Raw genomic sequence first — 56,602 nt, forward strand, 5'->3', positions numbered from 1 at the left:
GCACCGGTCATGCTGGTGCACAAGAGCCGTAACATCATCGCTGCCAACAAGATTGGCCAGGAGATCGGCTGCCCTGTGGGGGCAAGGTGCGTCGACATCGGCGAGAAGAAACATCATGCCTCTTGCAAGGCGAACAGGGCGCTCCAGGAGAGGACGGGGGTGCGTGATGTCGCCTACGTGGAACACCTGGGACAAGTGGTAGACGGGTACTGGATCCCGCTGGCGGGCGTGGAAGACCTCTACGTCCATTTCGGCAACGACATCACCGAGTGGGCGGCAGAGCGGTTACTCACTAAAAAAGAGGAATGCAGCGGCACCGATTGCGGTTCCTGTTCCGCGGCATAAAAAGAAGCGACGCTGCAGCAATCGCTGTAGCGTCGTGTTTACCGCTGACGGTAGACGGGAGAACGCAGATGCACAGTTGTGTGATGGATTCGGGGCTCATGGCCACTCTTGCCATAACTAACGATCATGGGAAGGCTTCCCAAGTCGTCTTGAATATCTTTTTAAATTGCAGTGGCGCAATGGTGCATCCGTCCAAAAGGTTGTCGAAATTGAGGGTAAAGCCGTCTATGTTATTCAGGTCGAACCTGAACTTGGCTTTTACAAAGAGATAATTGGAGGAGTTCTCATAAGTCATGACATCTATTGGTTTGAAGGTGTCAGTATTCGTCCTGATGTTGAGGCTTATATTCTTTGAACTTACGACCTTTGCTTTCGCCGTTTCTTTGGGGTAAAGCCACAGCCATATGGAAAACTCTTCATGCAGCTTGTCGTTGCCGCCAAGGTTGAAAATTGGGAAGATCGGCAGGATAAGCGGACCGACGGAGTAGGTGTAGTCATAAACGACTTCAGACAAGGCTTCGACGGTTATCGCTTCGCATTTGTAGGTATAAGCGGGAGGGCGGTTGCGGGACGCGCTGCTGTTGCTCTTAGTCCATTTCTCCCCATCACTCGGAGCGAGATACCCCCATTTCATCAGGGCAGAACAACCTGAGCAGGTGAGAAGGAAGATTGCTAGAAACATGGCTCCGATACTCTTCCGAAGCATACCGTCGCCCATAGATCACCTCCGCCACACAGTCTCAAAATCTAAGTAACGCCCCCCTCACTCCATTGATTGTATCCTTATGCTGGGCTGCCCTCAACAGTAACAACGAACAAAAAACTTTTGTTGGATATCGATGTGGGTTATAGTGCCCTAATTCAAACCCATCAAGTAATTATGACTGGAAGAACTTTAAGGCCAGGCATCAGTCTGTCCGGTCTGCAGTCAGCGTTAGACGGTGAGTGGAGATTCCAATGACAGGGAGTTTCAATGATTAAGTGGCTCAACAAACTGATGATGCTGATGGTCGCCCTGGTAGCGTTGGCCGGCTGTGGCGGTGGCGGCGGTGGGGGGGAAAGCTCCGGCTACACTGGAAAGACAACGGCTGCCGCCTTGACTTCAGCCAATGCATATGGAATGGCAATTCAAGTAGTAGGCGGCTTGGAAACCGCTCACGCCTTGGGCGGGGTCGCAAAAGCTGTTTCCAGCAGTCCAAAAGCCGATGAGGCCATCCCAGTTCGTCTCCTCAGCGACATAATCGAGAAAAGCGCAACCGGATGGACGGCAAAGCCAACTTTGGCTAAAACGGTCGCAGGCGCAATCAGTGGGACAGAGAGCGGTTCCTACGGTTCCTATAGCTATTCCGGCACGGCAGACCCCGCTACTGGTGAATTCGCGCTGGAGTTGATCTTCAACGAATATGCAGCAGACTACGAGTCGCCGGTAATTTCGGGGAGTGTCTCGGTCAGCGGCACAACCTCATTGGTGGATAGCAGCGTTTACGGTCTCACCATGGTGCTTCACGACTTGAAACTGGGTGCAGTTGTCCTTCGTGGTTCAGGTCCGATAATCACTGCCAACGGGAAGATTACGTTGGTAAATTCAGGCCAAAAGACCATTGAGATGTCCATGGTGTTCAGCGAAGAGGGGACTGGTACAAGCTACTGGTACAGGGATTTCGTCATTATAGACCGAACCACAACAATAACGCCGAATGGCGTCACTGGTCCCAGCATGTCCGTCAGCGGCATATTCTATCATTCGCTTCACGGCTATGTAACAGTTACCACGCCGAATGATCTTTACACCGGTTCTTATGGAAACTTTACTTCCGGCGAAATCCTGCTGAAGGGAAGCAACGAGTCCAAAGCCAGACTGTCATATACTGATCAAATGACCATAGTGGAAGTTGATTCAGAAGGAAACGGCAACTTCGTTTCCGTAAATGGTCGCGGGTCAGGCTGGTAGCGTCGCAAAGTGGATGCTCATCAGCATTGAGATTGCAACATTGCAAGCCTGACCCCGGCTTTTTACTCTACAGCTGCAAGGCTGCTTCAACGTCCTTTTCCAGGCTTTCCGGTGTGGTCGTTGGTGCATAGCGTTCCAACACCTTGCCGTGTCTGTCGACAAGGAACTTGGTGAAATTCCACTTTATGGCCTCGCTCCCGAGCAGCCCCTTCGCTGCCGTCTTCAGGTACTGAAAGATGGGAGCTGCTTCAGGACCGTTGACATCGATCTTGGCGAAAAGGGGGAAGGTAACGTCATAGGTCAGCGAGCAGAAGTTTTGTATCTCCGCAGCATCGCCTGGCTCCTGTGCGCCAAATTGATTGCATGGGAAACCGAGCACGACGAACCCCTGAGATGCGTATTTCCGGTACAGAGCTTCAAGCCCCTTGTACTGTGGGGTAAAGCCGCATTTGCTCGCCGTGTTGACGATAAGCATGACCTGACCCCGGTATTCGCCTAGAGTCTTGGTCTCTCCGTCAGCTGTCTGCACCTGTATTTCAAATATGCTCGCCATGGTGGTGCTCCTTGCCATTAGGGTGGCAGTTAACAGCAGATATTAGGATCTCGCATAGCTTCTTTCAAGGGGCAGCGCTGCGTTTTTCGCGCGCGAGAAGGAGAAACGCTTTATTTCATGGGCATCGTATCTATGCAAATGTCCAAAAGTCGAACCTGCCCCCTCGGCTCCCTCCGTCAATCTCCTTACCGGAAATAACAATTCTGCTCTCTCCGTTCGACTATCATCATAGTCATTTCAAATCCTCTCAAATGGTACGCTCCTCATCAATCTCGTACAGATCCTGTGTGGAGCGATGACCGCCGATGCAGTGGTTCGTCTGCACCATCACTTCAATTTATGACACCCCGTCACCATACCCCCTAGACTTCTGACCTAACTTCTTGGGCTGCCCAATTAGATTGCGCTACTGGCTATAAAATTTCAATTTTTTGTGTTCTCTGCATAGCGTCTAACTTTTAACAACCTTCTTGATTGCGCTTATAAAAACCTCATTTTTTGTATGTTTGATAAGCATACTTTTAAGGTTTTGCCAGTATTTAGTTTTAACTTTTCTTGCAAGTTCATTGCATATTGTATACGCAAGCTGTTCTTCAAAATTTAGCCATTTCTCACTCATTATTATGTCAGTTCTTGAGGAATTCAGATCGAGATCGCCATTTCCACATACATCCAAAACTAGTATTAGAGGAAATGGCCACGATATTTTTACATGGCTTGTTTTCATCCTCCAATAGTCAGGAAATAATGTGGTTGGAATCTCGATGCCATGTAAAGACAGTCTGGATTTAGATGTGGCAAAATGTTGTGTTGAAGTGTCTTCAATAATTTCACAGTCGTCATTTATAGAAATGGACGATGACTCCTGAACAATTTTATTTTCAGATAGTATTAATTTTTTATGCAATGAATATATATTCTCTTCTATTTGCACATGCTTAGAATTAATATTTGTCTGATATGTAGGCATTCCACCTGTTTCCAATACAGCTACAATTGCAGATCCTATAATTCCGAATTCCTTGTTGTTGACATCTATTTCGAAATTTCTAATATTGTCATTGTGATCCCATGAATAGTCCTTTAGCGAAGATGCAGTCACCAAAGCAAAGCTAGATTCATCTCTGACCTTTTGATGTGATGAGGTTTTGATCGTTATTTTGAATGGAGGGTTTGGAATTACGGTTTCTACTGATTTTATGAATTTTTCTTCCGTCATCTGTTCCCAAGGATTCTTTGACTTTCTTAGAATGAGCTTTGTGGTAGTACCAGGTGTTTCTCTTTGGCCTGATTGTATCCAAAAAATGCTTTCCTGCCCTTCAATTGTGACACTCAGTGGATCGCTTGATTTATGTGCAGCATAAAGTCGTCTGGTATCAACCAAGACAGTATCTGCAACCATGAAACAAGAAAGTATTCCGATTCCAAATCTTGAGGTTGGTGTGAACTCCGCATTGGACTCTGACTTTAAAGTGTAAAAATCTATTGACTTGTAGAACTATGAACCAATTTTTGAGTAGTAGTTGTCGATTATATACTGGTCCATACCAGTACCATTATCATTAATCTCTAGGTAATTTTCATTATTAATAGTGTAGTAGCTTACCTCTATTTCTGGTTTATACGTATTACCCCATTTTTTTTCTTGTGCATCCCGTAGAAGGCAGGCGTCAATTGAATTTTGCAGCAACTCTCTTAAGGCTACCTCTGGATTTCCGTATAGTTTGGTGCCCATCAATAAGTCTATAACTTGGCTCTTACTAAGATTGAATTGGGTCTGTTTGTACATATATAAGGGCTTATTATATATGTCTTTTTTTGTTTCGATTTTTTGACGGTTGACCTTGTATGGAATTTTTATACTTATATTTCTAGACGCATTTACAGAGTAGTTGTTGAGGGTAGAAATTATATTGTTACAAAGGCTTAGTTCAAGATCTATTAAGTCACAAAAGTCATGGATCGATGCTTCGATAGCAGGGTGAGTACACTTTGCACTAAACTGAATTATGTCAGGACTAATTTCCCAAGCTTCAACTGCTCTGTGCTTGTTCCACTCTTTGATTGAAACTGGATGTCTAACGTAAAGATGTGAGTATAAAACAGAAGGCGTCCTTTTCCCATCAAAATCGAGAATGTCAGCGAGCCGCAAAATAACACCTACTAGTGGTAAACACGCAAAAGTATCTGGGCCACAAAGATAATTTTTATCAAGAGAAAGCACACCTAACGCGTCTTCGTTGTGGCTGTAACATAATTGGGCGAATTCGACTGTTAGATCGGCGTCCCTATATAAAATTTTATTATTCCATTCTTTTGCAATGATTTCTCTAGCTCTTTCTGCATGACCTTGTCGTATGTATTCAGTGATCAAATAAGCTTTGACTGTATCTGCCGCTGTGTTTTTTCCTTGAGAGATGAGATCCTCTATAACTATCTTTTGCTCTGGCCTTGCAGAGTAAAACCTCAAAAAGTCATCATAATGTTTTTCTTCAGCAGGGTCTAATACAGGTGATTTATCCCATACCTTTTTCCATGAAACAACTTCATGCTCATCTGGCGACATCCCTATATCATGAAAGCAAGCAGTTAGAGTCAGCAACATTAACTCTGGAATTGAGAGTTTCTCAACATTATTACATGTCAGTAACCTTTCCATAAGATTGTATACTCTAAACAGGTGATCTCCGTCATGTAGAGTAAACTCGCCCATGTGCTTGATAATAGTTTTAGTTCGTTGGTATGCCCAATGAACTGCTTCATTTACTAAAGATAAAACCGGTGATCCAATAACCACATCTTTTTCGCATTTTTGTTTCAATGTTTTATAAATCAAACTCGATTCAAGTCTTAATTGTGTCTCGGCCTTCCAATCATCGCCCATACATAGTCCTCTCTTATCTTAATTGTCAGTTTATTACTTTTACCGCTAGGGTACCGCTAGCCGCTAGGCCGCTAGGGGGACACGTATAAGATTATAAGTTTCTGCTCAATACCCTTTGAAGATCCCAACCCTTTTCTTCGGCCAACTTTTCACCACGTGACACAGCTTGGGCAACAGCAGGCTGAGATAGCTGTAGCAACCGCGCTAAAGCCACTTCTGTCATACCTATCTCACGGACTGCCCAATAGCATAACAAACCGCGCGCCTGGACATGCTGGCGCTGCTTGCCGGCTGCACAAACGTCCTTTGCTTCCATTCCAAGAACACCTGCTACTAAAGTGATCAGTTTGTCGATATCAATTCTCTCTCGGCGGTATCTAGTCTTTTTTTCGAGTTCGTCCTCTGATGATTGCAGAACAGATCGAACAAAGTCACTATCTCCGAGGATTCGTTCATCGCTTTCGAAGAACATTTCGGCGTCTCTGGCTGAACGTAAGTCACGCCATCCGCCGACGCTTCTCCTTAAGCCGCCACCCGTCAAATCCGGGCGACGTCCCATAGCAACGCCATCAAATATGAAACTCTTATACGCTTTGCGGCTGTCTCCCAGCTTGTTTCCAAACCGCTGCAATACATCCGCTACAGGCATCCATGATTCAAGATCCGGGTTGCAACCGAGCATGCAACCATGACCGCAGTACCGGAACTCCGATAATGCCTCAAAGGTGGGGACAAGGCCTGCACGTAACGGGTTGAGGTGGATGTATCTCACCAGTTCCAGCAAGTAGACCTCTTCCTGGCACAGTATCGACTTGTATCGGTTCTGAAACAGATGCCCGCTACGACGATGGCGTAAGTTGAAAGTAGTAGCGTAGCCTCCCAGTAATCTCTGCATTAAGCAAGAAATGGGATATTTCCTGTCTGTAGCAGTAGATGGATGTGATTCGGTATCGATGCCCATGCAAAGCATCTGGTAGAGTAGGTGGTCGTAAGCTCGATGAGCCGGGAGACGAAAGCGTCTCTGTCCACGTCATCGGAGAAAATATCTCTACGTTCGATGCCACGGCAAATGATGTGATGCAAACACCCAGGAATATCGAGCCGTCCCTGTCGAGGCATATTATCTCCTGGAACTTATAATCTTATACGTGTCCCCTTATGTGTTTGAAATCTCACCGTTAACTTCGATCCTCTGAAGTAGTTGTAAAAAATCCTCAGGCGCGTCCTTGTCGAGTCCTAACGCAATATTCCATATTCCCTTTTGCTTTAACGTTAATCCGTAATTTACTATCAAACTCCTGTCAAATCCGCCCCTCAATTCGTTAGTAGTTTGTCGTGCCGCAGGCGGTCGTGACAAAATTTTGTGGTAAATTCTTTCGTCTGCATGAATAACCTTGCTCGAAAATACAGTATTACTTTGCTTAATACCTCTCTTCTCGTAGCATCCGTGCGATCGGTTTGCCGAACTATTCACGAGGGCAACAAGAACGTAGTTGATATTCATCTTGCCTGCGAGAGTTCGGGCAAGGACATGATCTACATCACGCATGGGTGGAATTCCGCCAAAACGTAATTTAGCAACCTTTCGGTAATATGGGTATAAAGGCCTTACATATAAAAAGTAGCAACCAGCAATATCCAAGGTAAATACATCCTTTATTTGGTATTTTCCGATTTTATAAGCAACGCCTTTAGTTGCTGTTTGAATCGACGAGATGGATAATCCACCAACAATTATTTCATGCGGTTGTAACCCTGAAGCACGTTGGCCAATTCCCCGCAGACTGTCAGGATGAATGTGTTTGGTTAGGTCAACTACTTGTGACATGGTCATTTCCTCTCAAACAGCGCCTCTGGCTTAGCCTGCGCGTCAGTGTTTGCACTTTGGCAAGATCTCCTCAAGCCAACTGAGGTCATTGTCTAACATCTTTCTCAGCAGGATAATTTGTTACTGGGGGACGTCGGTATTATTTTCACTTTTGCTCTACCCGCCCCGCCGAATGTATGTATCAACGATGTCCCCCCTACCTCTGGGGTGGTGGCATAGAAATCATTTCGTGAACTTCTTTCCTCAACATTTCAACTGCTACGTCTAGAGCATCATATAACTCAGTCGCTTTTTCTCTAGCTGTTTTGGTGCAGACTGGTTCCTGTTGCTTGGAATCCCAATAAAACTCGAAGTGGCCATCAGAACAAGCACTTATTGCTCCTCTGACTCGTTTGAGAATTTCATCTGATAATGTTGATTGATATTCACAAAGAAAGTCATTGAGCGCCTTCTCGTGAGAAGAAAACCCTGATGCTATTATTTCGCAGGCATCATCCCAGTCCATATCAGGGTGGGATCGCCTTGGGATAATATCACGGAGGATTTTATACAGACTTTTTGATGCATCAAGCTTGTATTGGAAAACTTTTTCAGAGTTTTTCAAAAGAAATTTATGATCCTCAAGCTGCTTTTTGTAAACACTGCCAACAGACTCTTTTATTCCAGTTTCTAAAAAAATCTTTAGTACAAAAGACATCGTTAGCCCTGTAAAGCCCCCAACGCCTAATGCTGTCATTGCGATTTCATATATACCCATAGGTTCTCCCCGTACCAATACAGTTGTTCGTTTTTGTGGCGTAGTAATGTGTGTGACACTGGGTGACGTTTAACTTTTGCTCTACTTGCCCCGCCGAATGTAAATATGTCAACAACTTCCCAACTGCCTCCTTTACTCTTGCTTTTATTATTCCGGATTTGCCGAGATATTTGTTAGATTGTCCGCGGTTTATCAAGAATAAAGACCTGTCCCCATCCCGCGTGTGTCAAATTGATTCAACTTCAACAATGGTACCGTTAGCGATTAACCCTATTCTGTTACCTGAAAATTCTGTGTAATCCAAGTCGATAGCGATAACCGCATTCCCGCCTCTTTCAAAGGCAGCATACTTTAGTTTATCAAGAGCTGTACGCTTTGCTTTTTGTAGTTTCTGCTCGAAGGCTGTTGACCTAGCACCGAAAAAGTCCGCAACATCACCTCCGAATTCACTGAACATCCCTGTGCCCGCAACAATTTCTACACTTTCGATGTCGATGTAACGCTTCACTACATAACCATCTAAATGGTTTGTTGTAGTGATTATAATTGCAGAGATAGCTTTAGTGACATATTCAGTGGCACACGAGGAACAATAGTCGTTACGCTTTATCTCTTGAAAGCTGATTCCTCTCAGGAATCCTGCCTCATCTCCACACATACAACATTTTTTAGCCATCTCTACGACTCCTTTGTTGGGGTAACTGTCTTGGAAAAGTAGGGGACGCCCATGAAATTATGCGTTACCCATTACCGTATCACGGAAGAAACGCATGAATCTTTGGCGTATTCAAGCACGTCCTTTCCGCCCCACATAGATTTTCCCTCTTACTTTAGGTTGATACTTTAAACAATGCCTGTTTGAGCCACCCATATCCGCTTACCAGAACAATGCCTGCAAGAACAAGTATCGCTCCGACCAAGAAGCTAAGTTCGATGGGTTCATTAAGCAACACCGCCCCAAATGTTACCCCAAAGAGCGGTGTCATAAACGAAAAGACTCCCAGTCTCGATGCCAGGTAATGACGCAAGAGCCAAAACCAGACCAGGAGACTGGCAAAAGACATGATAACGGACTGGAATAAAAGACTACCCCAAGCCAACGGAGTCGGATTGAATCTAGTCTGGCCAAGACCTATCGCCGCCAACATTAGTAAAGTAAAAGCACCAATCAATTGATAAAGCAAAGTTTGGCTTACCGGAGATTTAGCAAGGATGGAACAGCGAATCACCACCGTCGTTGCTCCCCATGAAACTGCCGCAAGAACGGCAAGAAAGTCCCCGAACATCATCTTTGACAGCGATGGGCTCGCCCCTTGGGGGCTGCGCCAGAAAAACGCTATGAAGATGCCGGCGAACGCCAGCAATATTCCAGCCCATTGCAGTGAATGCAGCCGCTCTGCCGGTAGTTTCCAATGGAGGCCAAGGCCCGCAAAAATAGGGGCGGTGTACAGAAAGACAACCGAGTGCGAGGCCGTCGTATAGCGTAACCCTTCGCCCAGAAGCAAATATTCAAGCGCAAACAGAAAACCCACCAGCAGGCCGGCGCGCCAAGTACCGTCATTGAAAGAAATCCGCTCCCCCCGAAAGAGCATCAACAGCCATACTAAAATTGCAGCTATTCCCGAACGCAATGCGACCAACATGATCGGCGTAACGTCCGGTGCAGCCGCCTTGAATACGACCTGTTGCAACCCCCAGACCACACACAGAACAACCATCAGCCCCATTGCTTTACCGTCTATTGCCTTGCGAGAATCCATTTACTTCCTCAACCCCTTCAGTTCATCAGTTCTTCAAATGTAAATTGCTTTGGCAACAGAGCAAAGGGGACGTTCCCTTCAGCCCAAAACGAGTTCACCGCGCCTTCTGCTCTCTGAATCAGTCTTCACCATACGTAAACAGAGGTGGGGGAGGGGCGCGTAGTTAGTTGTCATTGCATATTGGCTACGCCTCTCTCGTTTTCCTGATTTTAGAGCGATTCGCCATGAGGCGGGTACAAAACTCTTCTTCGGTTAAAACTGTTTTCCTGGGATCATGCACCCCAATGCTGTGAGTTAGAACTTCATCCCCGGTAGCCAAAAGATCGTCGGCAAACCCAGCTGACAACAAGGCTGCTTCATATAATCTGTCGAGTAGTTGCTGATATTCCGGCGACAAACGATCATACGACTTGCCTTGCCACCACAGAGTCTGACTGCTTTGCCATGCTTCGTTTCTTGTTTGGCCAATAGCCTTGGCTTCTTGGCCTGACATCATACAGATCCGCTTTTGCATTTCAGGGTCCTCAAACTTAAATGCCTGAAGCGGTCCCTCTAGACAGGCACATTCAATATTATCTAAGACAAAAACACGTGGCGTAAAATTTGACAGTTTTCCGCCCAAGCCCGTTGTGTAGCCACCTACATCCATAAAGCACCTCATAGTTCCTGATCTAAGGGATCTAAGCGGACGTTGTTGAGATTTTGATTTTCGTAAAGGTCAGATCGAATCTCAAAAAAACAAGGGAGTTCCCTACGCCCTATATCTGGCTGGGCTTGTCATCATGGTGACAAGTGCAGGTGGGGCTGTAGGAGCCGTCGCAACAGACGGCCCTGCCGTCGGAACAGCCGCAGACACCGCCGTGCCAGGAACAGCAGCCGCGCCGACCAAGTTCGTCCTTTTCGGACGAGGTGGCCTTGCAAAGCTCGTACTTTGCGGGCGAAGGCGCCAAGATGGATTGGGGGTTCTCAGGTGCGGTAAGCACAGAAGGCAAATCCGCAGCGAAGGCGGTACCGGCGGAGAGAATGACAGCGACGGTGAGCAGAGCCACTTTTCCCATTTGTTCCTCCTCAATGAGTCACACCAACTGTCATAGCTGGTTGCTATGACAATTAGGACAATATAACCCAGCTGCCAGTACAATAAAAGTTTTTTATGCGTCGGTTAATTATTGGGTGTTGTTGACCACGTTGACATACGGTCTGGTGATCGCATTGCTTTTTATGGAAGTTGCGCGAGCTCTATGACTCCCTGAACTCACACCAAAACCGAGCAACGAAGTCAAAAGCAGGAGCTGTCGTGCAGACGTAACAGGTTGTCATGCGGAGTTAGGCGTGATCAATGTAAATGTACCTGTGTCTATATAATGGTTAAATCTAATTAATATTAAAATGTTAGCATGGTCAAACGTCTTTTTTGTATATGTCTATATTGAACGTCATTGTGTTGAAATCATTGGAGGGGAATCATGTCTGAAAGATCAACAAAGTTTTGCACTGACTGTGGTGCTGAGATTAGCGTGAGGGCTGAGATATGCCCGAAGTGTGGTGTAAGGCAGATGTCATGCCTGGCAAACGGCACCAGCAAGAAAATTACTGCGGGAATTTTGGCCCTTTTTCTGGGTGGGTTTGGTGTTCATCACTTTTACCTGAAGCACGTGGGGAGAGGGTTCCTCTACCTGATCTTCTGCTGGACCTTTATCCCTGCGATCGTGTCGTTCATCGAAGCTATCATCTATCTGACCACCTCCGACGAAGAATTCAGTCGTAAATACGAATAAAGGAGACCTTATGTTTGGATTTGGCTTGCCGGAGTTGATTGTTCTGCTTTTTACCCTCACCCCTCTTGTTCTTTGGGTTGTTGCCTTGGTAGATATCATCAGGTCTGAGTTCTCAGGGAATAACAAGATCATCTGGATTCTGGTCGTTGTGCTCCTTCCTCTTCTAGGGGCAATTCTTTACTTCTTCGTCGGCAGGAAGCAAAAGGTGACGTCTGCTTTTGATTCTGTCACAGCTTCTGGCAGAAGATTTTGTAGCGATTGCGGTGAAGAGGTGAATCCTCGAGCCGAAATTTGCCCCAACTGTGGGGTAAGGCACGGTTCGCAAAGACGGTGATAAGCGTGTTGTTATGCCAAAGAAGAAAAGCGGAGTTCTTCAGCTTTAAAAGTCTTATCTGTCCACGACGTAAAGGAGGCAAGTCCAGATGGATGTAAAAATAAAGTTTTGCAGTGATTGTGGTGCACAGATCTCCCTCAAAACAGAGATCTGCCCTCATTGCGGCGTCAGACAGATACATAAGAGCAACAAGATTTTAAAAGTTTGTCTAATCGCGATCTGCGGCGTCCTTCTTCTCGGTATGTCTGCTGTACTTATCACGTTCTTTACCATTTCCGGAGAAGAAAAGACCAAGCGAGTTCCTCTGGATGAAAAGCATATGCCTGCTTACGAATTGTTCAAAAAGACGCAGAGTAAGATGGAAGTGGACAAGGGGTGTCCCACCTGCCACTTCGAACCAGGCGGAGTTCCCTTCCCGCCCAAACATCCAAAAGCTGGCGACGGACCGAGGCGATGTCTATTCTGCCACAAACTGAAGCTGGTCTGATCTGCCTGTTCCACTCCCTGCAGTAACACCTATTAAAACAGCACACAGGCGGTGCTGCATATTCCGGATACTCCGCGCGGCTGAAGGTGAGACTGGGAAAGAAGGAGGAGGGGACGGATGGCGGAGGGGGGAGATTACCCCAAAGGTGATCTCCGCTTTCCTAAAATCAAGGGTGGGAGAGGGGAGGGACCGCAACCTGAGTCAGATACGCAATGTCGTCCTCGTTGCCGCCACAGGTGGAGAAACCGCTAACGTGGAACTCCATTGTTGCGTGACCGGTGACAGGTTTGTTTATCACCCCTGTCCCAGTCAAAGTGCCGCTGCAGCTTTCTCTCGTTAGCGCGATGTTAACATCAATATTGTTGCCACTTATAGTGCCAGCTATGTCACCGAATGCGCCGGTCGACGCAAAATAATTACCCGATAAAGATGCACCGCTCTGATTAAGGGTGATCGACACGCTAGAGGAAGACGTTTCAGGTACTGGGCTATTGGCCTGATTAACGCTTGGGATAAACCCATTCCATACTCCCGTCGCATTTACTGACGGAGGTACTGCTTCCTGTGTTGCTCCGCCATCACCGCCGCCACATCCCGCCAGCGAAAGAAGAAGTCCAGCAACTATCAACCATTTCATAGCATTTCCACCTGTCTTTGTGCCATTCACCTATTTGTGCTCTGGTGGTTTAGAACTCTGCAGCAACTACCAATAAACATGAAGGTCGGGCCTTTACTCTTACGGATCGGTGGCGTACAGGCTTGGCCCGTTAAGGCTTTTCCGCAACAACAAAAACATGCTTTTCAGGAAACTGGTCCAACTCCAGGTGCATTACGGTCAGTCCGTTCTCTATCAGGGCTGCAAGATTGTCATTTATACCAATCGAGCTGTAGTAGAATTCGTCCTCCTGCCACACATCGGTATGCTCACCGGTTGCATTGCCGAAGGTGTACATCAGGACGCCGCCTTTTTCGAGTAGAGAACAGAGCTTGTCGATGACCGGCCGGTGCATTTTTAACGGCAGATGAAAGATGCTGTCCCAGGCGATGATTAGGTCGAACTTTTCGTCGGCTTCCCACGTGCAGATGTCCGCCACCTGGAAGGAACCGTTCGGATGGTTCTCCATCGCCAGAGCTATCATCCTTTCGGAAACATCCAGCCCCGTCACGGCAAATCCGTGCTCTTCCAGCTCACGGATGATCCTCCCACCTGCACCACAGCCAACATCGAGTGCGGACCTGCCGCCTGGTACGAACTTGAGTGCCAGATCAAGCTGTTTCAATCCGTATCGAGAATCCCGGTGGTTCTCGTGCCACCACTGGGCGATCCTGTCGTATTTTTTGCCGAGCTCTTTGGGGTTCACTTTAGCTCCCTTGGAAGCGCGAAGGGTAGTTAGGGCCTGGAGACCTTCATGGGACGGTCCCATGCGCCTTATACCATAAATCTTTAATGATTAGAAATGAGAAATGGAGCTGAGCTTGGTGGACCGGCGCGGACGCGCTCCGCGGACGATGAAGATCGTCAGCGGTATGCAAGTATTCTTGAGCTGTGCTTGTATAAATTTTAAAGGCATAAGATTCAATCATATCAAATGCATGTGTAGGGGCTTTGGTATGCTTGTGGTGGAAAAACCCTATGTTTGAGCAGGAGTTAGATATCAAGCTGTCAGCCCCCTTGTCGATACATTCTCAATACCAAGACGTCGTCGTACATGTTCAAAAGAACGTGCGGCGATAAACAACTGCCGAAACTGCGGTGTAACCAAAGGAACAGGAGGCAACATGAGGTGGGCTGATATTAAAATGATGGGAAAGCTGCTTACTCTGGCGTCGTTTGGGACCATTGCCCTGGTGGCCGTCGGGGTGATGGGTATCGCGAACTTGACTCACTCCAATAATGATGTCCACAGCTTAACTTTGAACGTTCGCGAGGTGACGATATACAGTGAACTGAAAGAGCGGTTACTCATGGCCCGCCTTGATGTTACTTACATGATGGCTCTTGAAGACAACGAGAAACTGAACGAAAAGTACAAGGATTACCAAGCCCAGATCGGCAAGATCCGTGAACTCGTGAATAAAATGAAGCAGATGGGATTGGATGATAAAGAGAGAAAATATCTTGTGAGTTTTGCTGAGGGGTGCGATGCGTATGATGCGCAGGGCCTAAAGCTTGCCAACATGATACTTGAAGCCCGCAAGGCGGGCGATCGAGCTGCCATCTCGGAGGCGATAAATTTCGGCTCGTCGCAGGTCGCACCGCTTTACCAGAAGCCGGCTGAGGCCATCACCGAACTCTATAAAAAAGGGGTCGAGGACAGCGATGCCATCTCAAACGAGGCCGACAGGTCGACACAAAAGGAAATATTCGTCTTCATAACGGTCATCATCCTTGCGGTCTTGGGATCGATCGTCATTGCAACGGTAATCGCTCGAGGAATATCCAATACCCTGAAAGAGGTGTTCGATACCATGGCCCGCATTGCAGACGGTGATCTCCTCGCACGCTCCACCATACTTTCCAAAGATGAAATGGGGATGTTGGGGAGCGAGATGAACACCATGGCCGAAAAGTTGACGGGAATCATCAGAAGGCTTGCGGGCAACAGCATGTCGGTCTCGTCGGCCGCGGTGCAGATGAACGCGACCGCGGAGCAGATGGCGACGAGTACCGAGGAACTCGCCTGTCAGGCAACCACCATCGCCACCTCCTGCGAAGAGATGGCCGCGACCTCCTCCGACATCGCCCGCAACTGCCACATGGCGGCGAACGATTCGGCGCGCGCAAACGAGGCCGCGGTGGATGGGACCAAGGTGGTCGAGCAGACGGTCAACGTCATGGAGCGCATAGCGGTGAAAGTGAGATCCACCGCCGAGACGGTCGAAACTCTCGGTGCACGCTCGGATCAGATCGGCCAGATCATCGGAACCATAGAGGATATCGCGGACCAGACAAACCTCCTCGCGCTCAACGCGGCAATCGAGGCGGCAAGGGCAGGTGAACAGGGGCGCGGTTTCGCTGTGGTTGCCGACGAGGTGCGTGCACTGGCAGAACGAACTACCCGTGCGACCAGGGAGATCGGGGAGATGATCCAGTCGATCCAGGTCGAGACTAAAAACGCGGTCGCGGCGATGAACGAGGGGGTGCGCGATGTCGAGCAGGGAACCATCGAGGCCTCGAGATCGGGCCAGGCTCTGGAGCACATTCTTCAGCAGATCGTCAGCGTGACCAGCCAGGTCAACCAGATAGCGGTCGCCGCGGAAGAACAGACCGCGGTAACCATCGAGATAAACAACAACATCCAGCAAATAACCGAGGTGGCAAACCTGACGTCCAAGTCATCGCACGATGAGGCTTCGGCGGCGCACCAGCTCGCACAGCTAGCCGATGACCTGAAGAGCATGGTGGAGGAATTCAAGTACGCCTGAGTGTATTGACGGTGACGACACCGGATGCCCGGGCGAGGCCTGCAACGCTCAACTTCGCAAGCCTCGTCCCCGCTTTCCACCGTCCCGGCGCCCTGGAGCGTTGGGCGTGGCTGCGGGACTTTCAAATCGCTTTTGCCCGCGTTGAAATCGGTCTCCCGAGTTTCAAATCGTCCTCTTGTGATTTGAAATCATCTTTTTGAAAAACAAACGCGGTCTCCCGCGTTTGTTTTCATTTTTTGTCGCGAAAACTTTTTTTCCTGAAAAACAAAATGGGCTTCCGCGTTTTAAAATCGTCTTTTTGAAAGACAAACGGGGCTTCCCGCGTTTATTTTCATTTTTCATCGCGAAAACATTTTTTACCGAAAAACAAAACGAGCTTCCCCGTTTTGAAATCGTCTTGGGCGCGATTTAAACACGCCTTCCGAAGTTTAAACGACGGTCGAGGTGTTTGTTTTTATTTTTCTGCGCTTCATTTCTCGTTTTTGAAATTCAAACCTCTTTTCTCTCGTTTGAACTCGTCTTCCCTTCGTTTGAAATAAATTTTTGGATTTTGAACGCGCGCTTCCGGCGTTTGTCGCGCTTCTGACCCGTTTCGTTTTTTATCCGGGCCTTTCAACGCGTCTTGGTGATCTTTATCCTCGACGGGCGGCCTGAACTGCGGTCCGAAAGCCGGGGCGCTGACTTGAAGCCGGGGGCCGGCATCGGTGATGAGGCTGGACGCTGATTTGAGGTGGGAGGTGCGGCTTGGGCCTGCCGGTTTGCCGGCAGGCCCAAGCGTGGGGGCAGGGGAGTGGGCTACAGGACGATGATCGATACGGGCTGCGACCATTTGCCGGGACCTTCGGGACCGTCGGTCCTCAGACGGACGTAATACCTGTTGGCCGGTTCCAGATTTCTGAGAATGATCCTGGTGCAGGTCTTGTGATGGCCGCCGGGGTTGAACCAGCTCTCCTCGGAGACCGGTTCTCCCTTGCAGATGTTGATCAGGTACGGCCCACCGTTCCTTGCGTGGGTTCCAAGGATAATGATGGCACCTGACTCGTTCTTCAGGTGTCGCAACTCCGCCAGGATCTCCGCTGCCTTGTGGGGGGTGGGTTTACGGAGAATCTTCTGGTGCGCTTCCTTGAGCGGCAGGTTCAGCTCGTGCATGATGGTCGGGTCCTGCTTGTAGATGGCGATGGTCTTCATGTAGCTGACGGAGGAGCACATGTCGAGTTCGGAAAGGTCCCTTGCCGCCTGGCGCTGCTCCTGTAAGAGGGAATCCCCACGGTCCGCTCCGATGCTCAGTTGCTTCATGGTCGTGATGTGCTCCCTGTAGCGCTGGGGTGGAACGATGTGCTCGGGGCGGTTCTGGTTATACAGTTCGCTGACATCCAGGGCGTCGGCAAAACCGTTCAAAACCATGTAGTATTCGGGGTAACTCAGCTTACGGAAATTTGTTTCCACTAGATCGTACCGATCGGGCATGGTGACCTCCTTGCTGAATGTTGGTATGCTTTAAGATAACAGAGGCCGCGCAGCTGTCAATTGCCGGAAGGGGGCTCGGTTTTTTGCACGTCATTTCAAGCAAGTGAGGCTACGAGGCGTCCGGTTTTGGGCCCCCCTTACAAGCAAAAGGCTCCGGTTGGCACTTCTACCTGCGCTTAGCGCCTGCGGCCGCAGGCTGCTAACGGTGGATAAAAGGTGCCAACCGAAGCCTTCATGAAGGTTAGACTGGTATTGTTACCCGCGGTTCCGTGCGCCCGGATCAGTGGGCGACTTGTAGGGACGCGCGCGCCAGGGGTACAACTGCTTTCAGTGCGGCCTGCCGAGCACGGCCTGCTGATAGCGGGCAAGCAAGTCGGGGTCGTCGATGGAGCCGTGGTGATGGACTTGTCGCCACTGGCCGTTGATCAATTTGAAGATCCTGCTGGTCCGGATCCGCATCTCGAGGACGGTGTCGGCGGTCTTCAATGCGCCGCGCTCTCTGCCAACTACGTAAAAGAGCTCGCCCGTAGCGTGGAGCGTGTAATCGTAAAACTCGAAGTGATATTCTGAAGCGCTCCCGAAGAGCCGCTCGTAGACGGTCCTGATCTCGTCCCACCCTCGCTTGATGCCGCCAAGTGGATTGTCCATGGCGGCTTCGTCGTTTTGCGCCCAATTCTCTGACATCAGTTCCATGTCCCTGCTGTTTAGGGCCTCGTAAAACTGGGATAGCGCCCTCAGCATCGGTGACATCTTTTCCTTACTCTCCCTGCCGGTAACTGGAACTGTTTCGATTTTCATGGTGTCCCTCCTTCAGCGCCACCACGTGGTTCTCACGTTTCTGTCCAGCATATCACATCGCTACTTTTTGAAGGAGTCCGTCCGGAATCATAGGATGTTGACGGCTCGCGCTGCAAGTAAGGCGATCACGAGCAGGGAGATCATCGACTGCAGCATCATCAAGACTTTTGCCCAGCGTGACAGGACCGGAACATCGGTTGGTGAGAAGGCTGTGGAGGTGTTAAAGGCCAGGAAGAGGTAATCCACAAAATTGGGCACCCACTCGGTGAAGCCGGCGGCGTGTTTTCTCTCGGGAGGCAATGTCATTTGCGGAAAGAGAAACGCCCCCTTGGAGTGATCAGGGCGCCTGGCGCGTTTGTGCGGGCCGCCGGCATCGAGCCTCCAGTACCAAGAGGCGAAAACGAGGATGTTGGAGACCCAAAGCGCCGCAGCGGACTGCAGCAGTTGCCGTGGTTGTTCCAGGTGAAGGGGGAGGGCTCTTATCAGCAAGGCAAGCGAGATGATCATGGTGGTTGTCACCACGCCGTTCAAGACGAAACCGATCAACTGGTTAGTCTCGTGAGCTCCCTTGTAATGCGTGACGACAAGCGGCACGGCGAGTACTGAGACGATGGCCAACAGGAGCCAGCGCGGACCGCCAAGAAGCAAGGAGGACGGCAATGCCGCGTACAGGCCGCCAAGCGCCACCAGCGCGAATAGTGACGGCCAGCGGGAGGTTACTGGCTTTGCCGCACTTCCAAGGGGTTCGTTTGCTATGGTCATTGGTACCTCTTTATCCCGATGATTTTAGCAATCTAGATTAAAGATGTCTGTTGAGCAAGGGGAAATCCCCCTCCGCAGAACGCCTGCTGGCGCAGGCTGCTTCGGGGGACGTGCAACTACGGTAGATCAATACGCGCCATCCGTAGCCTTGGCGAAGGCTAAAAGTGCTTGTGACGGAAGGCCAGGCCGGAACCGGATTTTAAATACTTCTCGAAGGCAGCGGCTTTGGCTTCGTCGGCGAAGGCATGATATGTAACTATCCTCCAGGGGCGGTGCTTGGAGGTGTGGGGGGATTGTCCGGCATTGTGGGAGATTAGCCGCGCTTCTACGTCTCTGGTGAGGCCGACGTAGTGCTGGTCGGGATGGGGGATGCTTTGGAGATGGTAGACGTATTTCATTTGGGACTCCCTGGCGGTGGTCCCGGGAAGTTTACTTGGAATCTTGGTGGGGGCAAGAGGGGGGCAGGGGCTGTCTAACTGCTACAAACAAAGGCGCCGGGCGTTAAACCACGCCCGGGTGTTGGAATGACGGTTGTTGGAACGAGTTGGAGTCCCCCTTCGTTAAACGCCTGCCCCCCGTAGTTGCCTGGCTTTGCCAGGCGTTTAACGAAGGGGGGGCGGCAACTACGGGGGACAACCTCCGCCAAAAGCGAAAGGCTCCGGGCGGCTCTGTCGAGCCAACCGGAGCCTTTGGCGGAGGTTGGTGGAGGTGGCGGGAATCGAACCCGCGTCCGAGAATCGTACACAAAAGGCGTCTACATGCTTGTACCTGTTTTTGAGTTTAGCCCCTCAAGACTCCACTGGCCGGGATTCTTGAGTCGCGATTCCGCTTGATTTCGCCGCAGGGCCACGGACTCTCCCTGAAACTATCCCACTGAATGACGTTCTATCCTTCCACGTGGGAGATGGTAGGTAGAACGTTAGCAGGTTATTAAGCTGCTAAAGCGTAATCGTAATTGTCGGCGCTTAAATGCGTCCCGGATTGTTTAACGAGCCACCCGGACCTCGGCATGCAGCCTTTGCTTATTACCCCCGTCGAAACCTTTACACCCCCTTAAAACTTGAAAAACGTTCTACGTTCTATGTTCTACGTTCTACGTTGAAACCTCAGTGCTCTGACCTCGCCGGAACTGCAGGAACTTCTACATCACTCGACTGATGCTACGTCCTCCGCTTATGACGTAGAACATAGAACTTAGAACGTAGAACCTGCAGTTAGTCCCTGTCCCTAGCCCCGCGGTTTCTTTCTTTCATGGCCACCACGACGTCGCGCTGCATGTCTTTTTGCTTCATGACTTCACGCTTGTCGTAGTTCTTCTTGCCCTTCGCAAGCCCCAGCTCGGTCTTCACCTTGCCGTCCTTGAAATAGACCCTGAGCGGAACCAGCGTGTAGCCTTGCTCCCTGATCTTGGAAAAGAGCTTCACTATCTCTTTCTTGTGCAGCAGAAGCTTCCTCATACGGTCCGGATCGTGGTTCTCACGGTTGCCGAAATCGTACGGGTTGATGTGGAAGTTGTGCAGGAAGGCTTCCCCGTTCTTCACCATCGCAAAGGAGTCGTTCAGGTTGGCCTTGCCGTTGCGCAGAGACTTTACCTCGGTCCCCTGCAACACCATGCCGGCCTCATAACGCTCTTCGATGAAGTAATCATGGAACGCCTTCTTGTTGTTGCAAATCAGCTTCTCACCCATAGCGAGTCATCCTACCAGATTAGCCCGTAAAAGGACAGGGGGAAAAACAGGGTGAAAGTCTTCAGCCGATAGGGTGTCTTGGTTACCGTTTTCCGATGGGACTTCCTTCCAAGTACAGGGTGTCCGCACTAAGGTCGGCCTCGTTGTCCCACTCGACGAAGTAGCCGCCGTTACGAACTGTTTTGAAGATGGCCAGATCCTCGAGGTCCCTGAACGCTTCTTTTCGCAGCAGAGGCCTCACATCGTACCTGCGTTCCTCACCGTTGGCGAAACTGACGTCTAGTGTCCAATCGTCATTCGCTCGTATAGTGTTAATGGTTCTCATCACTCAAGTCCTTTTATCTTGAAGACGGTTTCACCTTCTACAGCTAATTGCCAATCAGCCAGTAGCTCGTCCTTGTGGATCTCTATCCATGCCTCCACAAGTTTTCGTTTTGGAGGCGGTAACGAGCCCTCAAGTATGATGGCATCTGCGATGGCAAAAACAGCTATGTTACCCTGATATTCCGCATGCAGATGCGGAAGGTTGTGCTGCTGGTTGTCCCGGTAGAACATCCTGATTATTATTCCGAAGAACATCGAGATAGTAGGCATTCTATCCTCCGGCGCTTCAGGGCACTTGCAGGATATCAGATTGACTGGCCAAAGGTACCCTTATATTTTAAAGATGTCAAAGCAGGTGCTGAGGCGGCGACAAGGGCTTCGATTGAGCAATTTCGGTCAGGATTTATCTCTCGCTCCCGGATAGGATGGCTTACGAATTGAGACGGGACGGTGAACGGATGGATAAGGCACGGACATATGAACAGCGCTTTGACAGGGTCTTCCGCTATATCGAGCGGCACCTGGATGAACCGTTGACGGTGGAGAGGCTTAGCCGGGTGGCACACTTCTCCAAATTCCACTTCCACAGGCAGTTCTCGCTCTACGCGGGAATCGGGGTCTTCGCCTACATCCGGCTCCTGCGCTTGAAACACGCTTCCTACCGGCTCTTGTACCGCCAGGAGGAGCGGGTCATCGACATCGCGCTGGACGCCGGATTCGAGAGCCCCGAGGCGTTTGCCCGCGCCTTCAGGCAGATGTTCGGACAGTCTCCTTCCCAATTCAGAAAATCACCCAAGTGGCGGCCCTGGAAGGAGCGCTTCCGGCTGCCGCCCAGCGAAAGGAGAAATGAGATGGATGTGAAAATCGTGGAGTTCCCCGAGACGCGGGTCGCGGTACTTGCCCACCGTGGGGCACCGGAGCAGCTGGACGAGTCGGCGCTCAGGTTCATCGAGTGGCGCAAGCAAAGCGGACTGTCGCCGGTGAAACTGTCGCTTACCTTCGGCGTCGCTTACGACGACCCGGAGGTTACCGAGCCGGAGCGCTTCCGCTTCGACATCTGCGGCGAGGTGACGCAAACGGTGCCGGAGAACCCGCAGGGTGTGGTGAACGGGGTCATTCCCGGCGGCCGCTGCGCGGTGGTGCGCCACTTGGGGTCGCATGACGAGATCGGCCGCAGCGTTTACCCGCTGTACCGGGAATGGCTGCCCAAAAGCGGCGAGGAGCTCAGGGATTTCCCGCTCTTCTTCCATTATCTGAACCTGATGCCGGACGTCCCCGCACACGAACTGGTGACGGACGTCTATTTGCCGCTCAAGTAGCGACGTTCCGTAAAATGCTCAGGCCCCGGTCCGCTTCCAGCGCGGCCCGGGGCCTTTGTTTTTGCTGCTGCACGAGCATGGATGTATCTAGTGGTTTACTTATTAATCGAAATAGTGTATACGCAATCGGCATAGCGTGAGGGAAGTGCTCCTGCTGATCCGCCGAAGGCCGTTCCCGCCCGCAAGGAAGCGATGTTATTTCATCGGCCCGATCGGGCCTGCGGTTCAGCGGCCGCCGACTGCAGTGGGGTTGACGGCATTCAGGATGCCATGATGCGCTCTCTACCGATGTACGACGCGATGCAAGGGGCCCTCAAACAGGCCCACATGCTTTCCTCCGCAGTTGTGGCCGCAAGCGGCGCCTCTCTTTTGTACCTGCTGCACATCTACAACACTTCCTCCAAGAAAATCGAGCTTGCGTTACTGAACCAGGCGACCATCGAGCTGGTTTACTACATGCTCCTCCCCAGCATCGCCTTCAGTGTCGTTACCGGCGCGATCATCTGCCTTGCCGAAAGCCGCGTTCTGTTCTCCTGCCATTACATGGCGACGAAGGCCACCAATGCGGTAGCCGCGATCGCCCTCGGGGTGTTTCTCTACTTCGGGCTGCAAAAGCTTGCCGCCGCGGCTTCGGACGTGCGCGGGGTGGCGCTGGCGGGGTGGCAGCTGCAGGCCGAAGACGTGCTGGGGGGCATGAACCTCATCGCCGCGGTTTTCATGGGGACGGTGCTTTTCGTGTTGTACAACGTGGTGCACCGTCCCTGCTCCGAGTCCGGCGGATGCGAACTCTGCAAGCGGGAACGGGATCAAGGGGGCTGCGCAGGGTAGGGGAACGGCTACTCGGGAACGCCGGTAAGTAGGAGCGGATTGTCGAAGCCCGCTTGGGCTATGAAGCGGGCGGCTGCAGCGGGCCCCTCCTGGCAGGCCTCGGCAAGGCCCTTGCGGATCAGGTGCACCAGGACGCCTAAGTTGCCGTAGAGGGCGAAGCCGAAGTGAAGGCGCATGTGCTGCGCCGCGGCTTCCTCGAGTTCCTTGCCGCTTTCCTGCAGGGTCGCGACGTAGTGGCTCGGAAAGGCGACCACCTTGCGGTCCAGCCCGGCCAGAAACGCCTCGCGTTCTTCCGGCGCCAGCGTGGAGAAGTCGGCGCCGCACCAGACGCTTTCGCGCGTGGAGATGAGGGCCCGGCAGGTGAGGGGACGTACGGGGTAGACGCTGCAGGCTCCTTCGTCATCGAGCAGGGGGCAAAATCCCATCTGGCGGTGCAGGCGCAGGTACTGCGGGAGGTCGCTGACGTTTTTTACGAGATCCCGCAGCCGCACCGCGTAGCTTGCTACTTTTTCGGCCTGTGCCTCGTTCAGGCGGCGCGCTACGGCGAGCGCCTCGGCGAACCCGGTGTGGACGGCCAAGCTGCAGCAGTTGCGGCATCCCTTGCCGCAGTAGATCGAGCCGCCGTCCGCGCGGTAGTCGTCGACCCAGGACCGCACCAACATCTCCAGGAACATCTGCTGCTGTTTGACCTGCTCGAGGAGCTGGTCTAGCATCTCGCCGGTTACCGCCATCGCTTGAATCCCTCCACCTTTTTCCTTCTCGAATGCCCGGCAATATAAACAGGGATGGGCAGGATGTCAAACGCGGGCTAGCCGATGAAAAGGGAGGGGAAGGTTCCCACCTTGCCAAGAGGCAGACAAAACAAATCCCCCCTGTCCCCCCTTCGCCAAGGCTACGGGGGGCAGGCTCCCCCTTCGCAAAGGGGGGGACGTGATGCCATGCTCACTGCTTCGAAACTAACGCACACATGGTCCTACGGGTTTCCCTAAGGAACCGCGGTATTTTCTGGAGAACTTCAGTATTTGAGTACTTTGCCGAGAAAGGCTTTGAGTTCGGCGGTCTGGGGGGCGGCGAAGAGTTCCGCGGCGGGGCCCTCTTCGACGATCCTGCCGGCTCCGAGGAAGATGCCGTGGTCGGCTACCCTTTTCGCGAAACCCATTTCGTGGGTCACGATAATAAGCTCCCGCCCCTGGGCGCGGAGTTCCGCGATCAGGTCGAGTACCTCGGCGGTCATCTCGGGATCGAGGGCGGAGGTCGGCTCGTCGAAGAGTAAAAAGCGCGGCTTGATCGCGACGGCGCGCACGATTGCGACGCGCTGCTGTTGCCCGCCGGAAAGCTCGTAGGGGCGCTTGCCGGCGTGGGAGGCGAGTTGGAAGCGGTCTAGCAGTTCCATGGCGTAGCCGTTGGCCGCTTCTTTCGCGTAGCCGTGCGCCTGTACGAGGGGGAGGGTGACGTTTTCGAGCGCGGTCAGGTGGGGGAAGAGGTTGTAGGACTGAAAGACGGTGCCGATGCTGCGCCTGTACTTTATGAGACTCTCCCCGTCGGTCGGAAGCGGCACGTCGTCGATCTCCACGCCCCCCTGGTCCGGAAGTTCTAGCCCCGCCAGCACACGCAACAGGGTGGACTTGCCGCCGCCGGAGGGGCCGATCAGCGCGATGGAGCGCGCCCCGGAGAGCGAAAGCGAGATGCCGTTCAGGGCGGTCACCCCGTCGAAGCGTTTCACCACCCCGTCGAGCCTAAGACGCATAGCGGTACCTCCTCTCCAGATACTTGCTCAGCATGGAGATCGGAAGGGTGAGGGCCAGGTAGCCGAGCGCCAGGGGGAGGTAGCTTTCCATGGTCGAGTAGGTGAAGGCGTTCACCTCCTGGGCGTTCAGGGTGAATTCGCTTACGGCGATGATCGACAGAAGCGACGAGTCCTTGATCAGGGAGGCGAACTGTCCCGCAAGCGGCGGGAGGATCCTGCGCATCACCTGGGGAAAGACGACATAGCGATAGGTCTGGTACGGGGTGAGCCCGATGGCACGGGCGGAATCGAGCTGCGACTCCCCGACACTTTCGATCCCGGCCCGGATGATCTCGCTTATGTAGGCACCGGCGAAAAAGGCGAGGGTGAGCGTCCCCACTACGTAGCGGTTTCCTATCCCGAAGGCGTCGGCCACCACGTAGAAAAAGACGAGGATCTGGACGAGAAGCGGCGTGCCGCGGATGAGCTCGACGTAGATTTTCCCCAGGTAGCGTAGCGGCAGAAACGGGGAGCGGTGCGAAAGGGCGGCCGCGAGACCGACGACGAGGCTCGCCACAAGGGATGCGGCGGAGATGGCGAGGGTGATGAGCCAGCCGGAGACGAACTTCTGCCGGTACTGGTACACGGCATCCCAGTTCCAGCCGTAGTGGAGGCGGGAGAAGGCGAAGCTGAAGACGAGCGCGAGCAGAAAAAGGGCGCTTATCACCCCGACGGCGCGGCCGAAGCGGGGAATCTCCTCGTGGTTACCTTTGCTGCGCGCGAAAAGGATCTGGAAGCGGCGGCGGGACATGGCACCTCGGCAGGTGGCGGAGGGCGCAGTGCGCCCCGCTTGGGGGATGTCAGAAGAAGAAGGGGTAGCCCATCCTGCGGAAGCTCTCCTTCTCCTCCTTCAGGTAGCGATCGCCCAGCCTCTCGAAGCCGCCGGAGCGCCGGAAGTCGGCGAGGAAGCGGTTCACCTGTGCTTTCAGCGCGCCGTTTCCCTTGCGCATCCCTATGGCCCACGATTCGGTCTGGAAGGGCTTCAGGATCGCGCGCGTGGTCTCGGGGTTCCTCTGGTAGTTGCGGAAGGTGGACATCTGGTCGTAGATGAAGGCGTCGGCCTTCCCCTGTACGACTTCGAGGACCGCGGCGGCCTCCTTGTCGAGGACCAGGAGGCTCGCCTGTTTCAGGTGCGCCGCGGCGTAGACGTGACCGGTGGTTCCCTTTTTCACCGCGACGGTGCGCCCGGGCTGGTCGAGGTCGGCTATCGAGGCGACCGTAGTATCCTTCCCCACCAGCAGGCAGAGACCTGTGCTTAAGTATGGATCGGAAAAGTCGATGGAGCGCGCCCGCTCGGCGGTTGCGGTCATGGAGGAGATGATGAGGTCGATCTTCCCCGTCTTGAGCGAGGGGATCAGTCCGTCGAAGGCGATGTTCCTGATCTCGACCGGGCGCCCGAGCGCCTTGCCGAGCTCCCGGGCGAGCTGCACGCTTACCCCGTCCGGGCGGCCGCTTGCATCGGTCATCTCGAAGGGAGGGTAGGCGAGTTCCATGCCGACGACGAGCGTTTTCGAGGCAAACGCCGGGGACGCTGCGGAAAACAGAAGAATAAAGGCAGCGATGCTCAAAAAGCCGATTACTCTGGACAAAACACCCTCCTTTTCCTGCGAAACTTGGCATAACCTAATACACCCGGCAACCCCGACTGTCAAATGGGGTCCCTTGGTGGGCTTCGTTCGCTTTTTATCTGTGACTGGCGTCTTTACCCGCGCAATTTTTTTGTTATTGTTTCATCGCTTACCGCTTCGACTTCCAACCCTTCCCACAATGTCTGTACAATTACTGTCACCAATCTTGGAGGAGGTTTTTTATGAGGAAAGCGATATTTGCCTGTGTCAGTCTGCTGTCCATGGCGATCCCGGTGCTTGCCGGTCCCACCCCGGTCGCTCCCAACGGCATCGCCCTCTACCCCGATTACATGTCCTGGAGGGTGGTCGCTCCGTCGTATCGGGAGGACAAGGGGCACATCCGCGTCATCACCGGAAACGAAACCGCCGTTGCCGCGCTGCGGGCCGGGGTGAAGCCTCTTCCCGACGGCAGCGTGCTCGCCAAGGTTGCCTGGAAGGCGGTGAAGCACCCGTCGTTTCCCGTGGCGACCGAGGCCGGAGAGTTCGTACAGGTCGAGTTCATGGTGAAGGACGCGAAGAAGTACAAGGAGACGGGAGGATGGGGCTTCGCAAGGTTCGTCGGCAAGGATCTGAAGCCGTACGGCAAGGATGCTTCCTTCGTGAACGAGTGCTTCGGCTGTCATACGCCGGTGGCCGGAAACGATTACCTCTTTACCAGGATGGCCGGGACACCCTGATTCACACCTTTTTCATGACGGCCCTGAGCGTTCCGAGCGTGTAGGGTTTCTGGATGAAACCGGCCAGGCCGCCGTTGAATTTTTCGACCACGTCGTGCTCGCTGAAGCCGCTGGACATGATCACCTTCACCTCAGGGTCCATGAGCCGCAGCGCGCGGAAGCATGCCTCGCCGTCCATGTGCGGCATGGTGAGGTCGAGGATGACGGCCTTGATCCCTTCTGTGTCGCGGTAAAGGGCGAGCGCCTCCTCGCCGCTTTCGGCCGGAAGCGGCGTGTAGCCGAGCTCCAGCAAAAGCGCCGAGGCGATCGAGCGCACCGCCTCCTCGTCGTCCACTAAAAGCACCTTGCCTTCCCCCTGCCATGCGTCCGTGGCGGGGGAGGGCGCGCCCTTTTCCTCGCCGGGGGCGTCGGCTTTCGGGAAGAGGATCTTTAAGACGCTCCCCCTGCCCGGTTCGCTGTAGACCTTGATCCCCCCCTTGTGCCCGCGCACGATGCCGTGCACCGCCGCGAGACCCAAGCCGCGCCCGGTGAACTTGGTGGTGAAGAAGGGGTCGAAGATCTTGGCAACCATTTCCCTTTCCATGCCGCAGCCGTTGTCGCGCACCTCCAGGAAAACGTAGCTCCCTTCTTCCATATGCTCGCCTAGCAGCACATCCTTCAAGCTCGTGCGGTCCATTTCCATGATCCCGGTAGTGATGCCGATTTCGCCACGCCCTTCGCCGATCGCTTCGGAGGCGTTCATGACGAGGTTCATCAGGATCTGCTGGATCTGCGTGACGTCCGCCTCGATGTCGGGCAGCGGGATATGCAGGTTGAGTTCGAGGCCGGTGCGGTCCGAGAGGGAGCCCTCGAGGATGTGCTCGAGATCCTTCACGACCCGGTTCAGGTCCACGGGGCCGACCAGGAACCTCCCCTTGCCGGAGTAGGCGAGCATCTGTTTTGCCAGGTCGGCGGCCCGCGTTGCCGCCTGCTGGATCCGGTTCAGGTTCTTGACCACCGGCGAATCGGCGGGAAGGGCCATGAGGGAGAGGTCGACGTTGCCGATGATGGCCATGAGGATGTTGTTGAAGTCGTGGGCGACCCCGCCTGCCAGAACGCCGAGGCTCTCCATCTTCTGCGCATGCACCATCTGCTGTTCCAGGCGCGCCCGCTCCTCCTCGGCGCGTTTTCGTTCGGTGATGTCCTGCCCCACCGCCTGGAACGCCGAGACCCTTCCCTGGTCGTCGAAGAAGGCCCGGTTCGTCCACTGGTGCCAGCTGACACTCCCGTCGGAACTCCTCAGGGCCTGTTCCGTGATGCAGGTGGGGTTGTCGGGCGATGTGGCGTTCAGGGCCTCGCGCACCTGTTCGCGGTACTCCGGCAGGAGGAAGTCCAGGAAGTTCCTCCCGGTCATTTCCGCCTGGGTCATGCCGGTGCCGCAGGCGAGCGCCGGGTTCGCATAGGTGATGGTCCCATCGGGAAGGATGGTGCTTATGTAGGCGGGGCTGTCCTCCGAGATCTTGCGGTAACGCTCACGGCTTTCGTTTATGGCCTGCGCCGCGGCGATGGCGCTTGCATGGGCGGAGCGCAGCATGAAGGCGATGACGGTAAGGAGCAGGCTCACCGTCAAACCTCCCGCCAGGTAACCGCGGGACTGCCCCTTCCTCTGTTCCAGGGTGAAGGCGGGGAGGGAGTAAAAGGAAAAGAGCCAGTCGCGACCGAAACGGTGCACGGTGAGCGAGGCCGTGAGATCGCCGCGGTAATCGCGCGGCACCTTCGTTTTCCAGGCGGCGGTGCTGTCGAAGAGCATCGCGCCCGGGCTTTCGCTTTTTTCCGTGAAGATCCGGAAGCCGATGTCGTTGCCCCCCTTGGGGAAGTTCGCCGACATGAAATCGAGGATCCTGATCGGGCTGTAGACGAAAGCTTTCAGGGCCTCGCGCCGCTGCGCGACCGTGGCGATTGCTGCGCCCTGACGGTAGACCGGCATGTACATCAGGATCCCTTTCTGGGTGTCTTTCTCGGTCTCCTGAACCAGGACGACGGGGCTTGTCACCGCGGCCTCCCCGCGGTCGCGGGCCTGCTCCATCGCCTCGCGCCGTACCGGCTCGGAGAACATGTCGAAGCCGAAGGCGCGCTGGTTGCGCCAGTCGAAGGGTTCGAGGTAGATGATCGCGGTGTAGAAGGGGCGCTCGCCCTCGGGCCACATCTTGTAGGAGGTGAAGCCTTCCTTGCGTATGCGGCGGATGTGGCGCTCCCTCTCGTTTGGGTACACCACCTCGGTGACACCGAGCCCCTGCAGCCCCGGGTAGTTGCTCTCGAGGGAAAGCGACTGCGCGTAGCGGTGCCACTCGTCGCGCGTCACGTCATCACTTGCGTTGTAAAGCCCGGCCGCGCCGCGCAGTATCTGCTCGTCGTCCACGAGCTTGGTGAAAAAGCGCTCGGTGATCTCCTGGGTCCGGTCGCTGAAGATGGTCTGGCTGCGAACGTTGAGGCTGTGGTCGTACTGGCGCCAGAAGAACCAGGTCATCAAGAGGGAGAGGGTCATGACGAGATAGGGGAGGAAAGTGACGATCCTTCCCCAGTGGGAAATGGGGGCGATGGCGGGAGAGGATTTTTCCTGTGCGTAAACGTGTGCGTTCGGCATGCGTTTTTTCCCGTCGTTGTGGGGAGCTTCCGCACCGTGCGGTAGATGATTTACTTTACAGGACTTTTCCCCGAATTCAATCCTCCCGGGGGGCGTGCAGTGTAAAGCACGCCGTCATGGTGGCGTCAGGCGGTGGCCGCCTTCCGGCTCGCCATGATGACGCTGCGCAGGGAGGAAAGCTTGTACGGCTTCTGGATCAGCCCCGCCAATCCCTGACCGGCGAACTTCTTGGCCACCTCGTGCTCGCTGAAGCCGCTCGACATGATGACCTGGGCGGATGGATCGATCCGGCGCAGCTCGCGGAAACACTGCTCACCGTCCATGCGGGGCATGGTGAGGTCCAAAAGCACGAAGGCGACGTCGCCGTGCATCCGGTACGCCTCGACCGCCTCGCAGCCGTCCCGCGCCGTTATCACTTCGTATCCCAGCTCGCGCAGCAGTTCCCCGGCGGTGGAGCGGATTTCCTCCTCGTCGTCCACGAGTAGCACTACCCCTTCGCCCCGCCAGTTTTGCGCCTCGGCTTCCGGCGCGCTCACCCCGGCACACCCCGCCGCGGCGGGCAAAAGCACCTTGAAGGTGGTGCCTCGGCCGGGCTCGCTGTAGACCTTGATCGCCCCTTTGTGACTGCGGATGATGCCTAGGACCGCGGCCATGCCGAGCCCGCGGCCTGTGAACTTGGTGGTGAAGAAGGGGTCGAAGATCCGGGAAAGGGTCGCCTTGTCCATGCCGCAGCCGTCGTCGGTGACCTCGATGACCACGTAGGATCCGGCGGGGATCGGGTCCACGAGCCAGGCGTCGTTTAGGTATTCCTCCCTGCAGTCGGCGCAGGAAGTGGCGACCGTTATCGTGCCGTCGCTGTCGCCGATCGCCTCCGAGGCGTTGATGACGAGGTTCATGACGATCTGCCTGATCTGCGTCGCGTCCACCTCAACGGCCGGAAGCTCGTCGCCCAGTTGATAGTTGAGCACCACGCGTTTCGAGATGGCGACCTCCAGCATGTGCCCCATCTCCTGAAGCATGCGGTTCACGTCGATGGATTCGATGAGGAATTTGCCCTTGCCGGAGTAGGCGAGCATCTGGCGGGCGAGGTCGGCGGCGCGAACGGCGGAGGCCTCGACGCGCTGCAGGTTCTCCAGGGCGGGGGACTGTGCGGGAAGACGCAGGAGCGCGAGTTCCGTGTTCCCGATGATGGAGGTGAGGATGTTGTTGAAGTCGTGGGCGATGCCGCCGGCGAGGACGCCGAGGCTCTCCAGTTTCTGCGCGTGCAGGAGCTGCTGTTCCAGTCTTAGGCGCTCATTTTCCGCTTTCCTGCGCTCCGAGATGTTCCTCGCCACGCCGATAAAGGCGGGCCGGCCGTCGAAGTCGATCAGCCTGACCTTCACCTCGACCGGGAAGGTGGAGCCGTCCTTTCTGCGGTGCGCGGTCTCAAAGGTCGCCGAGGCGGCGTTAGAGAAACCTCTGAATTGTTCGGCGACCTTCTCCGGGGCGTCGTGGACCGCATCGAGATCTTCTATGCTCCGTTGGAGAAGCTCGGCGCGGGAGAAGCCGAGCTCGCTTACCGCCTGGTCGTTGGCGGCGATGATCCTGCCGTCGTCGTCGGCGATGTAGACCGGGTCGGCCACGTTCTGGAAGAGATCCCGGAAACGCTGCTCGCTTGCCGCTACCGCCTGCTCGGTCTTGCTGCGCTCCGCAATCTCCCGCTCTAGTTCGGCGGTGCGCTCTCGCACGCGGTCCTCGAGCTGAAGCGAGAGTTCCTTCAGGGCCAGTTGCGCCTTCTCCCGCTCGCGGAGCTCTTCCTGCAGCGACGCGGTGCGGCTTTTCACCACTTTTTTGAGCGCGTAGTTGGCGTATGCCGCGGCGGCGAGCAGCAGGGCGAGGAGAACCGCGACGGCCATCGCCATGAAGGTCCTGGTCGGCCGCCAGTGCATGTCGTCGACGAAGAGCCACTTCTTGAGGGCATCGCTACGCTCCTCGGACCCTATGGCGGCCAGCCCCTTGTTGAGGATCCCCTGCAGCTCGGGCCAGTCCTTTCTTATCCCCATCCCCCAGCGATACTCGAAGTCGGTCCTGCCGGCGAGCTGCAGGTTCGTGATGCCGCTTTCCTGCGCGTAGTAGGTGGCGTTGGCCATGTTCTCGACGTAGTAGTCGACCATGCCGAGCGAGGTCTTGGCGAGGGCGGTCGATACGTCCGGCACCACCTCAAGCCTGATCTCGGGGTACCTGTTCTTCAGGATGTCGTGCGCGGCGTAGTTCGAGACCACGGCGACCCTCTTTCCCTTCAGGTCCGCCAGGGTCTGTCCCGGGAGCACGCCGACCCTGGAGAAGATCCCGCCGGGGACGGTCACCAAGGTGTCGGTGAAGAGGGCGAACTTCTCGCGGTTCGGGGTCTTCACCATGGCGCCCAGGAGGTCCACTTCGTGCGCCCTGAACTTCTCCATCACCTCGTCCCAGTTCTTCAGGTGCACGACGGTGATGGTGATGCCGAGTTTTTGTTCGAGGAGGCGGATGATGTCGGCGGCGGCTCCCTGGTACCTGCCGTTTTCGTCGAAGAACTCGATCGGTTTGAAATCGGGGTCGGGGGCGAGCTTGATGACCGGATGCAGTTTGAGCCACTGCTGTTCCTGGGGGGTGAGGACGACGCTAGTCTCGGGGCGTGCAGCGCCGCAATCGGGAGCCCAATAGACTGACATAAGCAGAAATGTCACTGTCACAACCAGACGCAACCAGGTCATTTTGTCGTCCTCAAAGCGTGAGCATGCTTCGACAGTTTGGATACTGGTAGTTTCCTCATCGGTAGCCGCACCGTGAGTCTTTACCACAGATTGATAAAAACCTATGAAAAAAATACCACTGCAAACTTTTCGGGTGAGGATAGCGCCGCGGGTGCCCGGTCTTCGGCTCGCGGCGCAGCGATGTGTTGCGGGTGCCGACACGGAAAACACGCAAGGAAAGCGGTGCGGCGAGCGGTGTGTCGGTGCTATTGACAACGCCCCGGGGGGATCCTATGCTGAACTGGTCGGAAGCAAATGCCTGAAAGATTGGAGGTTTGTCATGCTGAAACCGATACCGGAAGGATTCCACAGCGTCACCCCCATGTTCATGTTCAGGGAGTGCCGCAAGGCGATAGAGTTCTACAAAAACGCGTTCGGCGCCATCGAGCGCTACGCGATGCCGACCCCGGACGGCCGGGGCATCATGCACGCCGAGCTCCTCGTGGGCGATTCCATCCTCATGATGGGAGACGAGCAGCAGCAGTGCAAGAGCGCGGAAAGCATGGGCGCCTCGCCCGTCAGCTTCTACCTCTACGTTGACAACGTCGACGCCGCCTTCCGGCGCGCGGTAGAGGCCGGGGCAACGGTGCAGATGGAGGTGCAGGAGATGTTCTGGGGCGACCGGGCCGGTGCCCTGCGCGACCCCTTCGGCTACAGCTGGATGCTGGCAACCCACACCAGGGACCTGACCCAGGAGGAGATCCGCGCAGGGGCCGAGGCTGCCTTCGCCGAAGCATCCAGGAGCTGAAGGCGACCTGACCTTTTTGGTGCAATGAAGGGAGGATCGGCATCATGAAAAAAGCAGTCATGGCAGCTTTTGCCATAGCGATCGTCACGGCTTCCTGCGTCGAGGCCGCTGAGACCTGGTACACCGGGGACGGGCGCTGCGTTCCCCCGAAGGACGACGGGACCTATGCCGCCCCCTACAACGCCATGGAACATCCGGGGGACTACCCGACCTTCCAGGGTGCCGACAAGCCCGGCTGGTCCTGCAGCTACCAGCGGGAAGACGGGGTGATCATCCAGTACGGCAACAGTTTTACGCCGCAGCAGCAGTGGATTGCCTTCTGGGTGGCGGGAAAAGGGGGCCTTGATTGAGGCGCGGCGCCTGACGCGAGGAGGTTCACCATGAAGAGACAGGAAGGACTGGTCGTAATGATCACCGGCGCCACCGACGGCCTCGGTGCGCGGGTCGCCGCCGGTCTCGCCGAACTTGGCGCCACCGTGCTTTTGCACGGCAGAAACCCCGAGAAGGGGAAACGGGTTCTGGAAGAGATCGGGGCGGCAAGCGGCAGCGACCGGCTGCACTACTACAACGCCGATCTCACCTCGCTCGCCGAGGTGGAGGCCCTGGCGGGGGAAGTCGCGGCAGACTGGCGCGGGCTTGATGTCCTCATCAACAACGCGGGCCTCGGCGCAGGAGCTGAGCCGCAACACCGCGAGACCAGCGCGGACGGCTATGAACTGCGTTTCGCGGTCAACTACCTGGCGCCGGTGCTGCTCAGTTACCGGCTCCTGCCGCTGTTACGGCTGAGGGGGGAGGAGACCGGGGAGGCGCGCATCGTGAACGTGGCTTCGGTGGCGCAGCGCGCCATCGATTTCGAGGACGTCATGCTCCAGAGGGAGTACGACGGCATGCGCGCCTACAGCCAGAGCAAGCTCGCCCTCATCATGTTCAGTTTCGACCTGGCGCGGGAGCTTGCCGGGAGTCCGGTCACGGTGAACGCCATGCACCCGGCCTCGCTCATGGATACCAACATGGTGCGGGAATGGTTCGGGACGGCGCGGACCACCGTGGACGAAGGGGCGCGCTACCTGTTGCGCCTGGCGGTGGATGAAGAGGTGAAGGGGATGACCGGGCTCTACTTCGACCAGGGGCGGCCGGAGCGGGCCGATCCCCAGGCCTACGACGAAGAGGCGCGCCGGCGCCTGCGCGAGCTGACGCTCAGGTGGATCAGCCTGCACCATGTTTAGCAACAGAGGGTGCCGGGGGGATCTTCTCCCGGCACCTGCTCTTCCCCTTACAGCTCCCTGCGCGCCGCCGCGGGCGAAAAGCGTACCGCGACGATGCGCGTGAAGGCGAGCGACAGCACGAGCGCGATGGTCATCGCCACCTCCTGCCACTCGATATCCTTGTACCAAAAGGCCATCACCTCGGTCAGCACGGTGACGATGACCGTGTCGATGATGTAGGTGACCTTGACGCGCCCCTCCGTGGAATAGGCGAGGGCGGTACGCAGCACCTCGATCACGGCGAGCACGGTCAGAAGGTCCACCATGATCTGCTTGAAGGCGGCGTGAAACTCCTCCTCGAAGACAAGGCGCAGGTCGTAAAGCGTGCATCCCACCCCGGCCAGGATGGCGAGCAGGATGGTGACGATCAGAAAGGTCAGCACCACGCGCGTGGACATCTCGTAGAAGCGCGCGAGCTTGAAATCCACCGTGTTTTCTCTCCACATATCGCTTTCTCCTCAGCTTTTTTGCCGGCATGATACCAGGAGAAGGTTACAGCCGGTTATGGGCGGCATTACGATTGCGTCACGAAAAGGAACAAAAAAAACCGGCCTCTTGCGGAGCCGGTTTTCTTTCCTTCCTGCCGTCCTCAGCGATCCCCGTCCCGGTAGCGCTCACGCACGAGCTTTAATACCGGGTGCTCCAGGGAAACGGGCACCAGGTATTCACCGACCAGTTCACGGTCCCACCATTGCTTCCTGCCGAAGCGGTAACGGTAGTAAAGCGCGCGGATGTAGCGCGGCGGCCGCTCCGGAAAGGGATTTTCGCGCAGGAGCCGCAGCGTTGCGGCGTCCCCCTCCAAAAGCCTGATCACCAACTGCACGAACCAGCGCGAGTGTCCCGCCTGACCGGGCATCGCCTCGAACCACATCAGCCAGTCCAGGCGCAGGTGGTACGGCGCGACGACTGGGGGGATGCGGTCCGGGTTCCCCGGCTTTCCCTTGAACTCGTAGGCGCGCCAGTTCGCGTCGACCCCCGCCGCGTCCTCCTCTGTCCCCTCGATGACGATCTCATAGCGTTCTTTCGTGATGCTGCCGAAGGCCCCGTAGGTGTTCACCAGGTGGAAGGGATCGAAGGAGGTGTTCATGATCTGCGACCGGGAGAAGAGGTTCAGCACCGGTTCCGCGCTGCGCAGCGCCACCAGGATGAAAAGCCCCCAGGTGAGGGCGGTGAAAAGCGGCGCCTGAGGAACCATCGGGGGCGCCGTCAGGGAGAAAAACCGGGCGATGAGCGTGCCGTCCAGCGGGCTCAGGCAGATGACGGCGGTGAGCCAGTTGAGCCAGGCGAAGTTGCCGCTCACGATGATGGAACCGAGAAACAGGAGCGAAACGGTCGAGGCGGCCGCGGCGACCGGCTGGGGCGCGAAGAAAAAGGGAGGGAGGATGAGTTCGGCCAGGTGATTGAAGAGGACACCGGCCTTGTGCACCGAAGGGGGAAGGCGGTGGAAGAGGCGGCTTAACGGGTTCGGCATGGGCTGCGTCTCGAAGTGGTAGTCAAGGCAGGTGAGGTCGCGCCAGCAGTTATCCCCCCTGATCTTGATCATCCCCGCGCCGAACATGACGCGAAAGGCGAGCCAGCGGTAGAGCCAGATCACCTGCCACCCCGGCTCGGTGCCGGAAGGGCCGAGGAAGACGGCCAGAAAGCCCGCCTCCAGAAGGAGCGACTCCCAGCCGAAGGCGTAGAAGGTCTGGCCGATGTTCACGAAGGATAGGTAGAGGGCCCAGAGCAGGAACCAGGAAAGCATGGATGTGAAGACACCGTAGGCGTCGGTGATACCGCAGAGCGCGAGAAGGGACAGGAAGACGCCGAGGATGGAAAAGATGAGGTAGGACCGGTCCCCCGGCAGGACGTGGAAGATGCTCGGGGCGTCCCGGAAGGGGACGAGCCGCATGAAGTAGCGGGCCGGCTCGAGCCCGTGGTCGCCGCAAAGGGGGCGAAACTGGTACAGCGCGGCGAGAAAACCCATCAGGTAGATGAGGGCAAGGCCCCTTTGCAGAAGAATCCGGATGATCCAGTAGCCGTCGTCGTTCATGGTGGCCTCCGGGGAGGTGCGGATTTGTTCGCAGGGTCAGGGCGGCCCGGCAGGGGGTGCTGTTTCCGGCTTCGGGAAGCCCGGCGCCTCAAAGGTGATCCGCTGCGGACCGATGCCGAGGTCGCGAAGCGCCATGCGCGCCGCATGGTAGCCGCACATGCCATGCACGCCGCCCCCCGGTGGGGTCCCCGACGAACAGAGGTAGAGACCGGGAAGCGGGGTGCGGTAGGGGGCGAAGAGGGTGGGGCGGCAGAGAAACTGGCGCAGGTCCTGGACGCCGCCGTTTATGTCCCCGCCGATGAGGTTTGCGTTGTACTGCTGGTACTGGGCGCAGTTACGCGTGTGCCGGGCGAGCACGAGGTCGCGGAAACCGGGGGCGAAGCGCTCCATCTGCGCTTCGATCCGTTCGGTCATGTCGAAGGTGGAGCCGCTCGGAACGTGGCAGTATCCCCACGCGACGTGCTTGTTCTCCGGTGCGCGGGACGGGTCGACGATGGTCGGCTGCGCGACGAGGACGAAAGGGTGCTCCGGGTGCGTGCCGCGCCAGACCTCCCGCTCGCCAAGGGCGATTTCCGGCGCGCTCCCCCCGACGTGCACCGTGGCGGCGCGCCGGCATGCTTCGGCACGCCAGGGGATCGGGGCGTTCAGGGCCCAGTCGATCTTGAAGATGCCGGGGCCGTAGCGGTATTCGGTCAGCCTGCGCCGGTAACCTGCCGGGAGCTTATCTCCCGCGAGCCTTTCCAGCTGGCGTGCGGTCAGGTCTAACATCACGATGCGCGCCGCGGGGAGTTCGGCGAGGCTATTTATGGCGCACCCGGTGACGATATCCCCCCCGAGCCGCCGCAGGTAGGAGGCAAGCGCGGAGCTTACGGCGCCGGAGCCCCCCTGCGCCACGGGCCAGCCGGCGACGTGGGCGAGGGCGCCCAAGATGAGGCCGAAGGCCCCGGAAAGGGGGCGCTCCAGCGGGAGAAAGGAGTGGGCGGCCATGCCGGCGAAGAGGGCGCGGGCTGGATCGCCCCCGAAAGCGGAGCGCCCGAGGAGCGTGGCGGGAAGAAGCCCGTAAAGGCCGAAACGCGCGAAAGAAACGGGGTGCTGCGGGAAGTGCAGCGGCGCCAGAAGATCGGGGGCGAGTTCCTCCCAGTGTGCAACGATCGGGGAGAAAAGGGCCCGGTAACGCCCGGCATCTTTATCGAGACCGGCGGAGGTTGCGGCGAGGTCGCGGTAGAGGAGGGCTGCTTCATCACCCGCTAACGGGTGGGCGAGTTGTACCTCGGGGTAGAGCCAGGTGAGGCCGTGTTCGGAGAGCGGGAGGGTGCGAAAGAATGGGGAAGAGACGGCAAGCGGGTGGATCGCGGAGCAGACGTCGTGCAGAAAGCCCGGGAGGGTGAGCGCCTCGCTCCTGGTGCCTCCGCCGATGGTCGCGGCGGCTTCCACGACGGTGACCTTCAGCCCGGCGCGGGCGAGGGTTATCGCGGCCGCGAGGCCGTTTGGTCCAGAGCCGACCACCACGGCGTCTATGTCGCCTGCGCAGGGCATCGCGCCTCCTCCTTTCGTCCTTTAAAAAACACGAGGCTTAAGTCTAGCAGGCTTCGCGGAAAGGGCATCCGGCAAATCCCCCTGCGCGGAGGCACTACGGAAATTTCGGGGATGGCGAAAAAGTGTGCCGACGAAGCGCTGCAGGTGACCTCGCGCCCCCCCCTTTTGCGAAGGGGGGACGGGGGGGATTTGCTTTTGTTTACTGGTTTTAGTCGATTGAACGGAGTCGCTTTCCACATGGACAAGTTGTTCGTCATCTGTCACTTGCTGTTGCAGCGTGCGTTATCGCACCGTCAGCGGGTGCTTGTGTGGTCGGACAGAGGCAAATTCCCCCTATCCCCCCTTCGCGGAGGCGCTACGGGGGGCAGGCTCCCCCTTCGCAAAGGGGGGGACGTTAGGGGACATGCAGTGCTTGCAAGCAGCTGCACTTCGCGTTCCATGGAATTTCTTGAAGAACTTCAGAAAAGGGGGGGGCTAGGGGGCATGCAGCAATTTGTGGAGAAGAGAAAAACGGGAAAAGGCGAGGGGGACGATGGGCTCGGGATGACGGCGGCGTCCCCCCCTCCCTCTCCCGCCTGCGGAGAGGGAGGGGGGAGGGGCTCAGAACGGGATGCCGGTGGGGATGAAGGCCACACTGTCACCGGGGTTGACTTTGTGGTCGAGGGTGTAGACACGGTGGTTCACGAAGACCGCTTCCACTTTCTCCATCGGGAGATCGAGGTCGTGCGCGATGGCGGCGGCGCTTACCCCTCCCTCGGGGACGGCAACTTCTGCCTGCGACGGCAGTCCCCTGTTTTTGCGCACCGTGTGCAGCGCTCCGAACATACGTACCGTCGTGTTTGCTCTCGTGGACATGGCTAACTCCTTTCTGTTTGCTGTGACATTGCGGGCGGGTGCTTCACCGTTTGATGTTGGCAACTGGAAGGGTGTGAGGCATCAGTCCGTGGTGAATCGAACGTTTGTTCGAATTGTACACCTTTTTGTCATACAAACAAGGAGCTTCTTTCAGAGAAACGGTCCTTTAGTAAAGCGGAAAAGGGGAGTGGGACGAGACTATGAGACCGGGCTTGACGGCTATGACGGCGTCTTCGCGCCGTCGTCCACGAAACGGAGCGCGATCTCCCTGAAATGCTCCTGCAGTTCCAGAAAGGCCTCGACGACGTCCGGGTCGAAATGGGTTCCCTTTGCTTCGCTTATCATGCCGACCACCTTCTCGTGGGGAAGGCCGGGGCGGTAGACGCGCCAACTGATCAGGGCGTCGTAGAAATCGGCGACCGCCATGAGCCTCGCCGACACCGGGATGGCGTCACCGGCCAGACGCCCGGGATAGCCGGTACCGTCCCACCGCTCATGGTGATAGAGGGTGACCTCTTCGGCAAGGCGCAGAAACTCCGCCTTTGTCCCAAGGGAGTGCTTGGCCGATTCGAGCGCTCCCCAGCCGATCAGAGTGTGCCTCTTCATGACCTCGAATTCGTCCGGTTCCAGGGGGCCGGGTTTGAGCAAGATGCGGTCGGGGATGCCGACCTTGCCGATGTCGTGCAGCGGCGCCGACTTGAAAAGGAGCGCGATGTTGGCGTCGGTGAGCTCACGTGAAAAGCGCGGATGGTGCCGCAGCTTCTCCGCCAGGGCCTTCACGTAGCACTGGGTGCGGCGCAGATGGTTTCCGGTGTCGTTGTCCCGCGTTTCGGCCAGGGTGGCGAGCGCCATGATGGTCACTTCCTGTACCGCACGCAGATCCTTGGCGCGCCGTTCCACCTCCCGCTCGAGGAAGATGTTCTTGTCCTTTAAAAAATCACTGGCTGCTTTCAGGTTCAGGTGGGTCTGCACGCGGGCCAGGACCGTGGGGGGGCTGATCGGCTTGGTGATGTAGTCGACCGCGCCCAGCTCGAGGCCGCGCCGCTCGTCGTCGATGTTCCTGCGGGCGGTGAGGAAGATGACGGGGATGTCCCGGGTCTCGGAGGAGGCCTTCAGCTCGCGGCAGACCTGGTACCCGTCCATGTCGGGCATCATGATGTCGAGCAGGATCAGGTCGAGCGGCGCGCCGGAACGGGCGATGCGCAGCGCCTTCTCCCCGTTCGGCGCCACCTTGACGTGGTAGAGCCCCTTCAAGAGGTCGCACATGATCGAGATGTTGTCCGGGGTGTCGTCCACCACGAGGACCGTCGGGCGCATTAGTGTCGTTTCCGCCATGGCTTCCTCGTTCATGCGTCCCCCTCCTGTTCACCCTGGGCCTCGGTCAGGGCGGAAAGCGCCGCCTCGAAATCGTAGGTCCTTATCGCCCCCTCGATGCGGGCGAACTGCTGCGGGAAGGCACTGCGCAGCAGCAGCGCGTGCGTGGTGAAGTGTTCCGTTGCGGCGGCGTCGTCGTCAGAGAGAAGCCTCGCGAACTCCCGGCAGACCTCCTCCAGGACCCCGGGTGCCGCCGGTGGGATGTCTTGAACCGGTGCGGAGGGGAGTTTTTTCCGCAGCTCGCGCAGCAGGCCTGCGAGCAGCTGCGAGAACCGTCCAAGCTCCGGCTCGAGGTCCGTCCCGCGCGTCTGCAACGCCTGCTCCAGTTCCGCCGCACATGTCTGGAGCGCCTCGGCGCCTATGTTCCCCGCCACGCTCTTCATCGTGTGCACGATCCGCTCGGCGGTTTCCCGGTCCCCCTTGTCCAGCGCTTCGCGCAACTGCCGATCGGTATGGCGTTGGTTCGCACGGAACTTCTCGAGCAGCGAAAGGTAGGCCCGCTCTTCGCCGCCGATGCGCTTCAGCCCCAGTTCGAGATCGATGCCGTCGAGGGCGTCGGGTAGCAGGGTGGCACCCTGTGCGCAGGAGGGCTTGCCGGACCGCTCCCCCTCGGAAAGCCCGATCCACTTGAGCACCGTCGCCCGGAAGAGAGCAGGATCGAAGGGCTTCGGGATGTAGTCGTTCATGCCGGCGGCAAGGCAGGCGGCCCGGTCGCTCGGGAGCGCGTTGGCGGTCATCGCCACGATGGGGAGCCGGTCGTTGGCGTGGTCCGAGCGCATGCGGGCGGTGGCCTCCAGCCCGTCCATTACCGGCATCTGCATATCCATGAGGACCAGGTCGTAGTTTTTTTCACGCACCTTGCGGAGCGCCTCCTGACCGTTGCCCGCGATATCCACCGAGAGCCCCGTGTCCATGAGAAGCTCCAGCGCCACCTGCCGGTTGATTTCGTTGTCCTCGACGAGAAGCACCCGGCCCGCGATCCGCTGCTCCTTAATGGGTGCGGCCTCCATCGCGGTGGCGTCCTTCCCGGGGCTCCCGGTTTGCGCCATCACGGTCATCGCCGCGTCGAGGAGCAGGGAGGGGGATGCCGGCTTGGCGATGAGCAAGGTGTCGGACCCGGCCGACATGAGGCCCAGGTCCCCTTCGCACCCGAACGGGGTGAGGACGATGAGATGCGGACGGCTGGACAGGTCGAGCTCCCTGATGAGGCGCGCCGTGTCGGCGCCGCTCATCCCCTGCATCTGCCAGTCGAGGAAGACGATCCTGAAGGGATCTCCCTCCTCATCGCCGCGCTTCAAAAGGCTCAGAGCTTCCGTTCCCGAAGGGGAGGGGGTTGAGCGCAGGCCGGTCCTCTGCAGCATCGCGTGCAGCACGCCCCGGGCGTGCTCGTTGTCGTCCACGACTAGGACCCGGCTTCCGTACAGTGCGATGGGCGTTATGCGGGGCTTCTCGTTTCTTAGGCTCACCCCGAGGCGGACGGTGCACCAGAAGGTGCTCCCCACCCCTTTCTCGCTCTCGACGCCGACCTCCCCTCCCATGAGCCGCGCCAGGTGCCTGGAAATGGCGAGCCCAAGACCGGTGCCGCCGTACTTCCGGGTGGTCGACATGTCCCTCTGCTGGAAACACTGGAAAAGCAGCCCCTGCTGCTGCCTGTCGAGGCCGATGCCGGTGTCGGTGACCGAGAACTGCAAAAGGACGCTGTCCCCGGAGCGTTCCACCACGCCGACGCGGACGCAGATCTCGCCGGTCTCGGTGAACTTGACCGCGTTGGAGCCGTAGTTCAGCAGGACCTGCCCCAGGCGCAGCGAGTCGCCGACCAGGTGGCGGGGGACTTCCGGGGCAACGTCGAAGATAAGCTCCAGCCCCTTCGCCTGGACCTTGTCACCGAGGAAGGTCGCCAGGGTGCCCATCACCCGCTCCAGATCGAATTCCGCCTCCTCGATGGTGAGCTTGCCCGCCTCGATCTTGGAGAAGTCGAGGATGTCGTTGATGATGCCGAGCAGGTGCTCACCCGAAGCCTGGATCTTGGAGAGGTAATCCAGTTGCTTGGGGGTGAGGCTAGTCTTCATCACGAGGTGCGACATGCCGATGATGGCGTTCATCGGCGTCCTGATCTCGTGGCTCATGTTGGCGAGGAAGTCCGACTTCGTCTGGCTCGCCGCCTCGGCCGCCTCTTTCGCGACGACCAGTTCCTGCTGCGTTTTCTTGCGCTCGGTGATGTCCAGGAAGGTGACCACCGCTCCCACGACCCTGCCCTCGCGGTACTGCGGGTAGGACCAGTATTCCGCCGGGAAGGAGCTGCCGTCCTTGCGCCAGAGCACCTCGTCGTCGGCGTGGGTCCCTTCCGCGTTTTGGTACCCCATGAAGATACGGCACTCGTGTTTGTCGATGGGGGTGCCGTCGGCGTCGCGGTGGTGGATCATGTCGTGCATGTTGCGACCGATCAGTTCATCCTCGTCTTGGTACCCCAAAAGTTCGACACAGGCGCGGTTGCAGAAGGTGCAGATCCCGTCCGGATCGGTACCGTAGATCGCTTCGGCGGTCGAGTTCAGGATGAGGCGGAGCATCTCGCGCCCCTCGATGATCTCCCGGCGTGCCAGGCGGCGCTCGGTGACGTCCTCGATGATGGAGACCTGCCCGCCGGAGGGGTCGTTTTCCCTGAGGCACTGTACCGAGACCCGCGCCCAGAAGGTGTTGCCGTCCTTGCGCAGGAAGGGGACCTCCTCGCGGTGGAAGATCCGGCTGAGCGCGAGGCAGTCGGCGATCTCGCTGCCGAAACGGAGAAAGGAGTCGTCGTCGGGGTACCAGCAGCGGGTGGTCAGGTTTAGAAGCTCCTCGGGCTGATATCCGAAGATCTCCTCGAGCTTGCGGTTGCAGCTCATGATGGTGCGGTCCTGCACCAGGACGATGCCGGTCGTCGCCGCGTCGAAGATCGCCCGCTGTTCCAGGTTCAGTTCCTCGAGCTGTGCCGTTCTCTCCGCGAGGGTGATCGCCTGCATCTCCATCTCGGCTGCCTGCTCCTCGAGTTGCGCGGCCTGCAGCCGCATCGCCTGCAAGAGCTCCTCTTTTGCGTGTGCCTCCCGCTCGGCCTGCTCCTTCGCGCGCCTGAGTTCCTCGGTCGCCTCCCGTTCCCGCGTTATGTCCTCGACGAGGATGACGATACCCTTGCCCAGATCCTGCTTGTCCAGGGGCTGCGTGGAGAGTCGTGCCCAGAATATCGTGCCGTCCTTGCGCCTGAGCGGGATCTCGTCCCGTTCGGTGTGCCCTCCGGCCAACCTCTCGTAAATCCTGGTCCCCATGGCGAGGAAGGCTTCCTCGTCCGGGTAGAGCATCCTCGTGGACTGTCCATGCAACTCTTTTCCCTGGTAGCCGAAGATCTCCTCCACCTTCGCGTTGTGGCGGCCGATGATCCGGTCGCGCACCAAGAGGATCCCGACGTCAGCGGCTTCGAATATGGCGCGCTGTTCGCTGTTCGCCCCCTGGAGCTCGGCGGTGCTGATGTCGATCATCACCTCCAGGTGGCGCCGGTAGTTTTCCAGCTCCTTCTCGCGCACGAGCTGCTCGGTGATGTCCCGCCACACCGAGGAGATGAGGGACTGCCCCTTGAAGGTGATCAGCCTAAGCGTCATGGAGACGTCGCGCAGCACGCCGTCTTTGCGGCGGTGCCGCGTCTGGAAGACGGTGACGTCGCGCTCGGAAAGCTCCTCCTTCAGTGCGTGGAGCTCGTCGACGGTGAAATGCCCCTCGATATCGGGAACGGTGAGTAGGGCGAACTCCTCGCGGGTGTAGCCAAGCCCCGCGTGCGCGGCGTCGTTGAAGTCGACGAAGCCGAGCGTCTCGACGTCGATGAGCAGGATGCTCTCGGTGCTCTGCTCGAACATGGTGGCGATGAGCTTGTCGCGCTCGCTGACCAGTTCCGCGGCGCGGCGCCGGTTGGCGGCCTCGGCCAGGCGGTGCAGGATGTTTTCCAGTAGCCGGCGCTCCTCGACGAGGAAGGGCCCCTCGTCCGCCGCCTGGTGCTCCTCGCGGTAGGCGACGGTGAGCTCGAAGCTGTCGCCGTCGTCGGTGTCGAGCCTCGCGCAAAGCGTCCAGGGGGTCGCTGCAAACCCGGCCGTGGTGAAAGAGGCGGCGCCGTGGGTGAGACGGGCTTCGGCGCAGTCGGGAAAGCGCAGCCCCGAGGGCACGAGGGCCGACACCTGCCGCATCTGCTCCTCGAAGGGGGGGGTGACGTCTTCGGTCAGCGTGGAGACGCGGTACAGGCACTGTTCTTCCCTTATGCGCTGTTCCAGGGTCTCGGTGAGTGCTCGCAACTGTGCCTCGCCGTGGCGGTGCTCCTCAAGGCTCCGTTTGCGCTGGTCCACCGCCTCCACGAAGGCGAGCACCGCGTTCGCCATCCTCTGGATGGGCCCCTGGGTCGGAGAATGCGCCAGATCCGCCACCGCGTCCCAGTGTTGCAACTCCTTGCCGCCGGCGAGGTCATCGAGGCCGGTGGAGATGAGGGTCATGTGGCGGGTGAGGCGTCTTGTGGCGAAAAACCAGGAGAAGGCGGCTGCAGCCATGAAGATGATGCTGGCGGCGAGCGCCTTCCCCGAGAAATCCTCCAGCCGATCGTTAAAGCGCTTGCCGTTTTGCACGGCGTGGTCGGCGAGCAGTCCGACTATCTTTTGTGAGTGTTCGGTGATGGCAAGGTATTCACCGGTGGCAAGCTTCAGGTATCTTTTCGCCTGCCTCGGGTCGACCGCGATGGCGTCGGTGGCCATGATGATGTCGTTGCGGTAGCGGACGAAGTCCGCTTCCAGTTGCGCGAGCTCGGTCACCTGCAGCTTTTGTCCCCGTACGCTTTTGTGGATCAGGTCGAGCTTGCTGCGCATCGCCGAGAGCCGGTCCACCACCTCTACGTGGCTTCGGTACAGCTGGGCCTCGTCCAGTTTATGGAGCTGCGCCTTCTCGAGAAGGGTGTCGAGCTGGTGGTGGATACCGTACATCTGGGCATCGAAATCCGCGGCCCGGACGATGCCGCTCAGGTCTCCGGCGAGCTCGGCCACCCGCAGGTCGTGCCGTTGCTTCACCGTGGCGAGGGTCCAGATGGAAAATAGGGAAATGGCGACCAGGACCAGGGTCACCGGCAGGAAGAACATGGCGAAAAAGGTGGGTCGGTAGACACGCACGGAAACTACTCCCCTCTACTTGATCAGTTTCGCCCAGGCGGCGGGAGGGATGGTGGCGAGGTAGTTGAAACGGCCGTTGTCCATGGGCTGGAAGACTACGATGACCCCTTCGGGGCCGGGGAAGTAACCGATCAGGTCGGCCAGGTTGGGCGCGTGCGTGACCAGGACACGGTTCCCCTTTGTTACCGGGGACGAGAGCAGGCGCCTTAACTCATCCAGGTACGGTCCTTTTTCCTCGGTGGTGAGGTTCGTCGTGGTCATCAGTTTCTGACTCACCTTGAAATTCCCGAAGGCGGCAAGTGCCGTCTCCCTGGTCCGGCAAAGCGGTCCCGCGTAGACCTCGTCCACGGGAATCCTCCCCCGGCGCAGGGTGTCCCCCAGGAAGTGGGCGACCTGGCGCCCTTCCTCGATCAGGGGGCGCTGCTTCGAGCAGTCGTTTGGGTCGGTAAGGGGGAACTGGTCGGGTTTGCTGCTGTCGGTCGGCCCGTGCCGCATGAAAAGCACGAAACCGCCGGCCCGCAGTTGGCTGATGAGGGCGCGTGTCCCCGGCAGCTCGGTGAATTTATGATGCTCCTCGGCATAAACCGGAAGGGCGATGGCAAGAGAGAGCAAAGTAATGGCTGTGCATATGAATCTCAAGGTAGCTCCGAAAGGAATGAGAGCGAGCCTTCTGTGTGACAACCGTGATCGCCTGCTTCTGACAGTGATTTTACCATTGCGCTGACACTTTGAAAGCTTAGGGCCGAACTTTAACACAGTGCAACGGCGTCGAGCTAGCGACGCTGGTCCTAATGATACGTAGGACGATTGCCTACGCGGGGTTGCCGAGCTTCAGGGCGAGGAGCATGAGCTCGACCAGGTGCATGGGCTTGCGGCTGGTTGACTGCAGGATCTGGGTGCGGCAGGAAAAGCCGTCCGCCACGATGTAGTCGGTGGGGAGCGCGTCGCGCACCGCGGGGAGCAGGCCGAGCTCGCCGATGCGCATGGAGATCTGGTACTTCTCCTTCTCGAAGCCGAAGGAGCCGGCCATGCCGCAGCACCCTTTCTGTGGCTCGGTGAGGAGAAGCCCCATCTTTCCGATCAGCTCCCGGGCCGCCTCGGGGTTCAAAAGCGCCTTCTGGTGACAGTGGGCGTGGTACAGGATCCTCCCCTGGAGTTTCGGCGGGACGAGCCCCTCGTTCTTCATGAACTCGGCGACGGTAAAGGTGAGGGCGCTCACCCGCTTGCCGTCCTCGTGCTCCGGGAAGAGCTCGGGAAGCTCGTCGCGAAAGACCGCCGCGGTGCTCGGCTCGAGGATGAGGACCGGTATCCCGTCGCGCACGTAGGGGTGCAGCTCGTCGACCGCCTGCAGGATCTTTTTCCTCGCGTAGTCGAGCATGCCGTAGTCGATGGGGGGGCGTACCGCGGGGGGGCGCTTTTCAGGGACGATCACCCGCAGGCCGTAACGCCTCAGGAGCTCGAGGGCCGCCTTCAGGGTCTCGGGGAAGAAACAGTCGTTGAAAAGGTCGGGGTAGAGAAGGACCGGGCGCCCCTCCCCCGCGGGGTGCTCCGTCTTTTTATACCAGGAGGTGAAGCTCTCGTCGGCGAAGCGCGGCATGCTCCTTTCCTGCGCGATCCCGGCGACCGCCTTGGTGATCGCGCGCAGACCCGGGGTCTGCCCAGCGAAATTGGCGAGGGCGGGAAACCTCCCCCCGATAACGCCCCAGATGCCTATGAGCCCCATGGAGTAGGCGGCAAGGGGGCGCAGCCGGTGCCGGTAGTGGTGGTACAAAAACTCCGCCTTGTAGGTCGCCATGTCGACGTTCACCGGGCAGTCGGTCTTGCACCCCTTGCAGGAGAGGCAGTACTTGAGCGCGTCAAGCACCTCCGCGCTTTGCCACCGGTCGGAGAGGAAGTCGCCCCGGAACATCTCGAAAAGGACGCGGGCGCGCCCGCGGGTCGTGTGCTTCTCCTCGAGGGTTGCGAGAAAGCTAGGGCACATGAAGGCGTCGCGGTCGCGGCGGCACTTGCCGACGCCGACGCAGCGCAAGACGGCGCGCGGCAGGCTGCCGTCGTCGTGCGGGTAGCGAAAGCGGGTCTCGGGCTGCCATGGGTTGTAATCGGTGCCAAGCCTCAGATTCTGGTCGGGGCGGTACGGCTCGACCACCTTCCCAGGGTTCATCTTCCACTCCGGGTCCCACAACTCCTTGAAGCGGCGAAACGCCTCGACGAGCTCCGGGCCGTACATCTTCTCCAGGTACATAGCCTTCGACTGCCCGTCGCCGTGCTCGGCGGAGAAGGAGCCGCCGTAACGGGCGACCATGTCGGTCGCCTCGTCCAGAAAGGCCATGAAGTTCGCCACCCCCTCATGGGTGAAGAGGTCGAAGGAGATGCGGCAGTGGATGCACCCCTGGCCGAAGTGGCCGTAGAGCGAGGCGATGAGCCCGTGCCGGTCGAGGAGGGCGCGGAACTCGCGCAGGTAGGGGCCGAGCTTCTCGGGGGGGATGGCTGCGTCCTCCCATCCCGGCCAGCCAAGCGGAACCCCCGGGACGTTCGCCGTGGCGCCGAGGCCCGACTCCCGCACCTCCCAGACCATCTTCTCTTCCTTCGCGTCGGTGAAGAGCTTCATGGAGGGGGGATTCGCCTGGCGGCCGAGCTTATCCATCGCCCGGCGCGCCTTGGCGTCGGCGTCCTTCTTGGTGTCGCCGCCGAACTCGACCAGAAGCCATCCCTTCCCCTCGGGTAGGAGCTGCACGTCCTCCGGGTGCAGCTTCTTTTTCTTCATGAAATGAATGAGGAGTTCGTCAAGACCCTCGAGCCCCACCGGCTCGAACGCCATCAGCTCGGTGACGTGGTCGGCGGCGGAAAAGACGTCCGGGTAGCCGAGCACCAAAAGGGTGCGCGCCGGCGGGGAGTGTACGAGGCGCACCGTCGCCTCGAGGACGGTGATGCAGGTCCCCTCGGTCCCGACCAGGGCGCGCGCCACGTTGCAGCCGTTCTCGGGGAGGAGGTCGTCCAGATTGAACCCGGAGACCCGGCGCGGGATCTTCGGGTAGCGGCGCCGGATGAGTTCCGCGTAGTCGTCGCGCAGGCTGCGCAGTCCGGCGTAGATCTCGCCGCGCCTGCCGCCGGCCGCGATGATGCGGGTGAGCTCCTCCTCGGGAGTCGCCCCCACCTTCATGCGCACGCCGTCGTAGGTGATCACCTCCATCTCGATGACGTTGTCCGCGGTGCGCCCCGCCATCACCGAGTGGATGCCGCAGGAGTTGTTGCCGATCATGCCGCCGAAGGTGTTGTGGGTGTGGGTGGCGGGGTCGGGGCCGTAGGTCAGGTGGAACTTCTCGGTCTCCTCCCGCAACTGGTCGAGGACGACGCCCGGCTGCACGCGCGCCGTCCTTTTTTCCGGGTCGATCGCGAGAATGCCGCGCAGGTACTTCGAATGGTCGATGACGACGGCGGCGTTGCAGGTCTGCCCGCAAAGGGCGGTGCCGCCGCCGCGCGAGACGACGGGAGCGCCGTGCCGGCGGCAGACCTCCAGGGTGCGCACCACGGTGTCGGTCGTTTTCGGGAGCACCACGCCGATCGGTATCTGGCGGTAGTTGGAGGCGTCGGTCGCGTAGAGGGCGCGGCTCGTATTGTCGAACCGGACCTCGCCGTCGACCGCCTCCCGGAGCGCCGCCTCCAGGGCCTTCGCGTTCATGCTTTGCAGCTCGCTCTCGTTTGCTTCCCTTTTGCTCATGGTTCCTCCCGGCGCTGCTGGGTTCAGATCTCGAAACGCTTCGCCTCGTCCTCCCGAAGGGAAAGGCCGTGGCCGTGGCGCGTCAAATCCGGGAAGAGGGCGCCGTCGCGGGGTTCTATCACCCCCTCGAGGAGCGTCCGCTCGATCCGGACGTGGTCGTGAAAGTACTCCAGGTGGCGCACCGGCGCCGCGGCGCAGCAAAGGTGCAGGTGCAGCGCGGGGGCGCAGTGCGAGGAGAGGGGGATCTGCCAGGCCCGGCAGAGGGAGGCGGCTTCAAGGAAACCGGTGACCCCGCAGCGCGTGGCGTCGGCCTGCATGACGTCGACGCAGCCGTCGCGCAAAAGGTCGAGGAAGTAGCGCGCGTTGAAGCCGTACTCGCCGCAGGAGACCTCCATCCCTTCCGGGGCTAAGTCCCTGACGAGACGGAGCCCTTCCCGGTCCCGGTGCGGCACGGGCTCCTCGAACCAGGTGACCCCTTGCGCGGCGAAGAGGCGGGCAAGGCGCAGCGCCTCCTTGCGCGCGTAGCCGCCGTTTGCGTCCACCATGAGCTCCGCCTCCGGGCCGATCGCCCGACGCGCGGAGGCGACGCGCTCCGGGTCGGCCCCGGCGTCGCGCCCCACCTTCATCTTCACCCGGCCTATGCCGCACTCCACCCATCCGGCGAGCTGGCGCTGCAGTTTGTCGACCGTGTAGGAGGTGAAGCCACCGCTGCCGTAGACCGGGACGCTTTCGCGTGCGCCCCCCATGAGCGAGACGAGCGGGAGCTCGAGAAGGCGCGCCTTCAGGTCCCAAAGGGCCGCGTCCACCGCGGCGACGGCCATCATGCCGATGCCGGCGTCGCCTAGGTTACGCAGGGCACCGTTCAGGGCGAGCCAGCAGCCGGGGATATCGAAGGGGTCCCGCCCGCGCACGAGCTCGCCTAACCGGTCGCGGATGAGCGTCGCCGCCGAGGCGTGCGCGTAGCTGTAGCCGAACCCCCGCACCCCTTTGCTGTAAAGGTGCACCGCGACCATCACGGTCTCGTCCCACAGGCAGGTGCCGTCGGGCTCCGGCTCCTCGGTCGGGATGCGGTACGCCATCACCTCGACCCTTTCCACCGTATTTCTCATCGCTTTTCCCCCTCGTCCCGGGACAGCCGCCAGTCGTACTGCGCGTACTCAAGGCGGAAGGATTCCGGGTGTTCCCTGATCTCCTGCGCGATTTCCTCCCCGGCGAAGCCTGCCGCGAAGACGGCCACGTCGTGCCCGGTTTTTCCCAGGTCGTCGTACCAGCGGAAAAGACGCGGCAGGACGAGCCTTCTGCCAGCGAGATCGAAGTGCGCCTCGCGCTCCAGGTAGCGCCGGACCGCGGCGTCCAGGTCGCTATCCAGGGCGCGCGGCGACAAAACGGTGATGGCGGGGGAGGAGACCGTGCCGGTAAAGGCGGCGCAAAGAACGCGCGGGTCGCCGGGACGGATCGCGTGGGCAAGGCGCGGGTCGCCGGGGGGGAGCGGCGGGATGAGCCGACCCGGTGCCGGACGGTTGCCGCGCAGGATGCCGTGCAGCACCACCTCCGCACTGTACTCCTCCTTCCCGATGCGGCACCCGACCCTGCGGTAAAAGCGCGGCACTTCCTGCACCGAGCTGCGCACCCCGAGGGAGAGGATGCCGTAAAGGACGAGCAGGGTGTGCAGGTTGCACCAGAAGGTGATCTGCTCCTCCCTTCCCTGCAGGCGCTCGAGGGGGAAAACCGCCAGGCGTGCGAGTAGTGCGGTGAGGCGCTCCTGCATCCGGCTTTCGGTGAGTGGCCGGTAGTCGGGATGGGGGGAGGCCAACGCGATGGCCGCCTCGGCTAGGAGCGCCGCCATCTCCTCGAGGTCCGGCGCCGGTCCGCTGCAGGGCTTAGGGGCAAGCACCCGCTCGTGGCGCGGCTTTCTCCGCTCGTCGGCCCGGGCGTTCGCCACCGCGGTCGCCGCGACGACGTACGCCTCGTGGCTGAAGGCCTGCGGGAAGTTCCCGAGCTGCTCCTGCCACATAGGGTCGTACTCCTCGGCGAGGAGGTGGCGCTGTCCCCCCACCTGGTCCACCAGGGAAAGGAGCAGGTCGGCTTCCTCGGTCTCCCCCTGCTTGGCGAGGTTCGTGACGAGCCAGAGGGTGCAGGCGAGGAAGGTGGCGTCCCGGCCCGGGAGGCCGTCGTCCCCCTGGTAGCGGTAGAGGAAACCGTCCAGGGCGAGGTCGCGGCGCAGGGCGTCGACGGTCGCGAGCATCATGGGGTCGTCGTATGCGATGAAGTCGTTGATCGACATGAGGAGGGCGCTTGCGTCGAGGAGTTCGCTGTCGTAGTTGAGCATGAATGACTGCAGGCGGGGGCTCCAGCCGCGGGCAAGCACCTCGCCCCTGATCTCTTTCAAGGGCTCCTCCCAGCCGGAGCCGGCCTGAAGCCCCAGGTGCCGCGCGATGCGCAGGCCACGGTCCAGGGTGACCCAGCACATCGCCTTCGAGTGGACGAAGTGGCGCGTCCCGCCGCGCATCTCCCAGATGCTCGAGTCCGGCTCGCGCCAGTGGTCTCGGGCAAAGTCGCACATGAGGGTCAACCCGTGCCAGAGTTCGGGATCGATGCCGCGGTTTCTGCTTGCCACGAGATGGGCTGCGATCAGCACGTGGCCGTAGATGCTGAACTGCTTCTGCCGGGCGGCGAGGTTCCCCGCCCGCACCGGCCGCGAGTCCCGATAGCCGCGCAGATGCGGCAGCGACGGCTCCGCAAGGTCCGAGGAGCCGTCCATGCGGTACATCACCTGCAGTTCGTCGCGCCTTCCTTTTCTGATCACCTGCTCCAGCCAGTCGAGGTACCCCTGCACCTCCTCGACGTGCCCCACCTCGAACATCGCGGTAAGCGCCATGCAGGTGTCGCGCACCCAAGAGTAGCGGTAATCCCAGTTGCGCACCCCGCCGATCTCCTCGGGAAGCGAGGTGGTGGCCGCGGCCGCCATGGTCCCCTGCGGCTCGAAACAGAGGAGCTTGAGGGTCAGCAGCGAGCGGATCACCGGCACGCGGTGCGGCCCCAACTCGTTGTAGAAACCGGTGCCGCTTTCGTGCAGCCAGTCGCGCCAGAAGGCGAGCGTTTGCACCAGGAGCTGTTCGGCGCGCCCCTCGGGAAGGGGATCCGGCTCGCGCGCGCCGTAATGCAGGCGAAGTACCGCCCGCTCCCCGGCCCGAAGTGTCCAGATCCCCGCGGCTTCCCCGGCATGCACGGTAAGGGTGCGCGTCGAGGAGAGGGCGAGGCACGCACCCCCCGCCGCGGCGACCACGCCGCGCCCGGGGAAGTGGGCAAACTCGGGAACGGTCCTGCCGTAGTCGAAGCGCGGGGCGAAGCGGACCCGGACGTCGACCGTTCCCCGCTCCACCTTTATGAGGCGCAGGAGCACGAAGTCGCGCTCCCCCCCGGCGGCGTCCGGCTCGGGGATGGTGAGAAAGTCGGTGAGGGTGTAGCTGCCGCCTTGGGTGCGGAACCTCCCGACCAGGACGTTACTGTCCTCCTCGTAGGAAAGAAGGGAATCCCATTCCCCGTCCGGGGTTACCGAGAAGGTGCCGCCGCGCTCCTCGTCGAGCAGTGCCGCGAAGACGCTCGGGGAGTCCAGGCGCGGCAGGCAGAGCCAGTCGATGGCGCCGTCCTGACCGACAAGTGCCGCCGACTGCATGTTTCCGATGATGCCGTAGTCGCTGATTTTCTTGGCCATCGCCGCCTCGATGCGTTGATGTATGGGTGTCGCCTGACCGACACCTGGAGCAGTATAGCCGACAAAAGTTAAACGTCACCAATTTAATTACCCTCCCGCGCCGCGCCGCATCGGCACGCCGGACGGCGGTTTCATTAGTCGTTGACTTTAACGGTGCAGTCGTTGAATATGCGGTGCAATCGCCCTGATACGTAAAGAAAGGATCGAGGAACATGCCGACGGTACTGGTAATTGAGGACGAACGTGACCTGGCCGAACTGGTGGCCTTCCACCTGGAGAAGGAGGGGTACAGCTGCGTGCTCGCGGAGGACGGCAGCCTCGGGCTCGCCGAGGCGAGGCGCCTAAGGCCTGACCTGATCCTTCTGGACCTGATGCTCCCGGGGATGATGGGGACCGAGGTCTGCCGCATCCTTAAGGGGGCGGAGCAGACCTCCGGGATCCCGATCATCGTGCTGACCGCCAAGGGGGAGGAGATCGACCGGGTGGTCGGCTTCGAGATGGGGGCGGACGACTACGTGGTGAAACCTTTCTCCACCCGCGAGCTGATGCTCCGGGTGCGTGCGGTGCTTAGGCGCAGCACGGAACAGGGGGCAAAGAGCGCCAACATCTCGGTGGGGGGGCTTTTCATCGACACCGAAGGGCACCGGGTCGAGGTGGCAGGCGAGGAGGTGACCCTCACCTCAACGGAGTTCAAGCTCCTCATGAATCTTGCCGAGCGCATCGGACGCGTGCAGAGCCGCGAGCTCTTGCTGCAGAACGTCTGGGGGTACAGCTACGTCGGCGACACCCGCACCGTCGACACGCACATGACCCGCCTGCGTACGAAGCTTGGGAGCGCGGGGGAGATGATCAAGACGGTGCGCGGCTTCGGCTATAAGCTGGAGGAGGGATGAGAGGGGGCTTTCGCTGGAAGCTGATGGCATCATACCTGGCGCTCGTTCTTTTCCTCGGGGCCGGGCTCTACGTCTACCTCTCCGAAAGCCTCGAGAGCTCGATGACCCAGGCGACCCGCGAGCATCTTAAGGACCAGGCGCGTGCTGCGTCGCTCATGGCTTTGAAGGAAATAAAGGACCTCGACCGCGACGCGCCCCCCTTGACCGCTTCGCTCTCCCGGGCGATCCGCTCCCGCGTCACCGTGATCGCGGCCGACGGCCGTGTCGCCGCGGATTCCGAGGTCGCCCCTGCGGGCTGGGGGAGCATGGAAAACCACGGGCACCGTCCCGAGGTGATGCAGGCGCTGAAGGACGGCATCGGCAGCTCGGTCCGTTACTCCGCCACCCTGCGCACCGACATGATCTACGTGGCCGCCTCCTTCGGAAAGGAGGGGGTCATCCGCCTCGCCCTGCCGCTTTCCGAGCTGGAGCTCGCCAAGGAGCGCCTCAGAAGAAGCCTCGGCGCAACCTTCGCCTGCGCCGTCCTCGCCTCGCTTCTCTTTTCCTACTTTCTTTCCAACATCAACTCGAGACGGCTGAGCCGGCTTGCCACCGCGGCCAACCGCATCGGCCGGGGCGAGTTCGGCACCCGCGTCGCGGTGCAGAGTAACGACGAGCTGGGCGAGCTCGCCCGCGTCATGAACGAGATGTCAGAGAAGATCGAGCGGCAACTCGAGGAGCTCTCCTCGGAAAAGGGGCGCCTGGACGCCATCCTCGAGGGGATGGGCGAGGGGGTGATGGTGACCGACCGCGACGCGGTGGTGACCCTCGTGAACCCCTCCTTTTGCGCCATGTTCGGCACCGGGCTGCAGGTGCTCGGACGCCCCCTTCTGGAGATCAGCCGCCACCCGGACCTGCATGCGGCCTGCCGCGAGGTGCTCGCCCAAAGGCGCGAAGAGACCCAGGAGATCTCCTTGGCCGGCGGGACGGAGACGCTGGTGCACTGGGTGCCGCTCCTGCAGGATGGTGCGCTCATGGGTGCCGTGGCGGTCTTTCACGACATAAGCGCGCTGAAAAGGGTGGAGCGCATCCGGCGCGACTTCGTGGCGAACGTCTCCCACGAGTTGAGAACGCCGGTCACCGTGATCAAGGGGTACGCCGAGACGCTTCTCTCCGGCGCACTGGCGCAGGACCCCGAGCGCGGCGAGCGCTTCCTGCAGATCATCCTGAACCACGCCGAGCGCCTCTCGAGCCTCGTGCGCGACCTCCTCGCCCTCTCGGAGCTCGAAAGCAGCGAAAGGGCGCTGAACCTGCAGCGGGTGCCGGTGAAGGAAGCGGTCGAGCGGGCGCTGTTACTCGTAGCACAGCGGGGCGAGGAGAAGGGGATCACCCTCACCTGCCTGGAGGGGACCGCGTCGCCGGTCGTCCTCGCGGACCGGGCGAGGCTCGAACAGGTGCTCATCAACCTTTTGGACAACGCCATCAAGTACAGCGAACGGGGTGGGACGGTGAGCGTGGACGCGGCAGTCGAGGGGAAGCTCGTCCGCATCCTCGTGCGCGACAGCGGCATCGGCATCCCGGAGCAGGATCTCCCCCGGCTCTTCGAGCGCTTCTACCGGGTGGACGCGGCGAGAAGCCGCGACAACGGCGGCACAGGCCTTGGCCTTTCCATCGTGAAGCACATCGTGCAGGCGCACGGCGGTACGTTGAGCGTGGAGAGCGAGCAGGGTAGGGGATCGGTCTTCAGCTTCACCCTCCCGGCGGTGTGAGAGCGGGATGAGGGCGGTTTGAAGGTGAAACGGGTCGGTCAGGGGGTGCCGCAGAAGTCGCAGAGGTAGCCGCGGATGCGGTCCAACTGGTCCGCATTCTGGCCCGGCTCCTCGCGGATCAACTCCATGAGGAGCGCGATGCATTCGCTCCCCTCGGCGTCGTGGTCCACGAACTTGAGGCCTAAGAGCCCGTTTTGCCCGTGCACCACCTCGGTCCAGATCTGCAGCGGGGAGCGGGGCACCGGGGTCGGGTCCAGGTGGATGCGCAAGAGGCAGCCGGTCCCGACGGCAAGGGAGGGGAGGGTGCCGCCAAGGTGGATCAGGGCACCGTTGAAGGAGATGTTTTCCAGGCAGCCTTCATGGCTCTCTCCGCGGTGGAGCAGCTCCACCTTCCTGGACGATGGAGCCCTGTAGAACTGTCGCAACTCTGTCATTGGCAGCAAACCTCAGGCAACAGGATGACGGTGCTACTGTGAATCTTCGGAAAGATCAGGATGCTCTTTAGATAAATCGGGAACGCTGTCTTCGTCGGACTGTCAAACCTTCTTCCGGGGTGAGACCTTGGAGCAGGCAACAGGGATTATGCCACGAATTTTCCTGCTTTTGTAGTTATTAAATTGGAAGACACTCTTTTTCGATCAGGGAAACCATGTAGGAATTATTCCTACAATAGTTCTTGAATCTGGTCCGGCCATCTTGTATAAGTACCTTGGCCTGGCCGGAAACGTACAACAGCCTGCCCCGCCCCGCTCTTTACCCGCCTCACCCTCCGTGGC

Annotated in this window: 54 protein-coding genes and 1 other RNA gene (1 of these 55 running past the window's edge); 15 read left to right on the top strand and 40 right to left on the bottom strand. The window is 58.5% G+C overall.

The genetic code is table 11. From position 1 onward, the window contains the following. A protein-coding gene (locus E4633_RS13860; RefSeq protein WP_135870989.1) for a hypothetical protein crosses the window boundary here: on the top strand, positions 1–345 show its 3' portion. 63 nt of this gene lie to the left of the window's left edge; only the last 345 of its 408 coding nucleotides appear in the window; the start codon falls outside the window, past its left edge; it ends in the stop codon at positions 343–345. Positions 346–469: 124 nt separating this feature from the next. Here E4633_RS13860 and E4633_RS13865 read toward each other — a convergent pair whose 3' ends face one another. Continuing rightward, positions 470–1,063: a hypothetical protein gene (locus E4633_RS13865; RefSeq protein ID WP_135870991.1), complete on the bottom strand. Its 594-nt coding sequence runs from the start codon at positions 1,061–1,063 to the stop codon at positions 470–472. A gap of 255 nt (positions 1,064–1,318) precedes the next feature. Here E4633_RS13865 and E4633_RS13870 point away from each other — a divergent pair, with 255 nt between their 5' ends. Beyond that, positions 1,319–2,296 (top strand): hypothetical protein, encoded by a 978-nt coding sequence (locus E4633_RS13870; RefSeq protein ID WP_135870992.1) that lies wholly within the window; start codon positions 1,319–1,321, stop codon positions 2,294–2,296. Between the two features lie 67 nt (positions 2,297–2,363). On the opposite strand, the gene E4633_RS13875 is transcribed toward E4633_RS13870, so the two are convergent. The 11 genes from E4633_RS13875 to E4633_RS13915 form a co-directional block, all read right to left on the bottom strand. Then, entirely contained in the window at positions 2,364–2,849 is a 486-nt protein-coding gene (locus E4633_RS13875; RefSeq protein ID WP_135870994.1) for a glutathione peroxidase, read from the bottom strand. A 451-nt stretch (positions 2,850–3,300) separates the two neighbouring features. Next, a complete protein-coding gene (locus E4633_RS20615) occupies positions 3,301–4,251 on the bottom strand; it encodes a hypothetical protein (protein WP_198419442.1) in 951 nt (316 codons plus the stop codon). A 96-nt stretch (positions 4,252–4,347) separates the two neighbouring features. Then, a complete protein-coding gene (locus tag E4633_RS20620) occupies positions 4,348–5,733 on the bottom strand; it encodes an HD domain-containing protein (RefSeq protein WP_198419443.1) in 1,386 nt (461 codons plus the stop codon). Between the two features lie 91 nt (positions 5,734–5,824). Then, on the bottom strand, positions 5,825–6,517 hold the full coding sequence (locus tag E4633_RS13885) for a hypothetical protein (RefSeq protein ID WP_246038129.1): 693 nt from the start codon (positions 6,515–6,517) through the stop codon (positions 5,825–5,827). A 110-nt stretch (positions 6,518–6,627) separates the two neighbouring features. Then, positions 6,628–6,852, bottom strand: coding sequence for a transposase (locus tag E4633_RS20995; RefSeq protein ID WP_246038131.1), 225 nt, complete (start codon positions 6,850–6,852; stop codon positions 6,628–6,630). A 37-nt stretch (positions 6,853–6,889) separates the two neighbouring features. Then, entirely contained in the window at positions 6,890–7,561 is a 672-nt protein-coding gene (locus E4633_RS13890) for a hypothetical protein (protein WP_135870996.1), read from the bottom strand. A gap of 196 nt (positions 7,562–7,757) precedes the next feature. Next, positions 7,758–8,318, bottom strand: coding sequence for a hypothetical protein (locus tag E4633_RS13895; protein WP_135870998.1), 561 nt, complete (start codon positions 8,316–8,318; stop codon positions 7,758–7,760). 226 nt (positions 8,319–8,544) lie between these two features. Continuing rightward, entirely contained in the window at positions 8,545–8,994 is a 450-nt protein-coding gene (locus E4633_RS13900; RefSeq protein ID WP_135871000.1) for a YbjQ family protein, read from the bottom strand. A 154-nt stretch (positions 8,995–9,148) separates the two neighbouring features. Then, positions 9,149–10,078 (bottom strand): DMT family transporter, encoded by a 930-nt coding sequence (locus E4633_RS13905; RefSeq protein WP_135871002.1) that lies wholly within the window; start codon positions 10,076–10,078, stop codon positions 9,149–9,151. Positions 10,079–10,262: 184 nt separating this feature from the next. Then, positions 10,263–10,727 carry an NADAR family protein gene (locus E4633_RS13910; protein WP_135871004.1) on the bottom strand — a complete coding sequence of 155 codons (465 nt, stop codon included), beginning with the start codon at positions 10,725–10,727 and terminating at the stop codon, positions 10,263–10,265. Between the two features lie 109 nt (positions 10,728–10,836). Beyond that, entirely contained in the window at positions 10,837–11,136 is a 300-nt protein-coding gene (locus E4633_RS13915; protein WP_135871006.1) for a hypothetical protein, read from the bottom strand. Between the two features lie 408 nt (positions 11,137–11,544). Here E4633_RS13915 and E4633_RS13920 point away from each other — a divergent pair, with 408 nt between their 5' ends. The 3 genes from E4633_RS13920 to E4633_RS20785 all read left to right on the top strand — a co-directional run bounded on the left by E4633_RS13920 (position 11,545) and on the right by E4633_RS20785 (position 12,677). Next, entirely contained in the window at positions 11,545–11,856 is a 312-nt protein-coding gene (locus E4633_RS13920; protein ID WP_135871009.1) for a TM2 domain-containing protein, read from the top strand. Between the two features lie 10 nt (positions 11,857–11,866). Beyond that, positions 11,867–12,190: a PLDc N-terminal domain-containing protein gene (locus E4633_RS13925; RefSeq protein WP_135871011.1), complete on the top strand. Its 324-nt coding sequence runs from the start codon at positions 11,867–11,869 to the stop codon at positions 12,188–12,190. An 88-nt stretch (positions 12,191–12,278) separates the two neighbouring features. Continuing rightward, positions 12,279–12,677, top strand: coding sequence for a toprim domain-containing protein (locus E4633_RS20785; protein WP_246038135.1), 399 nt, complete (start codon positions 12,279–12,281; stop codon positions 12,675–12,677). Positions 12,678–12,843: 166 nt separating this feature from the next. On the opposite strand, the gene E4633_RS13940 is transcribed toward E4633_RS20785, so the two are convergent. Both E4633_RS13940 and E4633_RS13945 read right to left on the bottom strand, forming a co-directional pair. Then, on the bottom strand, positions 12,844–13,314 hold the full coding sequence (locus E4633_RS13940; RefSeq protein ID WP_135871013.1) for a hypothetical protein: 471 nt from the start codon (positions 13,312–13,314) through the stop codon (positions 12,844–12,846). Between the two features lie 130 nt (positions 13,315–13,444). Continuing rightward, a complete protein-coding gene (locus E4633_RS13945) occupies positions 13,445–14,038 on the bottom strand; it encodes a class I SAM-dependent methyltransferase (protein ID WP_135871015.1) in 594 nt (197 codons plus the stop codon). A 442-nt stretch (positions 14,039–14,480) separates the two neighbouring features. On the opposite strand from E4633_RS13945, the gene E4633_RS13950 reads away from it, so the two are divergent. Both E4633_RS13950 and E4633_RS13955 read left to right on the top strand, forming a co-directional pair. Beyond that, on the top strand, positions 14,481–16,103 hold the full coding sequence (locus E4633_RS13950) for a methyl-accepting chemotaxis protein (protein ID WP_246038177.1): 1,623 nt from the start codon (positions 14,481–14,483) through the stop codon (positions 16,101–16,103). A 196-nt stretch (positions 16,104–16,299) separates the two neighbouring features. Next, positions 16,300–16,515: a hypothetical protein gene (locus E4633_RS13955; protein ID WP_135871019.1), complete on the top strand. Its 216-nt coding sequence runs from the start codon at positions 16,300–16,302 to the stop codon at positions 16,513–16,515. 57 nt (positions 16,516–16,572) lie between these two features. Here the strand turns inward: E4633_RS13955 and E4633_RS13960 are convergent, their stop codons facing one another. The 9 genes from E4633_RS13960 to E4633_RS14000 form a co-directional block, all read right to left on the bottom strand. Continuing rightward, positions 16,573–16,932 (bottom strand): hypothetical protein, encoded by a 360-nt coding sequence (locus tag E4633_RS13960; protein ID WP_135871021.1) that lies wholly within the window; start codon positions 16,930–16,932, stop codon positions 16,573–16,575. Beyond that, positions 16,899–17,570 carry a fibronectin type III domain-containing protein gene (locus E4633_RS13965; protein WP_135871023.1) on the bottom strand — a complete coding sequence of 224 codons (672 nt, stop codon included), beginning with the start codon at positions 17,568–17,570 and terminating at the stop codon, positions 16,899–16,901. The genes E4633_RS13960 and E4633_RS13965 overlap by 34 nt, the downstream gene beginning before the upstream one ends. A gap of 327 nt (positions 17,571–17,897) precedes the next feature. Beyond that, entirely contained in the window at positions 17,898–18,368 is a 471-nt protein-coding gene (locus tag E4633_RS13970; protein WP_135871025.1) for a YybH family protein, read from the bottom strand. 87 nt (positions 18,369–18,455) lie between these two features. Then, entirely contained in the window at positions 18,456–19,130 is a 675-nt protein-coding gene (locus E4633_RS13975) for a hypothetical protein (RefSeq protein WP_246038136.1), read from the bottom strand. A 158-nt stretch (positions 19,131–19,288) separates the two neighbouring features. After that, on the bottom strand, positions 19,289–19,528 hold the full coding sequence (locus E4633_RS13980; RefSeq protein WP_135871027.1) for a GIY-YIG nuclease family protein: 240 nt from the start codon (positions 19,526–19,528) through the stop codon (positions 19,289–19,291). A 302-nt stretch (positions 19,529–19,830) separates the two neighbouring features. Further along, positions 19,831–20,183, bottom strand: a transfer-messenger RNA (tmRNA) gene (gene ssrA / locus E4633_RS13985). A 161-nt stretch (positions 20,184–20,344) separates the two neighbouring features. Next, a complete protein-coding gene (smpB, locus tag E4633_RS13990) occupies positions 20,345–20,818 on the bottom strand; it encodes an SsrA-binding protein SmpB (RefSeq protein ID WP_135871028.1) in 474 nt (157 codons plus the stop codon). Positions 20,819–20,900: 82 nt separating this feature from the next. Continuing rightward, positions 20,901–21,143, bottom strand: a complete 243-nt coding sequence (locus tag E4633_RS13995) for a DUF2442 domain-containing protein (RefSeq protein WP_135871030.1) — start codon at positions 21,141–21,143, stop codon at positions 20,901–20,903. Continuing rightward, entirely contained in the window at positions 21,143–21,412 is a 270-nt protein-coding gene (locus E4633_RS14000) for a DUF4160 domain-containing protein (RefSeq protein WP_198419444.1), read from the bottom strand. Before E4633_RS14000 ends, E4633_RS13995 begins: the two co-directional genes overlap by 1 nt. A 188-nt stretch (positions 21,413–21,600) precedes the next feature. Here E4633_RS14000 and E4633_RS14005 point away from each other — a divergent pair, with 188 nt between their 5' ends. Together E4633_RS14005 and E4633_RS14010 are read left to right on the top strand one after the other, a co-directional pair. Beyond that, positions 21,601–22,461 carry an AraC family transcriptional regulator gene (locus E4633_RS14005; RefSeq protein ID WP_135871032.1) on the top strand — a complete coding sequence of 287 codons (861 nt, stop codon included), beginning with the start codon at positions 21,601–21,603 and terminating at the stop codon, positions 22,459–22,461. A 273-nt stretch (positions 22,462–22,734) separates the two neighbouring features. After that, complete coding sequence (locus E4633_RS14010; protein WP_135871034.1) at positions 22,735–23,289, top strand: hypothetical protein; 555 nt, start codon at positions 22,735–22,737, stop codon at positions 23,287–23,289. 8 nt (positions 23,290–23,297) lie between these two features. Here the strand turns inward: E4633_RS14010 and E4633_RS14015 are convergent, their stop codons facing one another. The 4 genes from E4633_RS14015 to E4633_RS14030 all read right to left on the bottom strand — a co-directional run bounded on the left by E4633_RS14015 (position 23,298) and on the right by E4633_RS14030 (position 26,664). Next, positions 23,298–24,020 carry a YkgJ family cysteine cluster protein gene (locus E4633_RS14015; RefSeq protein ID WP_246038138.1) on the bottom strand — a complete coding sequence of 241 codons (723 nt, stop codon included), beginning with the start codon at positions 24,018–24,020 and terminating at the stop codon, positions 23,298–23,300. A 284-nt stretch (positions 24,021–24,304) separates the two neighbouring features. Further along, entirely contained in the window at positions 24,305–25,036 is a 732-nt protein-coding gene (locus E4633_RS14020; protein WP_135871036.1) for an amino acid ABC transporter ATP-binding protein, read from the bottom strand. Next, on the bottom strand, positions 25,026–25,826 hold the full coding sequence (locus E4633_RS14025; RefSeq protein ID WP_135871038.1) for an amino acid ABC transporter permease: 801 nt from the start codon (positions 25,824–25,826) through the stop codon (positions 25,026–25,028). The genes E4633_RS14020 and E4633_RS14025 overlap by 11 nt, the downstream gene beginning before the upstream one ends. A gap of 49 nt (positions 25,827–25,875) precedes the next feature. Continuing rightward, positions 25,876–26,664 carry a transporter substrate-binding domain-containing protein gene (locus tag E4633_RS14030; protein WP_198419445.1) on the bottom strand — a complete coding sequence of 263 codons (789 nt, stop codon included), beginning with the start codon at positions 26,662–26,664 and terminating at the stop codon, positions 25,876–25,878. A 221-nt stretch (positions 26,665–26,885) separates the two neighbouring features. On the opposite strand from E4633_RS14030, the gene E4633_RS14035 reads away from it, so the two are divergent. Then, positions 26,886–27,380, top strand: a complete 495-nt coding sequence (locus tag E4633_RS14035; RefSeq protein WP_135871040.1) for a cytochrome P460 family protein — start codon at positions 26,886–26,888, stop codon at positions 27,378–27,380. 1 nt (position 27,381) lies between these two features. Here the strand turns inward: E4633_RS14035 and E4633_RS14040 are convergent, their stop codons facing one another. After that, positions 27,382–30,003 carry a CHASE domain-containing protein gene (locus E4633_RS14040; protein WP_135871042.1) on the bottom strand — a complete coding sequence of 874 codons (2,622 nt, stop codon included), beginning with the start codon at positions 30,001–30,003 and terminating at the stop codon, positions 27,382–27,384. Positions 30,004–30,128: 125 nt separating this feature from the next. Next, positions 30,129–32,735 carry a PAS domain S-box protein gene (locus tag E4633_RS20625; RefSeq protein WP_198419446.1) on the bottom strand — a complete coding sequence of 869 codons (2,607 nt, stop codon included), beginning with the start codon at positions 32,733–32,735 and terminating at the stop codon, positions 30,129–30,131. Between the two features lie 319 nt (positions 32,736–33,054). Here E4633_RS20625 and E4633_RS14050 point away from each other — a divergent pair, with 319 nt between their 5' ends. Genes E4633_RS14050 through E4633_RS14060 form a run of 3 tightly spaced genes read left to right on the top strand, consistent with a single transcriptional unit; the run spans position 33,055 to position 34,748 of the window. Further along, the gene (locus E4633_RS14050) at positions 33,055–33,522 is read left to right on the top strand and encodes a VOC family protein (protein WP_135871044.1); all 468 of its coding nucleotides are present in this window, start codon (positions 33,055–33,057) and stop codon (positions 33,520–33,522) included. Positions 33,523–33,566: 44 nt separating this feature from the next. After that, a complete protein-coding gene (locus tag E4633_RS14055; RefSeq protein ID WP_246038140.1) occupies positions 33,567–33,872 on the top strand; it encodes a hypothetical protein in 306 nt (101 codons plus the stop codon). A gap of 30 nt (positions 33,873–33,902) precedes the next feature. Then, the gene (locus E4633_RS14060; protein WP_135871048.1) at positions 33,903–34,748 is read left to right on the top strand and encodes an SDR family NAD(P)-dependent oxidoreductase; all 846 of its coding nucleotides are present in this window, start codon (positions 33,903–33,905) and stop codon (positions 34,746–34,748) included. Between the two features lie 47 nt (positions 34,749–34,795). Here the strand turns inward: E4633_RS14060 and E4633_RS14065 are convergent, their stop codons facing one another. The 10 genes from E4633_RS14065 to E4633_RS14110 all read right to left on the bottom strand — a co-directional run bounded on the left by E4633_RS14065 (position 34,796) and on the right by E4633_RS14110 (position 53,185). Further along, on the bottom strand, positions 34,796–35,233 hold the full coding sequence (locus tag E4633_RS14065) for a phosphate-starvation-inducible PsiE family protein (protein ID WP_129126566.1): 438 nt from the start codon (positions 35,231–35,233) through the stop codon (positions 34,796–34,798). Positions 35,234–35,376: 143 nt separating this feature from the next. Next, a complete protein-coding gene (locus tag E4633_RS14070) occupies positions 35,377–36,819 on the bottom strand; it encodes a lipase maturation factor family protein (protein WP_135871050.1) in 1,443 nt (480 codons plus the stop codon). A 36-nt stretch (positions 36,820–36,855) separates the two neighbouring features. Continuing rightward, entirely contained in the window at positions 36,856–38,355 is a 1,500-nt protein-coding gene (locus E4633_RS14075; RefSeq protein WP_135871052.1) for a phytoene desaturase family protein, read from the bottom strand. 600 nt (positions 38,356–38,955) lie between these two features. Then, entirely contained in the window at positions 38,956–39,210 is a 255-nt protein-coding gene (locus E4633_RS14080) for a MoaD/ThiS family protein (protein ID WP_135871054.1), read from the bottom strand. 219 nt (positions 39,211–39,429) lie between these two features. Beyond that, entirely contained in the window at positions 39,430–40,560 is a 1,131-nt protein-coding gene (locus E4633_RS14085; protein ID WP_135871056.1) for a response regulator, read from the bottom strand. Then, on the bottom strand, positions 40,557–45,752 hold the full coding sequence (locus tag E4633_RS14090; RefSeq protein ID WP_135871058.1) for a PAS domain S-box protein: 5,196 nt from the start codon (positions 45,750–45,752) through the stop codon (positions 40,557–40,559). The genes E4633_RS14085 and E4633_RS14090 overlap by 4 nt, the downstream gene beginning before the upstream one ends. A gap of 15 nt (positions 45,753–45,767) precedes the next feature. Continuing rightward, positions 45,768–46,391, bottom strand: a complete 624-nt coding sequence (locus E4633_RS14095; RefSeq protein ID WP_198419447.1) for a histidine phosphatase family protein — start codon at positions 46,389–46,391, stop codon at positions 45,768–45,770. Positions 46,392–46,563: 172 nt separating this feature from the next. Beyond that, positions 46,564–49,470, bottom strand: a complete 2,907-nt coding sequence (locus E4633_RS14100; protein ID WP_135871060.1) for an FAD-binding and (Fe-S)-binding domain-containing protein — start codon at positions 49,468–49,470, stop codon at positions 46,564–46,566. A gap of 23 nt (positions 49,471–49,493) precedes the next feature. Next, the gene (locus E4633_RS14105) at positions 49,494–50,579 is read right to left on the bottom strand and encodes an enolase C-terminal domain-like protein (RefSeq protein ID WP_135871061.1); all 1,086 of its coding nucleotides are present in this window, start codon (positions 50,577–50,579) and stop codon (positions 49,494–49,496) included. Beyond that, complete coding sequence (locus E4633_RS14110) at positions 50,576–53,185, bottom strand: glycoside hydrolase family 15 protein (protein WP_135871064.1); 2,610 nt, start codon at positions 53,183–53,185, stop codon at positions 50,576–50,578. The genes E4633_RS14105 and E4633_RS14110 overlap by 4 nt, the downstream gene beginning before the upstream one ends. A gap of 212 nt (positions 53,186–53,397) precedes the next feature. Here E4633_RS14110 and E4633_RS14115 point away from each other — a divergent pair, with 212 nt between their 5' ends. Continuing rightward, positions 53,398–54,078, top strand: coding sequence for a response regulator (locus E4633_RS14115; protein WP_135871066.1), 681 nt, complete (start codon positions 53,398–53,400; stop codon positions 54,076–54,078). After that, positions 54,075–55,826, top strand: a complete 1,752-nt coding sequence (gene pnpS / locus E4633_RS14120; RefSeq protein ID WP_135871068.1) for a two-component system histidine kinase PnpS — start codon at positions 54,075–54,077, stop codon at positions 55,824–55,826. The genes E4633_RS14115 and pnpS overlap by 4 nt, the downstream gene beginning before the upstream one ends. Positions 55,827–55,864: 38 nt before the next feature. On the opposite strand, the gene E4633_RS14125 is transcribed toward pnpS, so the two are convergent. Beyond that, positions 55,865–56,260 carry a PilZ domain-containing protein gene (locus E4633_RS14125; RefSeq protein ID WP_135871070.1) on the bottom strand — a complete coding sequence of 132 codons (396 nt, stop codon included), beginning with the start codon at positions 56,258–56,260 and terminating at the stop codon, positions 55,865–55,867. Between the last annotated feature and the right edge of the window lie 342 nt (positions 56,261–56,602).

It is taken from the genome of Geomonas terrae (assembly GCF_004791675.1).
Classification (GTDB): domain Bacteria; phylum Desulfobacterota; class Desulfuromonadia; order Geobacterales; family Geobacteraceae; genus Geomonas; species Geomonas edaphica.

Excerpts from the sequence above, each read along its gene's own strand:
- E4633_RS13865 (WP_135870991.1), bottom strand. The coding sequence starts at position 1,063 with ATGGGCGACGGTATGCTTCGGAAGAGTATCGGAGCCATGTTTCTAGCA.
- E4633_RS13870 (WP_135870992.1), top strand. The coding sequence starts at position 1,319 with ATGATTAAGTGGCTCAACAAACTGATGATGCTGATGGTCGCCCTGGTA.
- E4633_RS13875 (WP_135870994.1), bottom strand. The coding sequence starts at position 2,849 with ATGGCGAGCATATTTGAAATACAGGTGCAGACAGCTGACGGAGAGACC.
- E4633_RS20615 (WP_198419442.1), bottom strand. The coding sequence starts at position 4,251 with ATGGTTGCAGATACTGTCTTGGTTGATACCAGACGACTTTATGCTGCA.
- E4633_RS20620 (WP_198419443.1), bottom strand. The coding sequence starts at position 5,733 with ATGGGCGATGATTGGAAGGCCGAGACACAATTAAGACTTGAATCGAGT.
- E4633_RS20995 (WP_246038131.1), bottom strand. The coding sequence starts at position 6,852 with ATGCCTCGACAGGGACGGCTCGATATTCCTGGGTGTTTGCATCACATC.
- E4633_RS13890 (WP_135870996.1), bottom strand. The coding sequence starts at position 7,561 with ATGTCACAAGTAGTTGACCTAACCAAACACATTCATCCTGACAGTCTG.
- E4633_RS13895 (WP_135870998.1), bottom strand. The coding sequence starts at position 8,318 with ATGGGTATATATGAAATCGCAATGACAGCATTAGGCGTTGGGGGCTTT.
- E4633_RS13900 (WP_135871000.1), bottom strand. The coding sequence starts at position 8,994 with ATGGCTAAAAAATGTTGTATGTGTGGAGATGAGGCAGGATTCCTGAGA.
- E4633_RS13905 (WP_135871002.1), bottom strand. The coding sequence starts at position 10,078 with ATGGATTCTCGCAAGGCAATAGACGGTAAAGCAATGGGGCTGATGGTT.
- E4633_RS13910 (WP_135871004.1), bottom strand. The coding sequence starts at position 10,727 with ATGGATGTAGGTGGCTACACAACGGGCTTGGGCGGAAAACTGTCAAAT.
- E4633_RS13915 (WP_135871006.1), bottom strand. The coding sequence starts at position 11,136 with ATGGGAAAAGTGGCTCTGCTCACCGTCGCTGTCATTCTCTCCGCCGGT.
- E4633_RS13920 (WP_135871009.1), top strand. The coding sequence starts at position 11,545 with ATGTCTGAAAGATCAACAAAGTTTTGCACTGACTGTGGTGCTGAGATT.
- E4633_RS13925 (WP_135871011.1), top strand. The coding sequence starts at position 11,867 with ATGTTTGGATTTGGCTTGCCGGAGTTGATTGTTCTGCTTTTTACCCTC.
- E4633_RS20785 (WP_246038135.1), top strand. The coding sequence starts at position 12,279 with ATGGATGTAAAAATAAAGTTTTGCAGTGATTGTGGTGCACAGATCTCC.
- E4633_RS13940 (WP_135871013.1), bottom strand. The coding sequence starts at position 13,314 with ATGAAATGGTTGATAGTTGCTGGACTTCTTCTTTCGCTGGCGGGATGT.
- E4633_RS13950 (WP_246038177.1), top strand. The coding sequence starts at position 14,481 with ATGGGAAAGCTGCTTACTCTGGCGTCGTTTGGGACCATTGCCCTGGTG.
- E4633_RS13960 (WP_135871021.1), bottom strand. The coding sequence starts at position 16,932 with ATGGTCGCAGCCCGTATCGATCATCGTCCTGTAGCCCACTCCCCTGCC.
- E4633_RS13965 (WP_135871023.1), bottom strand. The coding sequence starts at position 17,570 with ATGCCCGATCGGTACGATCTAGTGGAAACAAATTTCCGTAAGCTGAGT.
- E4633_RS13970 (WP_135871025.1), bottom strand. The coding sequence starts at position 18,368 with ATGAAAATCGAAACAGTTCCAGTTACCGGCAGGGAGAGTAAGGAAAAG.
- E4633_RS13975 (WP_246038136.1), bottom strand. The coding sequence starts at position 19,130 with ATGACCATAGCAAACGAACCCCTTGGAAGTGCGGCAAAGCCAGTAACC.
- E4633_RS13980 (WP_135871027.1), bottom strand. The coding sequence starts at position 19,528 with ATGAAATACGTCTACCATCTCCAAAGCATCCCCCATCCCGACCAGCAC.
- smpB (WP_135871028.1), bottom strand. The coding sequence starts at position 20,818 with ATGGGTGAGAAGCTGATTTGCAACAACAAGAAGGCGTTCCATGATTAC.
- E4633_RS13995 (WP_135871030.1), bottom strand. The coding sequence starts at position 21,143 with ATGAGAACCATTAACACTATACGAGCGAATGACGATTGGACACTAGAC.
- E4633_RS14000 (WP_198419444.1), bottom strand. The coding sequence starts at position 21,412 with ATGCCTACTATCTCGATGTTCTTCGGAATAATAATCAGGATGTTCTAC.
- E4633_RS14005 (WP_135871032.1), top strand. The coding sequence starts at position 21,601 with ATGGATAAGGCACGGACATATGAACAGCGCTTTGACAGGGTCTTCCGC.
- E4633_RS14010 (WP_135871034.1), top strand. The coding sequence starts at position 22,735 with ATGCGCTCTCTACCGATGTACGACGCGATGCAAGGGGCCCTCAAACAG.
- E4633_RS14015 (WP_246038138.1), bottom strand. The coding sequence starts at position 24,020 with ATGGCGGTAACCGGCGAGATGCTAGACCAGCTCCTCGAGCAGGTCAAA.
- E4633_RS14020 (WP_135871036.1), bottom strand. The coding sequence starts at position 25,036 with ATGCGTCTTAGGCTCGACGGGGTGGTGAAACGCTTCGACGGGGTGACC.
- E4633_RS14025 (WP_135871038.1), bottom strand. The coding sequence starts at position 25,826 with ATGTCCCGCCGCCGCTTCCAGATCCTTTTCGCGCGCAGCAAAGGTAAC.
- E4633_RS14035 (WP_135871040.1), top strand. The coding sequence starts at position 26,886 with ATGAGGAAAGCGATATTTGCCTGTGTCAGTCTGCTGTCCATGGCGATC.
- E4633_RS14040 (WP_135871042.1), bottom strand. The coding sequence starts at position 30,003 with ATGCCGAACGCACACGTTTACGCACAGGAAAAATCCTCTCCCGCCATC.
- E4633_RS20625 (WP_198419446.1), bottom strand. The coding sequence starts at position 32,735 with ATGACCTGGTTGCGTCTGGTTGTGACAGTGACATTTCTGCTTATGTCA.
- E4633_RS14050 (WP_135871044.1), top strand. The coding sequence starts at position 33,055 with ATGCTGAAACCGATACCGGAAGGATTCCACAGCGTCACCCCCATGTTC.
- E4633_RS14055 (WP_246038140.1), top strand. The coding sequence starts at position 33,567 with ATGAAAAAAGCAGTCATGGCAGCTTTTGCCATAGCGATCGTCACGGCT.
- E4633_RS14060 (WP_135871048.1), top strand. The coding sequence starts at position 33,903 with ATGAAGAGACAGGAAGGACTGGTCGTAATGATCACCGGCGCCACCGAC.
- E4633_RS14065 (WP_129126566.1), bottom strand. The coding sequence starts at position 35,233 with ATGTGGAGAGAAAACACGGTGGATTTCAAGCTCGCGCGCTTCTACGAG.
- E4633_RS14070 (WP_135871050.1), bottom strand. The coding sequence starts at position 36,819 with ATGAACGACGACGGCTACTGGATCATCCGGATTCTTCTGCAAAGGGGC.
- E4633_RS14075 (WP_135871052.1), bottom strand. The coding sequence starts at position 38,355 with ATGCCCTGCGCAGGCGACATAGACGCCGTGGTGGTCGGCTCTGGACCA.
- E4633_RS14080 (WP_135871054.1), bottom strand. The coding sequence starts at position 39,210 with ATGTCCACGAGAGCAAACACGACGGTACGTATGTTCGGAGCGCTGCAC.
- E4633_RS14085 (WP_135871056.1), bottom strand. The coding sequence starts at position 40,560 with ATGAACGAGGAAGCCATGGCGGAAACGACACTAATGCGCCCGACGGTC.
- E4633_RS14100 (WP_135871060.1), bottom strand. The coding sequence starts at position 49,470 with ATGAGCAAAAGGGAAGCAAACGAGAGCGAGCTGCAAAGCATGAACGCG.
- E4633_RS14105 (WP_135871061.1), bottom strand. The coding sequence starts at position 50,579 with ATGAGAAATACGGTGGAAAGGGTCGAGGTGATGGCGTACCGCATCCCG.
- E4633_RS14110 (WP_135871064.1), bottom strand. The coding sequence starts at position 53,185 with ATGGCCAAGAAAATCAGCGACTACGGCATCATCGGAAACATGCAGTCG.
- E4633_RS14115 (WP_135871066.1), top strand. The coding sequence starts at position 53,398 with ATGCCGACGGTACTGGTAATTGAGGACGAACGTGACCTGGCCGAACTG.
- pnpS (WP_135871068.1), top strand. The coding sequence starts at position 54,075 with ATGAGAGGGGGCTTTCGCTGGAAGCTGATGGCATCATACCTGGCGCTC.
- E4633_RS14125 (WP_135871070.1), bottom strand. The coding sequence starts at position 56,260 with ATGACAGAGTTGCGACAGTTCTACAGGGCTCCATCGTCCAGGAAGGTG.